Here is a 55,147-nt window from a genome sequence, read left to right as displayed (position 1 = left end):
TCGCCGCGTTGAATCAACCCAACCCCACCGGTCGCACGCAGACCGCCGCGGTCGGCCTCAGCGGTGTCGGTGTCGCCGTCACCGCCTGTACGCCCAGCGACCCGGACGACAGCGCCGAGGTGGAGGCCACCTACACCTTCGAGTTCATCACCCCGGTCGGCGGGCTCGCCGGGATCTTCGGCAGCGGGGACTTCGGTGACCCGATCGAGCTGAGCGCCAAGGGAGTCATGCCGTGCGAAGGATGAGAAAAGACGACCGCGGTGCGCTCGGGGTGCTCATCGGCATCCTGATCGGCGCCGGCGTCCTGTTCGGCATGGGCGCGATCGTCATCGACGTCGGCATGATCTACCAGGAGCGCGCCGAGTTGCAGAACGGTGCCGACGCGGGCGCGCTCGCCGTCGCCCGCGGCTGTGCCACCGGCGCTTCGACCTGCTTGGTCACCAAGGCGAACTACTACGCCAACCACAACGCCAAAGACGGTGTGTCCACTGTGGATGTGGTGTGCGGGTACGACGGCAACGGAGTGCTGACCTCGTGCCCCACGTCGACGGGCGAGATCACCGATTGCCCAGCCGCCCCCGCCGCGGGCAAGAAGTACGTGGACGTGCACACGTCGACGCAGACTTCGGACGGCGCGACACTGCTGCCTCCGGTGCTGGCACGAACGTTGGCGGGCGGCGGTGCTCACGACGGCTCACGTGTCGGTGCCTGCGCACGTGCCATGTGGGGACCGCCGAAGACCGCGACCACGATCGCGTTCACGATCTCGTGGTGCGAGTGGTCGACGGCAACCTCGAACGGCACCGCGTTCGGCCCGACACCACCGGCGACACCGCCGCTGTCGGTGCACCAGGTGCTCAGGCTGCACGACCCGAAGACCACGACGACGTGCCCGAGCGGTCCCGCCGGGTCGGACGGTCCCGGTGAGTTCGGCTGGGTCGACGACACCGGCACCGACTGCTCAGTGGCCATCACCGACAACACCTACAGCTCGGACACCGGTGTGTCAGCGGGCAAGGACTGCAAGACCGCGCTCGAGGCCGCGTGGAACTCGCGCAAGCCCGTCTGGCTGCCGATCTACACGAACGTCAGCGGCACGGGTACCGGCGGCACCTACACGCTGGCCGGCTTCGCAGGTTTCGTCATCACCGGGTTCTGGCTGCCCGGCTCGCCCGGCCCCTGGGAGAAGGACTGGCTGACGGGCAAGAAGGAGTGCACGGGCTCCGAGAAATGCATCGCGGGCTACTTCGTCCAGGGCCTCATCCCGACCACCGGCACCATCGGCGGCCCCGATCTCGGTGCCCACATCGTCCAGCTCACCGGCTGAAACCAGGAGTTGTCATGAAGAACCGCGCTTTCATCATCATCCTGGCGGTGTTGCTGGCCGTCTGCGGCAGCGCCGGGGTGTTCCTCTACGTCCGCAGCGCCGACTCGCGGGCCATCGCCGGCCAGCAGGCCGTCGCCGTGCTCGTCGCGAAGGACCGCATCCCCGCCGGCACGTCCGGTGACTCGCTGGCAGACCTCGTGGAACAGCAGCAGATGCCCAAGAGCAGCGTGCCGGCGAACACCCTGTCCTCCGTGGACACGACGGTGGCCGGTCTGGTGACGTCGTCGGAGATCGCCGCGGGTCAGCTGCTCACCAAGCCGCTGTTCACCGAGGCGGCCTCGCTGGCCAAGGGCATCTCGATTCCTGACGGGATGATCGCGGTGACCGTGCCGACCGAGGCCTGGCAACGGGCCGGTGGCCTCATCCAGAAGGGCTCGAAGGTCGCGGTCTTCGACACGTTCACCATCCTGGAGGGCAAGGGGAACACCCCGTCCGGCGACGGCCTGTCCAAGCAGTACGAGCGCAACCAGTCCACCCGCCTGTTGCTGACCGGCCTCGAGGTCCTCTCGGTCGTCGACGAGAAGCAGGCCTCGGAGAGCGGCGACGTCGGCAAGGCCATCGTCACCGTCGCGGTGAAGCAGGCGGACGCGGAGAAGCTCATCCACGGCCAGCAGACCGGAACGCTCTACTTCGCGCTGCTCGGCGGCAAGTCCGAGGTCGCACCCGGCAACGGCGTCGACAACCGCTCCCTGTTCGGAAACTGAGGCGTGCCATGACGATCCTTTGTGAGCCGGCCGCCAGGGCCGGACAGCTCTCCCCCGCGCTCGGTGACGAGGTTCGCGCCGCGGAGACGCTGGACGACACCAGCCGGTTGCTCGCCTCCGACCCCACCGAAATCCTGGTCGTCATCGGCTCGGCGATCGACCTGGACCACGCGCTCGCGTTCACCGCGGCCCTGCGGGTCGAACGCCCCGCCGTCGGCGTCGTGCTGGTTCGCGACGTGCTCGACATCGCGGTGCTGACGAGGGCGCTGCGCGCCGGTGTGCGGGAGGTCGTCGCGCGGGACGACCTCGCCTCGCTGGTGGACGCCTGTGCCCGGTCCAGGGCGTTGTCCTCGCAGGTGAGCGGCGTGCCGGAGCCGCGGCAGGACGACCGGCAGGGCCAGGTCGTCACCGTGTTCGCGGCGAAGGGCGGGTGCGGCAAGACGACCGTCGCGGTGAACCTCGCCGCGGTGCTCGCAGCCGGTGGCCAACGGTCGGTGTGCCTGGTCGACCTCGATCTCGCGTTCGGCGACGTCGGGATCTGCCTGCGGGCCGAGCCGGTCCGCACGATCATGCACGGGCTCGGGATGCTCGGCCACGTCGACGTCGCTGGCGCCTCGTCGTTGCTCACCGCGTGCCGGCCGGGGCTGAGCGCCCTGCTCGCGCCGGTGGAACCCGGTGACGCGGAACGGATTCCGGCAGCGCTTGTGAGCGAGCTGCTCGAGGTGCTGCCGACGATGTTCGACTTCGTCGTCGTCGACACGCCGTCCGCTTTCACCGAGCACGTGCTGGCGGCGATGGACGCCTCGCACCACCACGTCCTGCTGACCACGCCGGACGTGCCCGCGTTGAAGAACCTGCGCGTGACGCTGGACATGCTCGATCTGCTGTCCTACGCACACGACATCCGGTCGGTCGTGCTGAACCGATCCGACGCGAAGGTCGGCCTGACGATGGACGACATCGATCGCGTTGTGCGCAGCGACATCCGCGCGCACGTGCCGTCCAGCCGGGACGTGCCGATCTCGGTCAACAAGGGCAACCCGATCGTCCTGGACCTGCCGAAGCACCCGGTGACCGAGGCGATCACGCGGTTCGCCCGCGAGCACGTGCTCGCCGAGCCCGCCGTCGTCGCGGCCAAGTCAAAGAGGTGGTTCCGATGAGCCTGGCCAACCGCATCGCCGCGCAACGGGAGTCCGGCTCGCCGACCCCGCAGCTGCGCAGGCAGGCCCGCACGGCGGACCCGTTCGCCGAGGTGAAACGTAGCGTGCACGCGGGCCTGCTGGAGGTGTTGGGCCCCAAGCTCTACGACGCGCACCTCGACCAGCGCGAGCTGGAAACCCGCGTGCGCCAGACGTTGCAGTCCGTGCTGGAACGCGACGAGACGCCGCTGACCAACGCCGACCGCGCCCGCATCGCCCTGGAGGTCCTGGACGAGATCCTCGGGCATGGCCCGCTGGAGCCCTACCTGCGGGACCCAGGCATCTCCGAGATCATGGTCAACGGCCACGACCAGGTCTACGTCGAACGCGCAGGGCGCCTGGAGCCGGTGCCCGTGGCGTTCGCGGACGAGTCGCACCTGCGCCGCACGATCGACAAGATCGTCGCCAAGGTCGGTAGGCGCGTCGACGAGGCCTCGCCGATGGTCGACGCCCGTCTGCCCGACGGCAGCCGCGTCAACGCCGTCGTGCCGCCGATCGCGTTGGACGGCTCGGTGCTGACGATCCGCAAGTTCGCCACCGACCCGTTCACTGTCGACGACCTGGTCAACTTCGGCACGCTGACGCCCGCCACCGCGTACCTGCTGCAAGCGTGCGTGCACGGGCGGATGAACGTCCTGATCGGTGGCGGCACCGGCTCGGGCAAGACGACGTCGTTGAACGTGCTGTCGTCGTTCGTGCCGCCCGACGAGCGCATCGTCACCATTGAGGACGCCGCCGAGCTCCAGCTGCGCCAGGACCACGTGCTACGCCTGGAAGCCCGGCCGCCGAACGTGGAGTCACGCGGTGAGATCGCGGTGCGGGACCTCGTGCGCAACGCACTGCGCATGCGGCCCGACCGGATCATCGTCGGCGAGGTTCGCGACGGTGCCGCGCTGGACATGCTGCAGGCGATGAACACCGGTCACGACGGCTCGATCACGACCGTGCACTCGAACTCGCCGCGCGACTCGTTGTCCCGCTTGGAAACCATGGTGCTGATGGCGGGCGTGGACCTGCCGGCGCGAGCGATCCGGGAGCAGATGGCGTCGGCGATCGACGTGATCGTGCACCAGTCGCGGTTGAAGGACGGCACGCGGCGGATCACCCACATCACCGAGGTGATCGGCATGGAGAGCGAGATCGTGACGCTGCAGGACCTGTTCCTGTTCGACTTCCACGCCGGCGTCGACGAGCGCGGGATCTACCGCGGTTCATTGCAGTCGACCGGGCTGCGGCCGCACTTCCTGGAACGCCTGAAGGACCGCGGCATCGACGTGCCGCCGCATCTCTTCGCAGGAGGACCGCGATGATCCGCGTGCTCGTCGGCTTCCTGATCGGCGCTCTGCTGACGCTGGTATCCAGCGTCGCCGCGTTTGCCGCACCATCTCGTGGCGTGGTAGTGGTGCTCGACACCAGCGGCTCGATGGCACCGGACCGCATCGTCGTCGCGCGGCAGGCGATCGCCACCTACGTGGGCAGCCTGCCGCCGGACGTCCAGGTCGGCCTGGTCACCTTTTCCACCCAGCCCTCCCTGGTGATGGCACCGACCGCCGACCGCTCCGCGTTGCTCGGCGCGCTGAACACGGTGCAGGCCAAGGGCGACACGTCGTTGTTCGACGCCGTCCCGGTCGGCCTGTCGGCCCTGCGGGGCATCTCCGAGCGACGGATGGTCATCGTCTCGGACGGCGAGGACACCGCCAGTAGGTCCACAGTGGACAGTACGGTGGGCGCGCTGTCCGGCAGCGGAGTGCCGACCGATGTCATCGGCTTCCAGTACAGCGACGAGTCTCTGCGCCGCATCGCCGCCGCCGGTGGTGGCCGGCTGCTGACCGCCTCCGACGCCGCCGCCCTCGCCGCCGCCTTCGCCGCACTCGCCGTACCCTCCCCCGTCGTCAGCACCACGGTCGCCGCGCCAGAACCCGTTGCGACGCCCGCACCTGCACCCCCACCCGTCGCCGCTCCGGTGCCGGGGTTCAACTGGCAGGTCGGCGGGCTGATCGCCGGCACGTTCCTGGTGCTGTTTGTCGTAGTGCTTCTGCTGCTGACCCCGCGCCGTTCGGCGGCGGTCCGCAAGCTGGAGCAGCATCTCGACCACTACGGCCCCCAGCGACCCGGTGAGCCGGAACAGGAAAGCCAGGCCGCGCAGACCGCCGTCGTGTGGACCGCACGGGTGATCGGTGCCGACCAGTCCAACCGCATCGCGGACCGCCTCGAGCTTGCCGGCATGAAGGCCACCGCGGCGGAGTGGACCCTGCTGCGGGTCTGCGCCTCCGCCGGGTTGGCCGCGCTGTTCACCCTGATGACCACCTGGTGGCTGGGCATCCCGCTGGGCGTGGCCGCCGGCTGGTTCCTCACCTGGCTGATCGTCCGAGTGCGCACCACCAAGCGCCGCGCGGCATTCGCCGACCAGCTCCCAGACGTCCTGCAGCTGATCGCGAGCTCGCTGCGTTCGGGTTTCTCGCTGGCCCAGGCGATCGACGCCGTGGTCCGCGACGGCACCCAGCCCACGGCGGGCGAGTTCTCCCGTGCGCTCGCCGCGACCCGCATCGGCGCCGAGCTGGAAGACGCCCTGGAGCGAGTGGCCCACCGAATGCGCTGCGACGACCTGGCCTGGGTGGTGATGGCGATCCGAATCCAGCGCCAGGTGGGCGGCAACCTCGCCGAGGTGCTCATGACCACCGTCACCACCATGCGCGAGCGCGCGCAGACCCGCCGCCAGGTGCGCACCTTGTCGGCCGAGGGCCGGCTGTCCGCGTACGTCCTGATCGGCCTGCCGATCGCTATCGCCCTGTTCCTGTTCTGGGCGCGCGGCGACTACATGCGCCCGCTGTACACAACGCTGACCGGCATCGTGATGCTCGTGGTCGGCACTCTGCTGCTCGTGCTCGGCTCTCTGTGGATGCGCAAGCTCGTGCGCGTGGAGGTGTGACATGGTGCTGTTCGCCGCACTCGGCTGCCTTGCGCTGGCCCTTGGGCTGGGCGTGTTCGCACTGGTCTCCGGGCGGCCCGCCACCGCGGCGGGGTCGTTGGCCCTGATCGAGTCGTCGTACTCGGCGGCTCCGCCGGCCACGGCGGAGACCGCTCACTCATCGCCGGGCTGGCTGCGCCAGATCGCCGCGCGGCTCTCACCCGCGGGCGTGGGCGCGACGTTGCAACGCAAGCTCGACCTGGCAGGCAACCCACCGGCCTGGACACCAGACCGCATACTGGCCGCGAAGGGTCTCGGGTTGCTCCTGGGGGCCGGGCTGGGCGCGCTGCTCGGGTTCCGCTCGGTAGGCTGGCTGGTGCTGTGTCTGGCCGTGGGCGCGGTCGTCGGCTTCTTCCTGCCGGACCTTCTGCTCTACAACGCCGGCCAGAAGCGTCAGACGTCGATCCGGAAAGCCCTGCCGGACGCACTCGACATGCTGACCGTGTGTGTGGAGTCGGGCCTCGGCTTCGACGCGGCCCTGGCCCAGGTGGCCCGCAACACCCGCGGTCCGCTGGCCCAGGAATGCGCCCGCGTGCTGCAGGAGATGCAGATCGGCAAGTCGCGCAACCAGGCATTGCGCGCACTGACCGACCGCACCACCGTGCCGGAGCTCCGCGCCTTCGTGTCGGCGCTGGCCCAGGCGGGCGAACTGGGCGTGCCCATCGCCCAGGTGCTCCGGGAACAGGCCCGCGAGATGCGCCAGCGCCGGCGCCAGCGTGCCGAAGAACAAGCCCACAAGGTGCCGGTGAAGATCCTCTTCCCGCTGATCTTCTGCCTGTTCCCCGCGATGTTCGTGGTGATCATCGGTCCGGGCGCGATCAGCATCATGAAGGTGTTCTCGTCCCTGTGACCCGCTGTTTCAGCCGAAGAGCACGTCCGATCCTGCTGGCGGATCGGACGTGCATTTCGTTCTGGTCGAGCAGGGCGTTACAGGTTTGCACGGGGGTCCCTGGCCGGGCGGGACCAAGTGCTCTATTGGGCCGTTCGGTGTAACTATCGGCGACTACCGAAACGACATGCGGGTTGAACCTTCAACCGAGAGGTCAGCCCATGGCGATCAGAGTTGTCGTCGTCGACGGACACACGCTCACCCGGTTCGGCCTGACGACGCTCGCCGCCGCGCATTCCGACCTGGAGGTCGTCGCGGAGGCGAGCACGGCGGCCGAGGCCTCCGGTCTCATCGCGTCCCTGGCACCGGACGTCGTCACCGTGGCCGTCGGCCTGCCCGACGCCGACGGCCTGCGCCTGGCCCGCGAACTGCGTGACCACTACCCGGCACTCGGCATCGTCGTCCTGACGTCGCAGGGCGAGGACGACGTCCTGTTCCGCGCCCTGGAGACCGGAGCCTCCGCCTTCGTCGGCAAGAGCGCCCCGATGGAAGAAATCCTGTGCGCCATCCGGCACGCGGCCGTGGCGGCCTCGTCGTTCACCGCGGCAGGCCTGGCCACGGCCATGGCCCGGCGCCAGTCCACCGCCGCCCGGCTGGCCCTGTCGCCCCGCGAGCGCGAGGTGCTGATGCTGCTGCAGGACGGCGTGTCGATCCCGGCGATCGCCCGCACCCTGTACGTGTCGCCCTCGACCGCCAAGACCTACGTGTCACGCCTCTACGACAAGCTCGGCGCCTCGAACCGCGCCCAGGCCCTGATGGCGGCACTGCGCAACGGCCTGATCCGCAGCGACGCCGCCTCCGCCTAGGCCCACCAGAAGGTCCACAGCGTCGCCCCGGCGATGACGAGCACCCCGAGCGACGCGACCGGCGCCTTCCAGTCCGCGTACCGGTCGGCCACGATCTGGCCGGCGATGGCGAGCACAGCCGCCACCACGTGCGCGGTGACCGACAACGTGCCAGGCCCAGGCAGGTCGCGGGAGTTCGCGTAGAACTGGACGCCGATGTTCCCCAGTGCGAGCAGCACCAGACCCACCGCGAGCACACCGCTCACGGCGCGCAGGATTCCGTAGGTCCGCGACGGCCGCTTTGCTACTTCCACGTCCACCCCAGCCACCCTACGGGGCCGCGGCTGCCGGTGCGTCGAGGGTCAGGGGCCGCAAATCGCCGGTTGGCAGCCAGGCCTGGTGTGTCGAGGTCGTGCTTCAGGTTCTGGCAACGACCCACAGCTCGGCGCGAGTGGCAGCCAGGGCCCTGCGCCAAGACCCGGCTAAAGACGCCAACAGCTCGACCCAGCCGGAGCCGATGCCACGACCGGCTCCAACCTCAAGATGCCAACGGCGACCACAGCTCGACCCAGTCGACGCCACTACCCCGACCAGCCCCAACCTCAAGGCGCCAACAACGACCACGGCTCGATCTCCGGAGCAGCCGCCCGCCCCTCAGGACAGCTCCGCCGGAAGTCGCACCACTGACACTGCCGCCCGGTGACCGGCGGGAACAAGATCTCCTGATCCCCGCCCGCCTTCAACGTCTCCGAAGCCAGGTCGATCTCGTCCGCGGCCTCCTCCGCCCGCCGCACGTGCCGGGCCAGCGACTCCTCCGTGTGCTCCCACACCGCCACCGTCCCGGACGGCAGGTGGTGCAGCTCCACCCGCCGGCACGGCTTGCGCAACGTCCGCCGCGCCGCCAGCGCGTACAACGCCAAGGCCTGCGAACCCCGAGCGTCGTCGGAGGTCAGCACGTGCCGGCCGGTCTTGTAGTCGACGATCACCAGCTCGCCGTCGCGGTAGTCGATGCGGTCGACCCGTCCCTCGGCCACGATCCGCTCGGTCGGCGACGACACCCACCGCTCGACGCCGAGCGGTTCGAAGGCCACGTCCAACGAAGCCACGTAGTCGTGCACCCAGCCTTGAGCTCGCGACCGGTACTCGGCGGCCTGGTCCACGTCGCGGAAACCCTCGGACTTCCACTGCCGGTTGACCAGAGCCACGGCCTGGTCCGGCGTGCGGCGGTCGGGCGGCAGGTCGAACAGCGCCTTCAAGGCGTTGTGCACCACGGCACCCAGCGTGTTGTGCGCCCAGGCGCCGCCGCGGGGTGGCGTCGGGCGGTCGAGATACGTCATCCGGAACCGGCGCGGGCAGTCCGTCCACGTCGCGAGCTTCGCAGGCGTCACCCGCACCAGCCGCCGGGGCTGAACACCGAAGTCGAAGCCGAGTTGTTCCACCCCGTCCAAGTTACTCAGGACCCCTGACAGAAAATGAAGGGCATGGAGATCTGGCACAACCCGCGCTGCTCCAAGAGCCGCGCCGCAAAGCAACGCCTCGACGACGAGGGCATCGAGTACACCGAGCGCCGCTACCTCGACGACGCCCCCACCGAGGAAGAGCTCGACCACGTTCTCAAGCTCCTGGGCAAGGAGCCGTGGGAGATCGCGCGCACCAAGGAACCGGCCTATCCCAAGCTGCTGGAGCACGACCGCGCCAAGTGGATCGCGCACATGGTCGCGAACCCGAGCCTGATCGAGCGCCCGATCATCATCGACGGCGACCAGGCGCACATCGAGCGCTAAGCGCCGGAGATGAAGCCCTGCACCGAAGACGCGACCAGCTGCACGGCGATCGCGGCCAGCAGCAGACCGGCGATCTTGGCCATCAGCAGGATCCCGCTCTCCTTGAACACCTTGATCAGCAGGCCGGCGGACCGCAGCGTCCCCAGCAGCACCAGGTGCACGGCCACGATCGCCGCGGCCAGCGCGAAGTATGAACCCCAAGCACCATCCGCCTGACGCACGAACACGATCGTCGCGGCGATGGCACCGGGTCCGGCCAGCAGCGGCGTCCCCAGCGGCACCAACGCGATGTTGACGTCCTCGACCTCCGGGTGCTGCGTCGCACCCTTGCCGGTCAGCAGGTCCAACGCGATCAGCAACAGCAGCAACCCGCCCGCGCCCTGCAGCGCGGGGATGCCGATGTGCATGTACGCCAGGATCGAGTTGCCCGCGACGGCGAACAGCGTGATCACCAGGAACGACACCAGCACGCCCTGCCGCGCCGCCCGTTTGCGCTGATCCCGCGACTTGCGGCCGACCAGCCCCAGGAACACCGGCACGGTGCCCGGCGGATCCATGATCACCAGCAGCGTGATCGTGGCCTCGATGAACAGCCGCACGTTGAACACGAAGCCACCTATCCCACGAGGATCTTGCCGCCGGTCGCCCGCTCGGCCAGAGCATCCAGCATCTCCGGCGCCGTCGTCTCCGCGCCGAGCCGCACCGTCTTGTTCGTGCCGTGGTAGTCACTCGACCCGGTGACGATCAGGTCCAACGAGGACGCGAGCGACCGCAACGAGGAACGCGTCGCAGCATCGTGGTCCGGGTGGTCGACCTCGACACCGGCCAGACCGGCGGAAGCCAACGACCGCACGACGTCAGCGGTCACGATCGGCCCGCGCGACACCGCGAACGGATGCGCCAGCACCGTCACGCCACCGGCCTCGGTGATCATCTCGATGGCCCGCTCGACGGGCGTGTCAGTCCGCCCCACGTAATAACGCCCACCGGTCAGGTAGGTCGCGAACGCCTCGTCGACGGACGACACCACCCCGGCCCGGATCAACGCCTGCGCCAGGTGCGGCCGACCGGCGGGCGCGTCGAACGGCAACCGCTCCATGAGGTCGACCGGGTCGATCGGAAACCCGTCGGCCTTCATCATCTCGGCCATCTTCTGCAGCCGATGCCGCCGCTCGAGCCGCAGCCGCGACTGCTCGACCATCAACGCCGCGTGCGTCGGGTCGTAGAGATAGGCCAGCAGGTGCACGGTGATCGTGCGGCCACGGCCGTCCGGGCAAGCACAGGAGAGCTCGGCACCACGCACGAGTCGCAGGCCAGGAGGCAATGCGGCAGCCGCCTCGGCCCATCCGGCCGCGGTGTCGTGGTCGGTGATCGCCACCGCGTCGAGTCCGGCTCGCGCCGCCGCCCTCACCAGTTCGGCAGGGCTGTCGGTGCCGTCGGACTCGGACGAATGGGTGTGCAGATCGATGACCACGTCGTCCAGTGTGGACGACGCCCTGCACGGTCCGTGTTACGGGCCGGTGCTCGGTCGTTCGGGGCGTGAAGGTCCCCGTTTGACGGATGAAGGGCCAGGCAGCACCCAGGACTCCTGTTGCATCCTTCACCCGTTCGAGCAAAGGCACTGGTCGGTACCGTGCACGAGTGCACCTCCGGTACAACTACCGGCTCTACCCGGATACCGCCCAGCGTGAAGCGCTGGCGCGGTCGTTCGGGTGTGCCAGGGTGGTGTTCAACGACGGGCTGAGGGCACGGCAGGACGCACGAGCCAATGGATTGCCGTACTTGCCGGATGCGGAGTTGTCGAAGCAGGTCACCGCGGCGAAGGCCACGCCGGAACGGGCATGGCCGATCTGAACGTCGCGTACCGCAACTTTCTCGCCTCGCTGTCCGGCAGGCGCAAAGGTCCCAAGGTGGCAGCGCCTCGCTTCCGGTCACGCAAGGACAACCGGCAGGCAATCCGCTTCACGAAGAACGCCCGGTTCAAGGTCTTGGACAACGGCCGCCTGCGGCTGCCGAAGATCGGCGACGTGCCCGTGCGCTGGTCACGCCCACTCCCGGCCGAACCGACCAGCGTGACTGTGATCAGGGATGCGGCCGACCGGTATTTCGCGTCGTTCGTCGTACGGACAACGAACGATGTGCTGCCGCCCTCGGACTCCGCGATGGGTATCGACCTGGGGTTGACACACTTCGCCGTCTTGTCGGACGGCACCAAGGTGGCAGCGCCGAAGTTCCTGCGCCGCGCGGCCCGCAAGCTCAGCCAGCTGCACCGGGCGCTGTCCCGCAAAACCAAGGGATCGAACAGGCGAAGGAAAGCCGCCGTGAAGGTAGCCCGCGCCCATGCGCGGGTGGCGGATACCCGACGTGACTGGCAGCACAAACTCTCGACCTCGATCATCCGCGACAACCAAGCGGTGTACGTCGAGGATCTGTGCGTGGCCGGTCTCGGAAGGACCCGGCTTGCGAAGTCCGTGCACGACGCCGGTTGGGCGTCGTTCACAGAGATGCTGGAGTACAAGGCAGCCCTGTACGGGCGCACGTTCGCCAGGGTGGACCGGTACTTCCCATCCACCCGGATGTGCTCGGACTGCGGCAGGATCAACGACAAGTTGATGCTCGATGTCCGATCGTGGGAGTGCCCGTGCGGCAGCACCCACGACCGTGACATCAACGCTGCCAAGAACATCAAGGCCGCCGGGCAGGCGGACTTCAACGACCGTGGAGCGCAGGTAAGACCAGCAGCGATGCCGGCACCGCGCGGCGAAGCGGTAACCCACCCGCACGCCGTGTGTTCAACACACAGCGTGGAGGGAATCTCCGTCCGTCAGGGCGGAGAGGATGTCAAGGGACCATCTTCTTCCCGCGTGCGGCGCGCTGTGCCTTGATCATCGAGAACCGCTCGGCCTGCGCCTTCTTGTCACCGAAGGTCAGCTCCGAAATGGCGTCGTACACCTCTTCGGGATCCGGCAGGTACTCCAGGCGGTTCAGCGCCTGGATCTGACCGGCCGACTCCACGATCAGCGTGCCGTAGCCGAGCATGCGCCCGCCGACGGTCCGCTCATAGGTGAGGTCGGTGACCTTGCTGATGGGCATCATCGCGACCTTGGTCTCGAAGACGCCCGACGTCAGCATGAACCGCTTGTCGGTGACGACGATGCGCTCGACCCACCACTCGATGATGAAGTAGGCGAGCCGCAGCAGGACCAGCAGCCCGCCGTACCACAGCACGTTCTGGATCACGCCGGCGTTGCTGGGGAGCAGGTAAGAGATCATCATGAAGCCGGCGAGCAGAGCCGCCGCTTCGAGCACGTCCCAGATCAGGTAAGACCAGTGCCTGCGCACCCGGATGACCCGACGCTCGCTCGACAACAGGTAGTCGTCCGGATCCCGTGGTGCGAACATGCGCTACCAGCCCTTCCTGGTGCCAGCCAGTGCCCTGTCCCCGCTCGCCCGTGCAGCCGGGTGAACTAGAACAATTGTCGCACGAAGGTGATCAGGGCCTCAGCCGCAGTTCGCAGCGAGTTGAGGATGTTCTGCACCAACTGCGCGGCCTGCTGTGGCTCCGCAATCAGGAAGAACAGCAGCAAGGCGATTCCGGCGAAAGTGAGGATCTTCTTCAAGTTCACGGTGTCCACCCCGTCCGCGTTCGCACCCGTTTGGCGCCGTTCGTGACCGTTGTACAGCACGACCCAGCGCCTTGGGAGATTTGTACCGCAGCCGGGGTAGTCCACTGCACCGCCGTTGAGGGGTGACTACGCTTCGTGTTCGTGACGGTCAGCAGCGAGCGCACGATCCGTTGCGTCGGAGCCATCGTGCATGACTCGAACGGGCGACTACTGCTCGTGCGACGCGCCAATCCGCCTGGTGAGGGCATGTGGTCGATACCGGGCGGCCGCGTGGAGCCGAATGAGACGGACGAGGCTGCCGTGACTAGGGAAGTCTCCGAAGAAACGGGACTCTCCGTTACCGTTGGACGCCTCGTCGGCAGCGTCGAGCGAGCGGCCCCGAACGGGGTTTTCTTGATCTTCGACTACGAATGCCAGGTCACGTCGGGTGTGCTCCAAGCGGGCGACGACGCATCGGATGTCCGGTGGGTCGACAGTGCGACGTTGGCCACACTTCCCACCGCGGACGGCCTCCTGCAAGCGCTTTCCGAGTGGAACTGCCTGCCCAGAGCCTGATCAGGGTTCACGCGATCGAGGCCGGCGTTCAGCGCCAAACGAGACGTTGCCCGTGGGCCTCGGTGGTGGCCAGAGTGGACGTCTCCACGCCCGCGTCACCGACCCGGATGAGCCGCAGCTCACCGTCCTCGTGCGCAGCCCACCAGGCAGGTCTGCCCAAAGCGGACAAGGCGGGCACGAGGTCGAGCCCACTACCGCTCGAGATGACCACGAGCGGAGCGTCGATCCCCTCGACCGCCTTGGCGAGGTCCGCCACCGGGTCGCCGGCCACCAGCCGGGGCGGGTTCTTGCGCAGCACCCCGCTCGCCACCCCGAACAGCCGCAGCCGCTCCGGTTGGTCGGCCCACACGCACGCCTCCAGCCAGGCGTACGCGTCCTCATCGGCCAGGTCGGCGGGTGCCACGCCGATGCCCGCCTTCGCGGCCACCTTGACCGTCTTCGGCAGCTTCGGCAGCACCGCGCCCGGCGCCAGCTCCAGCGCGCAGTGCAGGCCCAGCGCGGCCTTGGCGGGCCCGGCGACGAGCTGGCCGGCCTCCTGGGTCTGGTAGCGGTACGAGTACTGGTCGAGCCCGAGCAGCAGGCCCGCGGTCGTCGCGGCCTCCACGAGTCCGATCGGTCCGCCGGCCTGCTTCGCCGCGGCGGCCACGGCCGGGTACAGCAGCGCGGCCCTGCGGACCTCGTTGGTCTGGATCACCTGCGAAGCCACCAGCGCCCGCACGCGGTCACCACGCTGCAGCAGGAAGTCGCGGAAGAGCGGCCAGGTGCTCTCGTCCGCGCCGTAGGTCCCGCCGAGCGACGGGTAGTAGTTGGAGAGCTGGTGGAACGGCTCGGCCTGGACGAGCCGGTGCGCCGCCGCCAGCAGGAGCTCGCCCGTGGCGTTGTCCTCACTGGCGGCGGTCAGCAGATCGGCGATCTCCGGATCCTCGGCAGCACGCGACGCGAGGTGCTCGTAGAGAGGCGAAATTCCTGCTGCCTCCTCCGCGAACGCCCGCAAACGTTGCTGTGCCAGATCCAGAGAAGTCACGTCACTCCTTGGGTTCAGGGCGTCCCGGCTGCTCGCCGCCACGTGCGTCACCGTAGGACTTCTTCGGCACCATGACCTTGCGCCGGAAGATGCACACGACGGTGCCGTCCTGCTTGTAGCCGCGAGTCTCCACGTAGACCACGCCCCTGTCGTCCTTCGACTTGGACGGCGTCTTGTCGAGCACCTCGGTCTCACCGTAGATCGTGTCACCGTGGAACGTCGGCTTCACGTGCCGCAGCGACTCGATCTCCAGGTTGGCGATCGCCTTGCCGGAGACGTCGGGCACGGACATGCCCAGCAGCAACGAGTAGATGTAGTTGCCGACCACGACGTTCTTCTTGAAGTCGGTCGTGTTCTCCGCGTAGTTCACATCCATGTGGAGCGGATGGTGATTCATCGTGAGCAGGCAGAACAGGTGGTCGTCGTACTCCGTGACCGTCTTGCCCGGCCAGTGCTTGTAGACCGCTCCGACCTCGAACTCCTCGTAGTACCGACCGAACTGCACCGCGCCTCCAACTACGTGTGATCGAGATCTGTCTCGGGTGGGGAGACAGTCTTTACGCGGAGGGAGTACCCTCGGCAACCGGTGTGTGAGGATTTCCACCACCAGTGACCTTCGCCCCGAGGAGGTGAGGACCCCTAAATGAGCAAGGACCCCCACCCTGCCAGTACCAAGCGCGTCCTCACCGAGGTGGCCGGCTAGATCGTTCTAGACCGTTCGAGTTTCCCCCGGTAGGGACGCCCGTCGTGCTTGCGTGCACCTGAACGACGACGTGTGGCCCTGGAGGAACTCACCATGCCCAGCTTGCCCTCGATCCGCGGACGCGGCGCTCAGCAGCGCCCTGCGCCGCATATCACCGTGCCGTTGTCGCACTATGTGGTCGACTGCGCGGTCTACGTCGACGGCAAGCGCTTGCCCGGCCGCTGGACGCACGCCGACGCCGTCAAGGAAGTGCGCAAGCGCAAGGACGGGTTCGTCTGGATCGGCCTGCACGAGCCGGACGCCGAGCAGATCGAGGGCATCGCGGAGACGTTCGGGCTGCACGAGCTCGCCGTCGAGGACGCGGTGCACGCGCACCAGCGCCCGAAGCTCGAGCGGTACGACAACACGCTCTTCATGGTCTTCAAGACCGTCCGCTACGTGACCAACGAGTCCCCCGACACCGCCAACGAGATCGTCGAGTCCGGCGAGATCATGGTGTTCCTCGGCAAGGACTTCGTCATCACCGTGCGGCACGGCAACCACTCCGGGCTCTCCAAGCTGCGCCACGAGATGGAGGCCGACGCGGAGCAGCTGGAGATCGGCCCCGCCGCGGTCCTGCACGCGATCGCCGACCACGTCGTCGACAACTACCTCGAGGTCACCGACCACATCGAGGACGACATCGACCGCATGGAGGAGCGGGTCTTCGCGCCGCGCACCGAGGTCAGCGCCGAGCAGATCTACATGTTCAAGCGCGAGGTGGTCGAGCTGCGCCGCGCGGTGATGCCGCTCGCGAACCCGTTGCGCCGCTTGGCAGAGGGCTACACGCCGCTCATCCCCGAGCAGGTCCGCGCGTTCTTCCGCGACGTCGACGACCACCTCACCGAGGTGTCCGAGCGCGTCACGGCGTTCGACGAGCTGCTGACCACGCTGGTCGACGCGACGCTCGCGAAGATCACGCTGCAGCAGAACACCGACATGCGCAAGATCACCTCGTGGGTCGCGATCATCTCCGTGCCCACCATGGTCGTCGGTGTGTACGGCATGAACTTCGACTACATGCCCGAGCTCAAGTGGAAGTTCGGCTATCCCCTGGTGATGAGCCTGGTCCTCATCGCCTGCCTGACGCTCTACCGAATATTGCGCCGAAATCGCTGGCTCTAGTCCTCGTTTTCGCTCGCTTTGTTCGTCGTAGGGAGGCTTTGTCATGACCAGACTGCTCACCAACATCCGCTTCTGGATCCTCGCGTTTCTGCTCTGCTGGATCACCACCGTGTTCGTGCTGATCAGCGGAACGCCCTGACGTGCGCCGTCAGCTGAGCAACCTGCGCTTCTGGATCCTGGTGTTCGCCGTCAGCTGGCTCACGATGGTCGTCATCTCCATCGCGAGCTGGCCGGACCCCGGCGAGGACTCACCGGAACAGTTGGCGGCCGAGGTGACCAACGCCTTGCGCGCCAACGACTTCCACCAGCTGCAGCCGTTGCTCGCCATTGGTGGTGAGGACGTCGCGAAGTCCACCACCGAGCACTTCTCGTCCGCTCGCGTCGAGGGCGGTTTCTACCGTGACGGTGCCGTCGTCGTGCTCTACACGCGCGACGGCATCCGTTCGGAGTTCAAGCTGCCCGTCGAGTCGCAGGACGGGCGCTACGTCATCAACCCGGTGATCACTCCCAGGGGGTGACGTTCCAGGTGAAGGGGATGCCGTGGCCCTCGCCGACGCCGAGTGACAGCGAGATCCCGGCCGGCCAGAGCTTGAGCATCAGCGCGAACTTGTAGTCGATCTCCCTGCGCGGCTCGAACACCAGCAGCGCCAACGGTGTCGTGGGCGTGGCCTTCGCCGCCGCGTCGGCCAGCACCGCCCGTCCCATCGCCCGGTCGGCCGGCGAGACGTACTGCCACACCACGGAATGCCACACCACGGTGAGCACGTCGCGTTCGACTCTGGCGAGCTGTTTCGCGAGCCATTCGGGGCCCGCCGACTGGTCGACCTTCACCGGATCCGTCGCGGCGAGGTCCAGCGCGTCCCTGAGGCGGTTCCACCGGTCGAGCTGGTCCGCCCAGACGAACGAGCTGAGGTGCAGCCGTCCGTCCTCTGTGGACACGTCGACCGGGTGGAGGTCGCAGCCGGCGCGCCCGACGACGCGCAGCCGGTGGTCGAGGTCCGCCGGTGGCCTGCCGGTCCACTCGGGGTCGAGCACGAGCAGGCTGTCCGGATCGCCGAGGACCCGGTCCTCCAGCTGGTAGCCGGTGTGGTGCGGTCGCAGGTTGAGCCCGCCACTCGCGCCGACCTCCAGCAACCGCACGCAGAACGGCACGTGCCGCCCGGCCGCTCGCGCCGCCTCCTGCGCGGCGACCAGCAGGCCGCCGTAGAGGGGCGCGCTGCGGCCGGGTTCGTTGGTCTGCACGACCGTGGCGGTGATCCGGTACCGCAGGAGGTCCGCGTGCTCCTTGAGCGCGGGCAGCGCGTCCTCCCACAGCGTCGGCAGGTGCGGCTGGCCCCCGACGGACGGGTAGTGCTTCGCGAGCTCCGGTGCGAGCCCTTCGAGGACGAGCCGGTGCACGGCGCCCGCGAACCGCAGACCGGGCACGGAGCCCTCCCGGTCGCGCTCGGAGCCCGCCATGATCTTGGTCGTGACGCCGCCCTGCCTGAGGTCGTCGGCAGCGTCGTCGAGGAGTCGATGGGTCAGCGGACTGCGGTCGCGGCATCCGTTCGCGGCCGCGGCGAACAGCTCGGCAAGCACAGCGTTGACGCTAGTGGCAGGGCTGTCCCGCGTCATCTGGGGAAAGCTTAATTACGCTGCTGGGATGCCCAGGATTCTGGCGGTGGCCGACGAGGTGGTCGAACAGCTGTGGACCGATCAGGTGCACTCGTTCGACGTCGACCTGATCGTCGCGGCCGGCGATCTCCCGTTCGACTACCTGGAGTTCCTGGCCAACGCGCTGGACAAGCCGCTGGTGTTCGTCCCCGGCAACCACGACGTGGACCTCTCCGGCTACTCGAACGTGCGCGGCCTGTGGACCCAAGCAGGTGTCCCGGTGCGCTGGCCAGGTCCAACCGGTGCGGTGAACGCGGACGAACGCGTGATCGACGTCGCCGGCCTGCGCATCGCCGGTCTCGGTGGTTCGATCCGCTACAACAAGGGCCCGAACCAGTGGACGGAACGGCAGCAGGCCCGCCGCGCCCGCCGGGTGTCCCGGCTGGCCGGGTGGCGCAGGCTGCGGGACGGACGTGGCGTGGACGTGCTGCTGACCCACTCACCGCCGTTGGACTGCGGCGACGAACCCGACGCACCGCACCGGGGCTTCGCTTGTCTTGGTTCGCTCGTTTCGCGGCTGCAGCCTTCGTTGCTGCTGCACGGCCACATCCATCCACACGGCGTACCGCGGCCGGACAGGGTTCTGGGCTCGACGCGCGTGGTGAACGTGGTCCCGTACAAGGTGCTGGACATCTCGGGAGCTCGCGATGAGACGTGACACCGGTTTCCCCGTGGCCGACGCCGAGAACGACTTCCTGCGGGCCCGCCGTCGTCAGGTGATGTCGCGCCTGGCGGCCTGGCTGCGCCGTGAGCCGGACGACGTGAACATCATGCTGCCGTTCCACGAGGTCGTGGAGGCCCTCGGCATGGTGTCCGAGAAGCGCCTCGGCCTGCAGTCGATCCGGCTGGACTCGATCGTGGGCAGCGTCGACCGCACCCGCGACTTCGACCGCCGCTTCCGCCCCACCTCCGGCCGCGTGCGCGAGCGCTGGCAACGGCTGGCGCTGGCCGCGCGGCGAGGTGAGAACGTGCCGCCGATCGAGGTGTACCGGATCGGCGAGCTGCACTTCATCATCGACGGGCACCACCGCGTGTCCGTGGCGCACGCTTTGGGCCTGACGGTGATCGACGCCTACGTGACCCAGGTGATCACGCGCGTGAACGCCGCCGGCATCCGGTACCGCGGCGACCTGATCGTGAAGGACTACCGGCGGTTGTTCCTGGAGCGGGTGCCGTTGAGCGGCGAGTCCCGTGCCGCCGTCGTGCTGTCCGACCCGTGGGACTACGCCGAGCTCGGTGAGCACATCGAGGCCTGGGGCTTCCGGCTCATGCAGGACTCGGGTTCGTTCCTGGACCGCGGCGAGGTCGCGCGCCGCTGGTACGCCGAGGAGTACCAGCCCGTCGTCGCGATGCTGCGGCAGGCGGACATGATCGGCGACCGGACCGAGACCGAGGCCTACATGTGGGTGGCGGCGGAGCGGTACCGCCTCATCCGCACGCACCGGTGGGACGCTGACGTCATCAACGCCGTGCGCGAGGAAACGCAGTCACACGGCCGCCGAGGTTAAGGCTCTGGGAACTCGCGGTCCAGCACCTCCGGCCAGTCCCAGTTCGCCAGGCCACCGTTCATGAGCACGTCGCGCCAGTCCAGCGCGCTCAGCTCGACGGCCTGCCACAACCGGTCCATGCTGCCCTCCGCCATCAGCACGAGCGCCGCGTGGATCCGCTCCACCTCCTGGCTGCCGGTCTCGGCCAGGGCCAGCGCTTCGAGGGCCTCACCCGCCGCGGCACCGAAGTCGCGGCCGACCCGCGCCGCCACCCGCTCGGACACGCTCATCGCGGCGCCACCCGAGGACCGTCCGGCGCCTCCGGCAGCGGCCGCGCCTGGTCCAGCACCTCGTCGGTGTACTTGTCCAGCAACCGAGTGCCGATCTGTTGTGCGTACCCGAAGATGACCGCCCACAACAGCAGCGCGGCCGCCGAAGGTATGCCGATCAACCCGCTCGTGACACCGGCTCCGAGCGCCAGAATCCCGACCACCGCGAGTGCCGCACCGAGCATGATCTTGATCAGCGCCTGGTAGCCGATCATCACGTACGGCGAGAGCGATGGCCGGCGGCGTAAGAGCAGCACGACGGCGGCCAGCACCGCGCCGAACGAGCCGAGCACCTGCACCAGCCACACGTCCACGCCGGACGCCTTGGCCGTCCCGCCGGGGCAGACCGTCGGCAGCGCGTTCTCCTTGGGATCGACGCAAAGCGGGATGATCCCCGGCTTCACGATGCCCACGACGCCCAGCACCGTGTTGATGACGAACAGCACCAGCGAGGCCGCGATCAGCTTGTTGCGCAACGCCCGCGAGCCGGCGTGGGCGAAGTCCGAGTTGTCGTAGGCCGCCCGCAGCGCGTCCACCACGATCGCGCGCTCCACCGCGGGCGTGAACTCCCCCGGCCGCAACGCCTCCAGCGCCCGCCGCCGCGGGTCGTCGTCGTCCAGGTACTGCGCGACCCTCGCTTGCAACCCCGGCAACCGCCCCAGAAACCCGCGCTCGGCCGAGATCGCCGCCACCTCGGCCTCGTGCAGGGCGCGCCAGGCCCGTTCGATGTGCCAGCCCGACCACCACGACGGCACCATCCGCCACCACGGCTCCCGGGCGCTGAGCATCGCGTCCACCACCGCCGCCTGCTCCACGGCCGTGCGCCGCCACACGTCGCCCTCGGGATCGACCGGGTCGGACGGTCCGAGCGCAGCCAGATCCGCGCGGACCCGGTCCAACCGGGACTGCACGACGAGTCGCCAGTCGGTGACTCTGGGTTTGCGCTCAGCCATGCCCCGATGGTGACAGCCAGGTCTGACAATTTCCGCAGCCATCCGTGTGACGTGCTGAAACACGACCCGGCCACCCAGGTGGTGATCAACTAGCTCGGTGACCAGAACGTGGCGGCGTCCGCCAGCTCGTCCTTGTCGAACCGGTACAGCCCCGCCACCCGCAGGCGCCCCTGCAGCCACCCCAGCAACACGTCGGCGAGGGGTTCGGACAACGGAGGCCCCTGCTCAGCGTGCCGCGGCACGAGCTGCAACCGCCACTCGTCCGGCGAGCCGGACGTGAGCCAGCCGATCTGGTCACCGTCGATCGAGTCACCGAACGGCAACCAACCGCCGGACTCCGGCCCACAGAGGCAACGGGTGGTACTGCGGAACCGTCTCCTTCCCCGCCCGCTCGGCAGCGAGAGTCACCGCCGACCGCGCCACAAGCCCCAGCTCACCGGGGTCGAGCGAGGCCCACAGCCGCAGCCACTCCGACCACGCCCCGCCGCCGTAGATCTCCATCAGTGCCACGTAGTCGGCCGGAAGCCGCGTTCCCAGCTCGCCAGCGAGCCGTTCCCAGGAACGCTCCCCGAGATGCGGCTGCTCAGGTGACGGGACCAGCGCTTGCAACCTCGCCAAACTGTCCACGCCACTGGTATACGTTTGCGCTTATATAAGCCTGGCGTTATCTTCCGTTCGTGGACGTCTTCGAGGCCGCGGCCGAACCCAACCGCCGCCACCTGCTGGGCCTGCTGGCCGAACGCGACCGCACCGCGGGCGAACTCGTCGACAGCTTGCCGACCCTGACCCAGCCCGCCGTGTCGCGCCACCTCCGCGTGTTGCGCGAGGTGGGCCTGGTCGAGGTCCGCCCAGACGGCCAGCGCCGCATCTACGCCCTCAAACCCGATGGCCTGCAACGCATCGACGACTGGATCACCCCGTACCGCCGCTTCTGGCGCGACCACCTCGCCGCACCGCGACTGGAGACCCCATGAACGACCTCGGCCACGGATAGAAGTGTTGCCACCCGACGATCAGGTGGCAACACTTCTATCCACCGAGCTAGGCGGTCTGCGAAGGCTCCACCAGCGCACGCAGCCGGGGAGGCATCCTCTTCTCCAGCCCGTACGGTTCGAGGTGGGCCTGCAGCACGCCCGTGAACGCCCGCTCCACCGAAGCGGTGTCCCAGTTGTCGCTCTCCAGGATCGGCTGCTTGAAGTACGGCTGCCCCACGATGTGCAGCTGACGCCCGTTGCAGCGGATGACCTGACCGGTGATGCCCTCGGCGCGGTCCGAGAGCAGGAACAGCACGAGCGGCGCCACCTTGCCCGGCGTCCGGTCGGCTGGAATGGCGCGCAGGGAGCGTTCCGACTTCCACACCATCCGCGTGTGCGCGACCGGGCACACGGCGTTGACGCGGATGCCTTCCGACTCGAGGTCGAGGGCCCACGAGTAGCTCAACGAGGCCACCGCGCCCTTGGTCGCGGAATAGGTGGCGAGTTTGCGCTGACCGAAGGAGGCGCCGGACGAAATGTTGATGATGGAACCGCCGCCGAAGCCGCGCATCGCCCGCATCGCCGCGATTCCGACGTAGATGACGCCGAGGACGTTCACCTCGACCACGTGCTTGATCGTCTCGGGATCGTCTTCCCACGGCGCGGTCTCGTAGTTCAGGCCCGCGTTGTTCACCAGGCCGTCGATGCGGCCGAATTCGTCGACGCACAGGTCGACGATCTTGGCTGCTTCGCTCGGGTCGGCGACCGTGTGGGTCGAGGCGACGGCACGGCCGCCGTACCCGCGGATGTGCTCCGCGACCCGTTCTGCCAGGTCGCCGTCGTTGTCGTTGACCACCACCGATGCACCCGCGAGGGCAGCGTGCATCGCGTAGGCCTCACCCAAGCCGCGGCCGGCCCCCGTGATGACTACCGCTTTTCCGTCCAGGATCCCCATTGCGCGCTCTCTTTCACTCGGCGGCGGTTCCCCGGAACCCCCCTGTGGTCCTGTACCCGCCTTCGACAAGCGTGCGGACGAACCGGAGCGATGGATCGGATGTTTCGATGAGATGTCGCTGCCGAGCGCCCAATGGCGAACCGAGTTCTGCCCGGCAGTTGGCCCCGACTGGTCAGCCCGTCCGGACCAAGGGCTTTAGGCCTAATCCGATCGAGTGACAAAAGAGGCCGCCTTCCCCGTGCGGGGAAGGCGGCCCGGAAAACGAGAATTCACCGTTCCGTGTAGGTCAGGTTCCTGCCGCTGGACGGGTCGAAGAGCTGCACCTTGTCCGCGTCGAACCAGATGTCCGCCGAGGCTCCCTCCACCGCGCCGGACGCCGACGACAACCGCGTCACGAGCGAGATGCCGTCACCCGGCACGTCGTCCGATCCCGCGTCCGCCGCCAGTTCCTGCAGCTCGGCCGACGCCGCCTGCTCACCGGTGAGGTTGAAGTAGGCGTACTTGTCCGAGCCCATCGACTCCAGCACGTCCACCTGGGAGGTGAACTTGCCGCCGGCCGCCAGCACGGCGGCGTCCACGAGAGCAGCGTCCTCGAAGTGCTCAGGGCGGATGCCCATGATCACCTCGCGGGGCGCGTCGGCACCCTCCACCAGTTGCCGCACCCGGTCCGTCAGCGTGCAGTCGCCGAGGACCGAGCGCAGCGAGCCGTTCTCCAGCGTCGCCGGCACGAAGTTCATCGACGGCGAGCCGATGAAGCCCGCGACGAACAGGTTCGCCGGGTGCTCGTAGAGGAACTGCGGCGCGCCGATCTGCTGCACGACACCGCCGCGCATGACGACGACCCGGTCGCCGAGGGTCATCGCCTCGGTCTGGTCGTGCGTCACGTAGACGGTGGTCGTGCCCAGCTGCTTCTGCAGGCGCGACACCGAGGTGCGCATCTGCACGCGCAGCTTTGCGTCCAGATTGGACAGTGGTTCGTCCATGAGGAACGCCTTGGGGTTGCGCACGATCGCGCGCCCCATCGCGACGCGCTGCCGCTGACCACCGGACAGGTTGGACGGTTTGCGCTCAAGATGTTGCGTGAGGTCCAGGATCTCGGCCGCCTCGCTCACCTTGCGCTCGACGGTCGCGTTGTCGACCTTGGCCAGCCGCAACGGGAAGGCCATGTTCTCCTTCACCGTCATGTGCGGGTAGAGCGCGTAGGACTGGAACACCATCGCGATGTCGCGGTCCTTCGGCGCCTTCTCGTTGACGCGCTGCCCGCCGATGCGCAGCTCGCCCTCGGTGATGTCCTCCAGGCCCGCGATCATGTTGAGGGTGGTGGACTTCCCGCAGCCGGACGGCCCGACCAGGATGATGAACTCGCCGTCGGCGATCTCGAGGTTGACCTCCTGCACGGCGAGCGCGCCGTCGGGATACCTCTTGCTCACCTTGTCCAGAACGATCTCTGCCATTTGTCAGCTCACCCCTTGACGGCGCCGGAGGTCAGGCCCGCGACGATGCGGCGCTGGAAGAACAACACGAAGAGGATGATCGGGATGGTGATCACGACGGCGGCCGCCGCGATCGAGCCGGCCGGGTCCTCGAACTGCGAGCTGCCGGTGAAGAACGACAGCGCCACCGGCACGGTCCGCGACTGCTCGGTCGAGGTGAGCGAGATCGCGAACAGGAAGTCGTTCCAGCAGAAGATGAACACCAGGATCGCCGTCGTGAACACGCCCGGTGCGGCCAGCGGCGCGATGACGCGACGGAACGCCTGCCCCGGCGTCGCACCGTCCATCTTCGCCGCCTTCTCGAGCTCCCAGGGGATCTCGCGGAAGAACGCCGACAGGGTGTAGATCGCGAGCGGCAGCGCGAACGTGATGTACGGCAGGATCAGGCCGGGCCACGTGTCGAACAGGCCGAGCGAGCGCTCGATCTCGAACAACGGCGACACCAGCGAGACCTGCGGGAACATCGCGATCAGCAGCGAGACGCCGACCAGCAGGTTCTTCCCGGGGAAGTCCAGCCTGGCGATGGCGTAGGCGGCCATCGTGCCGAACACCACGGCGATCGCGGTCGCGATGAGGGCGATGCCGATGGAGTTGATCAGTGCCCGCGTGAACTCGGTCGTCGAGAAGATGTTCTGGTAGTTCTCGAAGCTCCATTCGCGCGGGATGAAGTTGCCGTCCGCCAACGTCTTCGACGACTTGAACGACAGCGACACGATCCACAGCACCGGGAACAGCGCGTAGATCACGACGACCGCGTTGAGCAGACCCCAGCCGACCCTCTTGCCGGTGGTCTCGGCTCCTCCGATTCCAGCCATCAGCGCTTCCCCCCGTCGTCGCTGCCGGGAGCAGCGGTGCCGAAGAGCTTGATGAACACGAACGCGATGACCGCGACCATGATGAAGATCAGCACCGACATCGTCGATCCGATACCGAGGTTCAAGCCCTTGATGAGGTTGTTGTAGGTCAGCATCGACACCGACGACGTGCCCTGCGAACCCGCGGTGAGCACGAAGAGGTTGTCGAAGATGCGGAACGCGTCGAGCGTGCGGAACAGCAGTGCCACCAGGATCGCCGGCTTCATGATCGGCACGGTGATCTTGATGAACCGCTGCCACCCGCTCGCGCCGTCCATCGCGGCGGCCTTGAGCAGGTCGTCCGGCACGAGCGCGAGGCCTGCCATCAGCAGCAGGGCCATGAACGGCGTGGTCTTCCAGATCTCCGCGAGACCCACGACCAGCAGCGCCGGGATCTTCTCGGTGAGCACGGGCTCACCGCCGAGCGCCTCGGCGAGGTAGCCGGTGCCGGGCGTCCAGGCGAAGCGCCAGGAGAACGCGGCCACGACCGTGACGATGCCGTACGGGATCAGCGTCGTCGTCCTGACGATGCCGCGACCGACCAGCGCCCGGTGCATGATCAGCGCGAGCGCCATGCCGAGCACGAGTTCGACCGCGACCGTGACCACGGTGAGCAGCACCGTCACCCACACCGCGTTCCACCAGTACGGGTTGCTGAGCACTGTGACGTAGTTGTCGAACCAGATCCACTCGGTGCGGTCCGGGAACTTCAGGTCGAACCGCTGCATCGACAGCAGCAGCGAGTAGAGGATCGGCCAGCCGGTCACCGCGATCATGGTGAGCGCGGCCGGCGCGCAGAGCAGCCAGCCGAGCTTGCGCTCGGCCCTCTTGCCCTCGCTCAGCGCGGCTTTCTTCTTGGGGGCAACGGATTTCTCCGGCGCTGTCCCGGTCGTCGCCGTGTCTTCTGTGGTCGCGTGACTCACGGCAGCACCCCCTTCGAGTCGAGAGCGTCCTGCAGTTCCTTGCGCAGCCGGTCCGCCGTGGCCTGCGGGTCGATGCTCGCGGGCGGCGACAGGATCGTGGAGATGACCGTCGAGACGTTCTGGTAGGCGGGCGTGCGCGGCCGCACACTCGCGTTCTTGAGCGTCTCCTTGATGTCGTCGCGCATCGGGTACGCCTCGGCCATCTCGGGCTCGTCGTAGACGGCCTCGATGGTCGGCGGCACACCGTCCTTGAGCGCGGCGAGCTTCTGGCTTTCCGCGCCGCGCAAGCACAACACCGCGTCGAACGACTCGTCCGGGTGCGTGGTGTAGTTGCTGACGGCGTAGTTGATGCCGCCGACGGTGACCTTCGCCTCGTCACCACCGAACGCGGGGTACGGCGCCCACTTGAAGTTCTTGGCGAAGTCCGGCTTCTTCTGCGCGGCCGCGTAGACGTACGGCCAGTTGAGCTGGAACGCCGCGTTGCCGCCTTCCATGGCGAGCCGCGCGTTGTCCTCGGCCGCGTTGGAGAACGACGGGTCGATCGCCTTCGACGTGGCCAGCTTCTTCAACGCCGCCAACGCTTGCACGGCCTTGTCGTCGATGATGGCCTTGGTGCCGTTCTCATCGAGGATGGTGCCGCCGTTGGAGTTCACGAGGGTGTTGAACAGCACGACGAGCCCTTCGTACTGCTTGCCCTGCCCCACGATCCGGCCGGGCTTCCCCTCCGCCACCAGCGCCTCGGCCATGGAGATCATCTCGTCCCACGTCTTCGGCGGCGTGGGCACCAAATCCGAGCGGTACCACAGGAGCTGGACGTTCGTGTTGTCCGGCGCTCCGTACAACTTGCCCTCGTAGGTCGCCGTGTCGAGCGGCGTCTTCAGCGTGCCGGTCTCCACCTGCGACTTGACCGAGCCGGTGAACTCCTTGATCCAGCCCGCTTTCGCCAGCTCCGCAGTCCACGTGACGTCGAGCCCGAGCACGTCCATGCTGTCGTCTTCTGCCGCAAGTCTGCGCACCATCTGCTCGCGCTGACCGTCGGCCTCACGCGGCAGCTTGTTGTAGACGATCTTGTAACGCCCACCGGCCTTCGAGTTGCAGCTGTCGACGATGGCCTGGAAGTTCTCCTGGGGATACTTGTAGACGTTGACGGTGATGCCGCCGTCGCCCGACCCGCACGCCGTGAGGGTTCCTGCCGCGAGCACCGCGGCTCCCACTCCGGCGGCAAGTCGATAGCGCCGTGTCCCACCCATCGGCCCTGCCTCCTTCCCGACTACACGGAGGAGCCAGACCACCTTCTGCCCGGCACCTCGTCGTGCCACCGGCCGCACCGGGCAGACCGGTCAACCGAACCTAGGCCCGGTGATCAGGAGCCGCAACCAAGGGAAGCAACGATTCAGAACCAATGAGCGTGTTGTTATCTCAATTGCCAGGGCTCCCAGGCCGCATCGCGAGCTTCGCGAGCAGGTCACGGCCCTTTTCCGCCGATTTCGGGTGGCAAAGCACGTCGTACCTCCCGGCCACCAGCTGGCTCGCACTCTGGAAGTCCCGCTTGCCGCGCGCCGACCCGTACCCGACCGCCGCGAACACGAGCCCGAAGAACACACCGGTGATCAGACCGGTCAGCACGGGCCCGACCGTCACTCCGGGTTCCGGGCTGAAGAGCGTGAGCAACAGGCCCACGAAGAGACCGAACCAGGCGCCACTCGCCGCGCCCGTCATGAGGACGCGCCCCCACGTCAGCTTGCCCGTGACCCGTTCCACGAGCATCAGGTCGACGCCGACCACGGTGATGTCCTGCACCGGGAAGTCTTCAAGGGCAAGGAAGTCGACCGCGCGCTGCGCCTCCTCGTACGTGGCGTACGAGCCGATCGGCCACCCCGTGGGCGGGGTGGGCAGGCGGGGCGGGACGCCGGGCCGGTTCGGGTTGGCGAACGGACTCGTCACAGGGACCACCTCTGTCGGACGCGCTGATCGTTCCATCCTGCCAGTGCCCGGTGCGGCGTGCTGAGACGCCTACGGGTACTTTGCCGGGTTCACGTTCGGTCAGCCGCGAAACAGCAGCTCGAACCGGTGCGCGAACGACCGGTAGGACCGCGCGTAGACGTCCGAGTGGTCCGCCACGCGCTCGCGTTCCTTCTTCAGCACCTCACGGGCCGCGCCCGCGTTGCCGTTGAGCACGTGGATGATCGAGAGCTTGCGCGCCCGTTCGAAGTCGAGCAGTGACTCGGGCTTCGCGACGAGCTCGCGCGCCAACGTGTCCCACTTCGCGTACGTGTCGATGTACGGCTTGCCGTGCTTCAGGAACGCGCCGACCAGTGCCTCGGCGACGGGTGCGTGGTCGCCGCCCGGCTCGAACGTCCACCGCCAGACGGGTTTCTCGCCCATCAGGCAACCGAGCGGCGTCGAGATCAGCGGGGTGGTCGCCGTGCCGCCGAGAGCGCGGCAGACCTCGTCGTAGCGCTGGAAGCAGACGCCGACCAGCGGGGTGAGGTCGAGGGAGCCCGAGATGCCGAACCCGAGCCAGCCGAAGGCGCCGTCGCCGCGGTCCTGGAGCCAGACGTGGCCGCGGCGGACGAAGCCCGTTGGCCGCAGCGCGGTGTCCACGGCCACCAGGACGTCGGTTTTGGGCGAAGGCCTCATCAACCACAGAGTGCCAGGGCCGACGGAATCCCGCCTGTCAGCGCGCCATCTCCAGGAACTCCAGCGCCTCGAACTCGGTCGCCGCCTGCCGCATCGCCCTGTAGGCGCCCTCGTGCGTGGAGGAACCGAGGATGTTCCAGTCGTCGTCGCAGTGCAGGAGCCGCCAGGTGTCGCCGTCCCTGGTCACGGCGAAGGCAGTGGCCGGCGAGGTTCCCCGCGGTCGCTGCAGCGGGCCGACCAGCGCGAACTGGTCCACCTGCGCGCCGTCCAGCTCACGCGGAGGCTGCCGGGCCGGCGCCGGAAGGGTGGACCGGTGCGTCTCGTAGTTGAGCGACATGAGCAAGCGGCCGTTCGCCTCCACTCGACGGTCCGTCAAGTTCACCTCGCGAGCGGAGACTCGGCCGCACGAGATGTATCCCGTGCGGGACGGGCTTTCCAGTGCCAGCCAGAGCTCGTGCCGCCACTCCAGCTCGCGGAACTCGTCGATCTCGTGGTCCCCGGCCAGCCGCAGCACCGCGTCGGGGTAGGAGCGCGTGCTCAGCTTGATCATGCCGGTGCCCTCGAACAGGAGCATCACGCCGATGCGGTGCTCAGGACCTGTGCGGGCGAACATCCTCAGCTCGGAGTGACCGGCACCGTAGCTCCGGAGCCCGAACATCAGGCCGGTTCGCCAAGGAAGCTCTTGCAACGGAATACCCCAGGTTCAGTGCAACACCGGCGCCAGGAACTTGGCCAGCGCCTCCACCGCCTCCGAGGGTACGTCGTCGAGGTGCTCGGTGAGCTGCAGCAGAATCCGCCCGCCGCCCAGGTCCGAGACCGAGTGGCAGGGCGCGGTGGAGCAAACCTGTTGCACACCACCCAAAGCAGCGACTTGACGCGGGCCGAGCAACGTGGCCCAGTGCGCGCCGCGCGCCAACTCCGCTGCCATGAAAAGAGATTCGTCGAGGCCGACGCCCACGGAGACCTCGTGTGCAGTGCGCACGCCGACTCGGTCCAGCGTGATCCAGCCGCCCGACGCGCGCACGAGCGAGGCGCCCGAGCGAAACATTGAGAGCCAATCTTGTTGTACGGCATGGGAAATCCAGCCGCCGAACAACGAGCCGGAGGCGGTGACCACGACCTGGTGCGGGAAGGCCGGATCGTCCTTCAACAGGATCTCCGCGCACCAGCCACCGTCCACCAGGGGCAGGCCCTGGGAGTCGAGTTGGACGAGCTGCACGCGCAGGAACGAAGGCAGATCCGACAGTGCGGCTTCCCACGACGGACGGGTGAAGTCACCCGAAGAGAGCAGCAGGCGGGCGTAACCCGGTGGGCCCCAAGGAGTTGTGTCGGATGGGCGGTAGTCGCGCGCCACCGAGACGAGCTCCTCGACCGAGGCCGGGCAGAGGGGCGCGAGCAGGTCGGTGAACACGGCGCCGAACCAGGTGGCCAGCGCGGGACGGTCGACGACGGAGAACGTGTCCAGCTCCATGCGGACGACGTGCGGCGGCGACACAGGTCTCGGAAGCGTCAGATCTGTGCTCAAGGTGAGCGAACCCTATGGCCCGCAGGCAAAAACCGTTAGGGGCCACTCTCGTGAAAGAGTGACCCCTAACGGACGAATCCGCTCTAGCCGCGCGACTGGTAGTCGCGGAGCAGGCCGCGGGAGATGATCGTCTTCTGGATCTCCGAGGTGCCCTCGCCGATCAGCAGGAACGGGGCCTCGCGCATCAGGCGCTCGATCTCGTACTCCTTGGAGTAGCCGTAGCCGCCGTGGATGCGGAAGGCCTCCTGCGTCACCTCGGCGCAGTACTCGGACGCGATGAGCTTGGCCATGCCGGCCTCGACGTCGTTGCGCTGGCCCGAGTCCTTGAGCCGCGCGGCGTTGACCATCATCAGGTGCGCCGCCTCGACCTTGGTGGCCATCTCGGCGAGCTTGAAGGCGATGGCCTGGTGCTCCGCGATGGCCTTGCCGAACGTCCTGCGCTGCTGGGAGTACTCGATCGCGAGCTCGAAGGCGCGGATCGCGATGCCGCACGCGCGGGCGGCCACGTTCACGCGGCCCACCTCGACGCCGTCCATCATGTGGCGGAAGCCCTGGCCGGACACGCCGCCCAGGATCTGCTCGGCCGGGATCTCGAAGCCGTCGAACACCATCTCCGTGGTGTCGACGCCCTTGTAACCCATCTTGTCGATCTTGCCGGGGATCGTGAGGCCCGGCAGGACCTCGCCGTACCCCTCAGGCTTCTCGACCAGGAACGTCGTGAGGTTCTGGTGCGGCTTCTCGGCGCCCTCGTCGGTCTTCACGAGCACCGCGGTCAGGTTCGACGTGCCACCGTTCGTCAGCCACATCTTCTGACCGCTGATGGCGTACCCGTCACCGGACTTGGTGGCCCGCGTGCGGATCGCCGCCACGTCGGAACCCAGCTCGGGCTCGGACATGGAGAACGAGCCGCGCACCTCGCCGGCGGCCATGCGCGGCAGGTACTTCTGCTTCTGCTCGGGCGTGCCGTGCTGCTTGAGCATGTGCGCCACGATGAAGTGCGTGTTGATGACGCCGGAGACGCTCATCCAGCCGCGCGCGATCTGCTCGACGACGAGCGCGTAGGTCAGCAGGGACTCGCCGAGGCCGCCGTACTCCTCCGGGATCGTCAGGCCGAAGAGGCCCATCTCCTTCATGCCCTCGACGATGTCGGCGGGGTACGTGTCGCCGTGCTCCAGCGTCTGGGCGTGCGGAATGATCTCCTTGTCCACGAACGTGCGAACGGTCGCGAGGATTTCTTCCTGGATGTCCGTGAGACCCGCGGTCTGGGCGAGGCGCGCCATCGCACTTCCCTTCCAAGGCTTGAGTTACCGGCGAGTATGGACCGGTTAACGCCCGTTTGCGACCGCGATGTGCTCTCCACAACACAGTCACGTCCGCTGTACCGAGACAGCATCCCTGACTGGTGGAATCGCGCACCCACACGCGACGAACTGGAGCGACGGACCTTAAGATCCCGGCTCACCACTTACAGGGGGAGCAGCGATGACGCACGACCCGTACAACCCGAAGCAGCCGGGCGACCCGTACGGCCAGCAACCGGGCCAGCAGCCCGGCCAGCCCTACGGCCAGCCGATGTACGGCCAGCAGCCCATGTACGGCGGCTACGGCTACCCGCCGCCCCCGCCCAAGTCGCAGACGAACGCGATCCTCGCGCTCGTGCTGTCCTGCATCGGCCTCGCGACCTGCGGTGTCACCGCGATCGTCGGCGTCATCTTCGGCCACATCGCGATGGGCCGGATCAAGCGGGGTGAGGAGGACGGCCGCGGCATGGCGCTCGCGGGCGTGATCATCGGCTACGTCGTCATCGTCGGCTGGGTGCTCTACGCGGCGATCATCCTCATCGCGATCATCGCGGCAGCAAACTCGAACACCTACTGAGCTCAGCCCGCGAGGGCGATCTCCAGCGCGCCACCGCAGTGGCGGCAGACGTCGGCGAACACGTGGACGTCGGCATCGCATCCCGGGCAGCTGCGGAAGCTGCGCTCGAGCAGGTCGTCTTCGCGGCGTTTGAAGAGCCGCAACCGTCTGCTCGCCTTGCCGTTATTCGAACGTGACATGCCCCGAGCATGCACCGCACCCCGGGGCCGATCGCAAACTTCGGTGACGGATTGTGCGCCACTTCACCCGTTTTGAATGCAACCTGTGACGGTCGAACACGTCCTGTAATGGTTCAGGTGAAGTAGCGCACAATCCGTAACGGAAACCGAGGAACTCAGTCCTCCGGCGGGGTCCAGATGTTCGAGCGCGACATGCCCGCCGCGCGCCCCTTGCCCGAGATCACCAGAGCCATCTTCCGGGACGCCTCGTCGATCATCTCGTCGCCGAGCATGACCGCGCCGCGCTTACCGCCCGCCTCGGACGTGAAGTAGGCGTACGCGTCGAGGATGTTCTCGGCGTGGTCGTAGTCGTCCTGCTTGGGGCTGAACACCTCGTTGGCCGCGTCGATCTGGCCGGGGTGCAGCACCCACTTGCCGTCGAAGCCCAGCGCCGCGGAACGACCGGCGACGCGCTTGTAGCCCTCGACGTCGCGGATCTGCAGGTACGGACCGTCGATGGCCTGCTTGTCGTGGGCCCGCGCGGCCATCAGGATCCGCATCAGGATGTAGTGGTAGGCGTCGCCGACGTCGTAGCCGGGCGGCTGCTCGCCCACGACCAGCGACTTCATGTTGATGGACGCCATGAAGTCGGCCGGGCCGAAGATGATCGTCTCGACGCGCGGGGACGCGGTGGCGATCGCGTTGACGTTGTTCAGGCCCAGGGCGTTCTCGATCTGGGCCTCGATGCCGATCTTGCCGACCTCGTAGCCCATCGTCTTCTCGATCTGGGTGATCAGGAAGTCGAGCGCGACGATCTGCTCCGGCGTCTGCACCTTCGGCAGCATGATGCAGTCGAGGTTCGCACCGGCGCCCTCGACGACCTCGGTGACGTCGCGGTAGGTCCACTCCGTCGTCCAGTCGTTGACGCGCACGACGCGGGCCTTGTCGCCCCAGCCGCCTTCGTTCAGGGACGCGACGATGGTCTTGCGGGCGTCCGGCTTGGCCAGCGGGGCGCAGGCGTCCTCCAGGTCCAGGAACACCTGGTCCGCCGGCAGCGTGCGCGCCTTGTCGATCATCTTCTGGCTCGAACCTGGAACCGCCAGACACGAGCGACGGGGACGCTGCTGGTCGACCACTGGAGTACCTCCTCGTACCGGCCGGTAACTATGTGCGCCACAGTGGCACGCATCATCTCCGGGCGCATATTCGCTGAGTCCCGTTTCACAAAGCCTGGCAGGCTGAACCGGTGGAGATCACTCGAGTCCTCGACGCGGCCCTGCGCAAAGCGGCGGCCGTCTGGATCACCTCACCCGGCCACGAACCCCGTCTCGTGCACGCGCATTGGCGTGCCGACGCGCTGTGGGTCATCACCGGCGGCACCGAACAACAGGTGCCGGGGCTGACCGAAGGAGCGCAGGTCACCGTCACCGTGCGCTCCCCCAGCACGCACTCGCACCTCATCGACGCCACCGCCACCGCGCACCTCACCGAGCCGGACGAGGAGACGGCGCAGGCGCTCAGAACCGCCCGCCTCAACACCGAACCGGACTGGGAAGCGGTGTACCGGCTGGAGTTCAGCGCATGATCACCGTGCCGGAGGGCTTCGGCGAGGGTCTTGGCGACGGTGCCCCGGAGTGGGTAGCGAGACTGCCCAAGCTCGCCACCAAGGCGTGCGCGCAGTGGCAGCTGACCCCGGACGGCGCGCTGATGAACGGGTTCTGCGCGATCGTGCTCCCGGTTCGCCGGGCGGACGGGCACCCCGCAGTGCTCAAGCTGACCTGGATCGACGAGGAAACGAAACAGGAGCCGCTCGCACTCAGGCTCTACGACGGCAACGGCGCCGTGCAGCTGCTCGACTTCGACGAGGAGCTCGGCGCGCTGCTGCTGGAACGGCTGGACCCGCACTCGCTCGACGACGAACCGATCGAGCTGGCGGTCGGGGTGATCGGCGAGCTGCTGCGCCGGCACCGCGGAATCCAGGCGCCTGACGAGATCCGCCGGTTCTCGAGCGAGCTGGCGGACCACCCGGCCATCCCCCGCAAGCTGCTCGACGCCGCACGTGACATTGCCGACAACAGGCCGATGGGCACGACGCTCGTCAACGAGGACCTGCACTACGAGAACGTGCTGCGCGGCGACCGCGAACCGTGGCTGGTGATCGACCCGAAGCCGCTGTCCGGCGATCCCGAGTACTGCATGATTCCGTTGCTGTGGAACAGGTTCGACGAGCTGGACGGCCGGAAGGGACTGACCGACCGGTTCCTGGCGCTGTGCGACGCGGGCGAGCTGGACGTGGCGAAGGCGCGGGACTGGACGCTGTACCGCGCCGTCGCGAACTGGATCTGGGGGCTCGAAGAGGACTTGCCGGACGTAGCGGAGAACTGCGCCGAGATCGCCGGGTGGGCGGTCAGAACCTGATCTAGCCTGGTCATGTGGTGGCAGTGAACCGGGTTTACATCGCTCAGCTGGCCGGACTTCCCGTCTTCGGCCCCGACGGCGAACCCGTCGGCAAGGCCCGCGACGTCGTGATCAGTCTCCGGATCGACCGCCAGCCGCCGCGCGTGCTCGGCCTGGTCGTCGAGCTGGTGACGCGTCGGCGGATCTTCGTGCCCATGCTGCGGCTCACCTCGGTCGAGCCGAACGCCGTGACGCTCGCGACCGGGTCCGTGAACCTGCGGCCGTTCCACCAGCGCGTCAACGAGGTGCTGGTGATCGGCGAACTGCTCGACGCCAAGATCGAGCTGGAGGACGGCTCCACGGCCGTCGTCGTGGACGCCGCGATGGAGCTGACCCGCACCCGCGACTGGCGGATGGTGCGCGTCGCCGCCCGCCAGCGCACCGGCAGGTTCGGTTTCAAGGGCCCGACGCAGGTGTTCCGGTGGGAGGACGTCGGCGGCCTGAGCGTCAACGAGCTGGCGGGCCAGCCGCAGGGCGCGCAGCAACTCGTCGCCGTCTTCGAGGGCATGCGCGCCGCCGACGTGGCCCACGCCCTGCACGAACTGCCGCCCAAACGCCGCCACGAGGTCGCCGACGCACTGGACGACGAGCGGCTCGCGGACGTGATCGAGGAACTGTCCGAAGAGGACCAGAAGGACGTCCTGTCGCACCTGGACGAGGAACGCGCCGCGGACATCCTGGAGGCGATGAACCCGGACGACGCGGCGGACCTGCTGGGCGAGCTGTCCGAGGGCACCAAGGACCGGCTGTTGGAGCTGATGGAACCGGAGGAGTCCGAACCGGTCCGCCGGCTGCTGGAGTACTCGTTCGACACGGCCGGCGGTCTGATGACCCCGGAACCGATCATCCTCACGCCGGACGCGACGATCGCGGAAGCGCTGGCACGAGTGCGAAATCCCGACCTGACTCCTGCTTTGGCGTCGATGGTGTTCGTGTGCCGCTCGCCCTCCGCAACCCCGACGGGGCGATACCTGGGCTGCGTGCACATCCAACGGCTGCTGCGCGAACCGCCGTCCGACCTGGTCGCCGGCGTGCTCGACACGTCGCTCGTGCGCCTGCCACCGGACGCCTCGCTGAGCGACGTCACGCGCTACTTCGCCACCTACAACCTGGTGTGCGCCCCGGTCACCGACGAGGCGGAGCACCTGCTCGGCGCGGTGACCGTCGACGACGTGCTGGACCACCTGCTGCCGGACAACTGGCGCGAGACGGGACTGAGCCATGCCTGAACTGCTGCCGCGGCGCAGACTCGACCAGCCGCGCGAGCCGCGGGGCTTCCGCTTCTCGGTCGACCCGGAGACGTTCGGTCAGTTGTCCGAACGGCTCGCGCGGTTCCTGGGGACCGGGAAGTTCCTGTTCTGGCAGACGCTGCTCGTCATCACCTGGATCGTGCTGAACCTGTTCGCGCTGTCCCTGCAGTGGGACCCGTACCCGTTCATCCTGCTGAACCTGGCGTTCTCGACCCAGGCCGCCTATGCCGCGCCGTTGATCCTGCTGGCGCAGAACCGGCAGGACGACCGGGACCGGGTGTCGCTGGAGGAGGACCGGGCTCGGGCGGCGCAGACCAAGGCGGACACCGAGTACCTGGCGCGGGAGCTGGCGGCGGTGCGGCTGGCGCTGGGTGAGGTGGCGACGCGCGACTTCATCCGGGGTGAGCTGGAGAAGCTGGTGAAGGAGCAGAACAACGTGCGCAAGGTGCGGCCGTGACGGTCGAGGAGTTCGGCGACGTCGTCGCGCTCTGGTCGGTGCAGGAGAAGTCAGCGGGCGATGTCGTGCTCGCGGCGTGCGATCTGCTCGTGGCCGGCGTCGACGGTCCTGCGGTCAGCAGGCTCGCCGCCGCGTCCGTCCGGGAAGGCTTCGACATGCACGTGCTGGAGGAAGCACTGCGAGAACTCGGCCTCGAACACCACGATCACGGCACCGAGGCCGGGAAAGAAGCCGGTCTGCGGGCGATGGCCCGCCGCACGCTCTCCGGCGAACTGGCACCACGAGACCTGACCAGGTGGGTGCACCGCACGTGCGGCCACGACCGGATCGCACTCGCCGCCGAACTCGCCCTGCTGGACGACGTCTACGACAGCCTCGGCGTCACGACGCTCAGCGAGGCCGATGTGGACGCCGACGTGATGGCGGAAGTGCGCCGGATCACGCGCTGATCTGTCCACTCGCGACCAGGTCTGCCAGGACCTCGTGGATCGCGGGCGCCGTCTCCACGTGCGACCGGTACTCGTCCCGGTTCACATAGGTCAGTTCGGCGATCTCGCTCGTCGGCCGCGGTGTGCCCTGAAGCCGCGCCGTGAAACACGTCATGTCGACCATCGCACCCTCGCCCTCCCCGTACGCGGGGGCGACGTAGCGCTTCAGCACGACCGGCCGCTCCAGTTCGATCCCGAGCTCTTCCTTGACCTCCCTGCGCAGGGCGTCGGCGGGGGACTCGCCCGGCTCGATCTTGCCGCCCGGCAGGTAGAAGGCCTTCTTGTTGCGTGAGCGCACAACGAGGAGGCGGCCAGCCTCGACGTGCACCAGCCCCACCACCGTGATCACGGAAACACGTCGTCCGCGGCCAGGCGGTCGCACGTGCGGCCGAAGGCCTCGAGCTCACCGGGCCCGAAGCTCTCCCCGAAGTGCTCGGCGACGCCCGCCAGGTGGGTGGCGGACGCACTGCGCAGACGTTCGGCGCCCAGCGGTGTGAGCACGGCCACGATGCCGCGTCCATCACCGTCGGCGCGTTCGCGTCCGACCAGACCCGCCCGTTCCAGGCGGTCCACCAGGCGGGTCACGCCGGAGCGGGACAGCAGGACGGCGTCGGCCAGTTCAGTCATGCGCATGCGCATGGAAGGCGTCTCGGCCAGTTGAACCAGCACGTCGTACGCCGCGAGCGAAAGGCGCTGCTCAGCAATCAGTTCGGCCTCGAGGACCCTCGTGATCCGTGCATGCGCGCGGAGAAACGATCGCCACACCCCGAGCTCGACACGGGTGGGCAATCGGGAACTACCCGTTTCCGGCACGGACGTCGATGTTACGGACAGCGCCGACCCCACTACGACCTGGGCCTGTGCTCGAAAGTGACCGGCCGGTAGGACGGGCGTGAACCGGACGTAGCATGGCTGGGTGACCACCACGCAGCCCCTCCCCACCGTCGAGGACGTCCGCAAGGCGCTCGCCGGTGTGCAGGACCCCGAGATCCGCCGCCCGATCACCGAGATCGGCATGGTCAAGGACGTCGAGGTGGGCTCCGACGGCAACGTCGTGGTCGGCGTGTACCTGACCGTCGCGGGCTGCCCGATGCGGGACAAGATCACCAAGGACGTCACCGCGGCCGTCTCGGCTTTGGACGGCGTCTCCTCCGTGCGGGTCGACCTGGACGTGATGAGCGACGCCCAGCGCACCGAGCTGCGCAAGACGCTGCGCGGCGGCACGGAAGAGCCGGTCATCCCGTTCGCCCAGCCGGGCTCGCTGACGCGGGTGTACTGCGTCGCGTCCGGCAAGGGCGGCGTCGGCAAGTCGTCGGTGACCGTGAACCTCGCCGTGGCCATGGCCGCGCGCGGCCTGTCGGTCGGCATCGTCGACGCGGACATCTACGGCCACTCGATCCCGCGCATGCTGGGCGCCGACGGCAAGCCCACCCAGGTCGAGAAGATGATCATGCCGCCCCAGGCGCACGGCGTGAAGGTCATCTCGATCGGCATGTTCACGCCGGGCAACACGCCGGTCGTGTGGCGCGGGCCGATGCTGCACCGCGCGTTGCAGCAGTTCCTCGCGGACGTGTTCTGGGGCGACCTGGACGTGCTGCTGCTCGACCTGCCGCCCGGCACCGGTGACGTCGCGATCTCGGTGGCGCAGCTGGTGCCGAACGCGGAGATCCTGGTCGTGACCACACCGCAGGCCGCGGCCGCCGAGGTGGCCGAGCGGGCCGGGTCGATCGCCCTGCAGACGCGTCAGCGGGTCGCGGGCGTCATCGAGAACATGTCCTACTTCGAGATGCCGGACGGTTCGCGCTCGGAGATCTTCGGCTCGGGCGGCGGACAGGCCGTCGCGGAGTCGCTGACCAAGAGCATCGGGTCCGAGGTGCCGCTGCTCGGCCAGGTGCCGCTCGACCCGCGGCTGCGCGAGAACGGCGACACGGGCACGCCGATCGTGCAGGCTGTGCCGGACTCGGCTGCGGCTCAGGTGCTCAGTGATGTGGCGAAGAAGCTGACCGTGAAGTCGCGCGGGCTGGCGGGACGTCTGCTGAACGTGTCGCCCGCCGGCCGCTAGACGGATCGCGCGATGTAGGCGCGCTCCATCTCGGTCTGCCACTCTGCCTCGGTCAACGGTGGTGGCTGTTCGGCTTGCACGAACCCCTGCCGAGCGCCGACTTCATCGAGCAGCCGGACCAGCCACTGCTCGGCCAACGCGTCCGCCGGTTGCTGACGAGTACAACGTTTCGCCGGACGGGGAGCCGGAGAGACCGGCTGCCACGATCTCGGAGGCGTCCTCCGAGGTCAACGCGTGCGATTCCCGCCAGTTCGCCATGTGGGCGTCGAGGAAGCTTTCAACCTTGAGACGATCCAGGCGCGGCAGCCGCACATAGATGTCGCAGCAAGGAGCCACCCGGTCAGGTCGCGTCCGGGTCGTACGGCGGACGCTCGCCAGGTGCGAGCGGCCGCTGTTCCGGCGCGGACGGCGTGGACGGCGTCGGGTAGCCGTTCGACTTGGTCGGCTCGGGGTCGTCGAAGAGGTGCTTGGTCACCGCGCGCTTCGGGTCGAAGTTGCGCAGCTCCCGCAGGTCCTCGAGCGGCTTGCGGAGCGACTCGAACTCCGGCCCCATCTCCTGCTTGAGCTGCTCGCGCGCGCCGGTGGCGTACTCGCGGACCTGGCGCACGGTCTTGCCGAGCCAGGCGGCCGCGGACGGCAGGCGTTCGGGGCCCAGGATGAAGAGACCCGCGACGACGATGATGAGGATCTCTACCCATCCGATGCTGTCGAACACGGGTCCCAGCCTACTTGTCAGTCGCTCTTGAGGGTTACGTCGAGTTTCAGCTCACGGCCCTGCCGGGCGAGCGTGACCTGGACCGTTTGTCCGATCTCGTGCTCGCGGACGGCCACGACGAGCTCCGCGGCGTTGCGGACCATGCGGTTGCCCACCTTGGTGATCACGTCGCCCTCCTGGATGCCGGCTGCGGCCGCGGCACCTCCGGCGGGCACGTTCTGCACCTGGGCGCCTTCCGAGGTCTCGGCGGACACGGACTTGACGTTGACGTTCATGTCCGCGTGCTTGACCTGACCGCTGCGGATCAGCTCCTGGCTGATCTTGCGGGCCTGGTTGCCGGAGATCGCGAAGCCGAGGCCGACCGAACCGCCGGTCTCGGTGCGGATCGAGGAGTTGATGCCGATCAGGGCGCCGCGCGAGTCGACCAGCGCGCCGCCCGAGTTGCCCGGGTTGATGGCGGCGTCGGTCTGGATCGCGTCGTAGGTGACCTGGGGGCCGCCGTTCTCGCCCGCCGCCGTCACGGGGCGGTGCAGGGCGGAGACGATGCCCTCGGTGACGGTGTTGGAGAGCTGCAGCGGCGAGCCGATGGCGATCACGCTGTCACCCACCTGGAGCTCGTCGGAGTTGCCGAACTGCAGGACGGTCGGGTTGGTCACCTCGACCTTGATGACGGCGAGGTCGGTCTTCGGGTCGCGGCCGACGACGCGGGCCGCGGCGCGCGTGCCGTCCGTGAAGACGGCGCTGAGCTTGGCCGACGAGTCCTGGGTCGCGGGTGCGACGACGTGGTCGTTGGTGACGATGTAGCCGCCCGCGTCGATGACGACACCGGAGCCGACGCCCGCCACGTTGGCGCCCTTGAACTCGATGGACACGACGCTGGGCGTGACGCGCTTGGCGATGTCCGAGATCGAACCGGCCGGCCGCTCCTTGCCCTCCGCGACCTCGGCCAGCGTCACGGTCGAGTCGGTCAGCGGGTTGCCCGCGCGGCCGATCAGCCAACCGACGAGGCCACCGGCCGCACCGACGAGCAGCGCGACGACGACCAGCAACGTCAGCGCGGTCGGCTTGACGCGGCGACCGAAGATCAGCTCGGGGATGCTCAGCTGCGGGCCCGGCGCGGGCTTTTGCTCAGGTTCACCTGGCGGGTCCTCGCCCACGGCCGGCGGACCGATCACGGCGCCGGAAGCGGGGTCGCGCCACGGGTCGCCCGCGGGCTTGTCGCCCCAGAAGACGGGGTCGATGTCGGGGTCCGGGTCGGACACCGGTTGCGGCGGCCGCTGCAGCAGCTCCGCCGAGCCCTGCCGGCCGAACGCGGTGGCGAGCGACTCCGGAGGCGGCGGCGCCGACTCGACGGGGGAAACGGGCACGTCACGCGTGGCGAACGCGCCGGCGACACCGTCCGGGCGGCCGAATGCGGAGGCGTACGCGGGGTCGACCGGCGGCTGCACCAGGGGCCGTGGCCGGAGCCTGCGATGCGCTCCGTCGTCCACTCCGGAAACGGGTGTGGGCGTCTGGCCGTTGGGCGACTGCTGGGTCATCTCTCCCCGAATTTTCCGCTAGGAGTTCTGAACTACAGCGTGCCCCACGAACGGTGAAATGACTGTCAGGGGGTCGTTGCGAAGACCGCGCCGGCGTTCTGCGGCGAAGGCGGGGCAGGCGCGTCGCTCTCCGGCGTGGTGAACGCGAGCGCGCCGAGCAGCATGCCGCTCACCACGACCCCGGCGCCCTGACGCGCGCGGCGGCCGCTGAACCAGCCGTTGCTGCCCAGCGGTCTGGACGACCCCAGCACGGGGCCGGAGCCGAACGCGGGCTTGTCGGTGCGTTGCACGGCGACGAACTGACCGTCCTCGGTGATCGCGAGCCCGTCCGGTGCGGACGGCAGGTCGACCTCCTGCGGGATGGCTCCGAGCCGGTCGAGCAGCGACGCCGACGCCGTGGGCGCCGATGCGGTGCGCACGGCTGCACGCGCCTGCTGCTGCGTGTAGGTCTCGAAAGCGCAGAAGCCACAGCGCTGGATGTGCGCGGAGGCACGCTCGTGTGCGACCGAGGACAGTTCCCCGTCCACGAACGCGACCACGGCGTCCGGCAAGAGGTGCTGCTCAGGCAGGCCCCAACCACGGAGGTCGGTCATGCAGAGTCCTCCAGCAACGATTCCCGGCGACGACGTTCGAGCGCGACCTTCAGAGCCTGGCGGCCCCGATGGATCCTGCTCCTCACGGTACCCATCTTCACCCCGAGCGTGGCACCGATCTCCTCGTAGGAGAGTCCTTCCACGTCGCACAGGACCACCGCGGCGCGGAACTCCGGCGGGAGCTCGTCCAGCGCGGCCTGCAGGTCGGGGTCGAGATGGTTCTCGTCGTAGATCTCCTCGGGGGACAGGTCGTCACCCTCGAGGCGGTCGTTGTCCTCGGGCAGCGCCTCCATGCGCACGCGCGAACGCCTGCGTGCCATGTCGAGGAAGAGGTTGGTGGTGATGCGGTGCAGCCACCCCTCGAAGGTGCCCGGCTTGTACGACGCGAGCGACCGGAAGACGCGGATGAACGTCTCCTGGGTCAGGTCCTCGGCGTCGTGCTGGTTGCCGGTCAAGCGGTACGCGAGCCGGTAGACGCGGTCCGCGTGCTCGCGGACGATGGAGTCCCACGAGGGCGGCGTCCAGTCGGCCGTCTCGATGGGCGCGACGGCCTCCGGCGAACTCGACTGCGTGCGCATCAGGTGTTTCGGCACCTCCAGGTGGGCCGCCCGGCGACCCTTATGCGGCTCAACGGGCGACGGGTCCGGCTTGTTCCCGACTAGAGCCTGGCTTCTTGCTTACGTACCTTCTCCTGCTCCCTTTAAACGATCGTGAGAGCAGGCTGAGAGCACCCTGAGAATCTCGGTTCGGGCCGTGTTCACCCGTTTTGGGCACGCCTGGCACTAACCTGCGTACCCGTGACAGCGGAATCGGCCCTGCGGGAGTACGTCGAGCAGTACCTCCCCGAGGACGACGTGCACCTGGCAGCACGAGCACGCGGCCAGGAACTGGGCTGCGTGCCCATCGGTGCCGGCGGAGGTGCCGCGCTGCGGTTCCTCGCGACGGCACTCCAGGCCCGCGCGGTGGTCGAGATCGGCACCGGAGCGGGCACGAGCGGCCTCTACCTCCTGGCGGGCATGCCTGCGTCGGGCATCCTGACCTCGATCGACGTCGCACCCGAACATCAACGCGCCGCCCGCGAGGCCTACGCGGCCGCCGGCATCTCGCCCTCGCGCACCCGCCTGATCATGGGCAAGGCGCTGGACGTGCTGCCCCGGCTGACCGACGCGGCGTACGACCTCGTGTTCGTCGACGCCTACAAACCCGAGTACCCGCAGTACCTGCAGCACGGTGTCCGCATGCTGCGGCCAGGTGGGGTCATCGCGTTCGACAACGTGCTCTGGCACGGCGCCGTCGTGGATCCCAGCAAGCGGGACGAGTCGACCCAGGCGATGCGGGACATCGCACGGCTGGTGAAGGAGGACGACCGCCTCGTTCCGGTCATCCTTCCGCTGGGCGATGGACTGCTGGTCGCCGCACGCAAACCCTGAGTGCGCCGATAAGCAATTCGGTTGGCCCACCTGAGTGATGCGGTAACAGCGCATCGCGGCAATTCGACGTGCCCTCTGCAGGGTCGGGGATCGTCCATTCCCCGAAAGGGGCTCAGGTGAAACTGAAAACAGTACTGGCCGCGGTGACGGCTGCCTTCATACCGATCATCGGAGTCACCACTCCGACAGCGCTCGCCAACCACACCTGCTGGGTCGACGGCTTCAGCATGCCCACCTCCACACCCGGCGGGAGCTGCCGAAACTCGTTCGTCCTCGATCCGGGCTACGACCAGCTGCTGTCACGCGAGGACATCATCCGGCACGGGGACTACTACCAGGCGAGGGGCTTCCACCCCAATTTCCTCTGGTACGCGCGCCTGGAGGACCGGCAGTTCAACGACCACAACAGCGTGAATTGGTCGGGATGCAAAGACGGCAACTCGACGGTCGACGTGCCTTGCGCACCACACCTGTTGGAATTCCACCCCGTTGTGAACCCTTTCCACAACCGACCCGTCACCATTCCCGCGCTCAGCTTCGGCAGCAGCTTCATCGGCCGGGCCTGCGGCAACTTCTCCGCGGACACGTCCGCGAAGCCCGTGCCGGTGATCAGCGGCCACAAGTACCACGACGCCAACCGCAACGGCGTGCGCGACGCCGGTGAGCCCGGCCTCGCCGGCTGGACGATGACGCTCCACCGCGACCGCACCGACGCAGGTCAGGGCACTGGTGTGGTCACCACGACCACCACCGACGGCAACGGCTACTACGAGTTCCGGATGGACGGGCACCTGCCCGGCGACTACGCGATCACCGAGGAGAACCGCGCCGACTGGACCCGCACCTCAGGTCCTGAACGCCACGGCGTACACGTGCCGATCGGTGCCGGCGCCGCCGAGTACCGGGGCCGGGACTTCGGCAACGTCGAGACCAAGGCCGACGCGGTGAAGGTCGCGTTCGAGTTCGTTGACCCGCCGGCCGAGATGACCGCGGACACCACCCACACGCTGCGAGTTCGCGCATTGCTGGAGAACCGAGGTCCTGCGCCGATCATCGATGTGGTGGACGCGATCACGGCGGCGGTTCCACCGGACTGCTCCCTCAGCTACCTGACGCCCCCGCAGGTGAGTCGGCAGCTGGTGCTCGGCAGACCCGTCGAGGTGATCTTCGAGCTGGGTACGGCCTGCTCCCAGCCGAGCTTCCACCGCTTCGAGTTCTCCAACACGCTGGTGGTCGTCACACCTGGCGTGACTGATCCGGATGTGTCGAGCAACCACAGGATCACCGGTGCCACCATCGCGGTGATCGACGAATCCGACGTCGGCATCGACAGCACCCGGCTCGACTGCGCGAGCCGCACCTACGTGCAGGACCACTTCGAGTGCACCGTCACGGCCGTCGCGATCAACCGCGGTGACCACTACCCGGCGAACACCGATGTCAGCCTCGGCCTCACCGGCCCTGCGGACTGCACGTCGACCCCCGCCACCGCCACGGGCCATGAGGTGTCGATCGGCAGAGACCCGGTGACCGTCTCGTCGAAGTGGGACGTGACCTGCGCCAACCGCAGCTACCACGACTTCGCGGCAACCTCGCGTGCCACGCTCGACCACCTGCACGTCATCGATCCCGACGCCACCAACAACGAGGGTTCGGCGACCGACCGGGTCGAGGTGTTCGAACGGGTCGACCTCTCGGTCAGCGACATCCGCCTGACCTGCACCGAACGCCAGTACCAGACCCGGACGTTCGACTGCACGACCACGACGACGGTCGCGAACGCCGGACCGGCCGACGCGGTGCAGACCCTGACCACGGTGACGTTCGCAGCACCGGCCGACTGCACGATCACCCCGAACACCGGCCAGCAACAACAACATGTCCTCAACGCCGGCACGACCGCCACGTTCACCAAGGACTGGGCGGTGTCGTGCACGGAGGACCGCAGGCATCTGCTGTCCACCACCGCGGTGATCGCCGCGAACGAGCCGCACCCCGAGGACACGAACCGCGCCAACGACGTCCGCTCGATCGACTGGGTGCCGCCGGACGTGAAGCCGCGCAGCTTCCCCAGCTCGATCAACATCAAGAAGGAGGGCCTCGTCCCGGTGGCGATCCTGTCCACCGCGGAGTTCGACGCCCCTACGCGAGTCGACCAGACGAGCCTCACGTTCGGTGCCACCGGCCTGGAGCAGAGCTTCGTCCGGTGCGGGGCGCCTGAGGACGTCAACGACGACGGCCGGGCCGACCTGGTGTGTCAGTTCGACACCGCCAAGACCGGTCTGACCTGTGGCATGACGACGGCGACCCTGATGGGCCGCACGGTCGACGGCCGGCGGTTCGAAGGTCAGGACGACATCAAGCTGACGGGCTGCTGACTAATAAGCCCGGACGCCCTTGCCGAGGACCGTGACGCCGCCCGCGGAAACGGTGTAGCGCTCACGGTCCATCGGCGCGTCCACGCCGATCAACGCCCCGTCGGGCACCACGACGTTCTTGTCCAGAATGGCCCGCCGGACCACCGCGCCCTTGCCGATCCGGACGCCGGGCAGCAGCACCGAACCCTGCACCACGGAGCCGACCTCGACCGTCACGTCCGAGGAGATCACCGAGCCGTGGATCTTCCCGGAGATGATCGAGCCGGGCCCGACCATCGAGTCCTCTGCGGACCCACCGGCGATGAACTTGGCCGGCGGCAACGGCGGCGTGGCCGTGCGGATCGGCCACAACTGGTTGTACAGGTTGAAAATCGGATGGACCGAAACCAGGTCCATGTGCGCGTCGTAGTAGGCGTCGATCGTTCCCACGTCACGCCAGTAGCCGCGGTCGCGGTCGGTGGCGCCGGGAACCTCGTTGTCCTGGAAGTCGTAAACGTGCGCCTTACCCCGGTCGACGAGCATGGGGATGATGTCGCCACCCATGTCGTGGTCCGAGTCCGGGTTCAACGCGTCGCCGCGCAAAGCGTCGAGCAACGCCTCGGTGGTGAAGACGTAGTTGCCCATCGAAGCGAAAGTCACGTCCGGATCGTCCGGCACGTGCGGCGGCTCGGACGGCTTCTCCAGGAAGCGCGTGATCTTGCCGGACGCGTCCGAGTCGATGCACCCGAAGGCCTTGGCCTCGGTGCGCGGCACTCGGATACCGGCAACCGTCACGGCCGCACCGGACTCGATGTGCTGCGAGATCATCTGACCAGGGTCCATCCGGTACACGTGGTCGGCACCGAAGATCACCACGTGGTCCGGCTTCTCGTCGTGGACGAGGTTCAGCGACTGGAAGATCGCGTCGGCGGATCCCGTGTACCAGCGTGGACCCAGACGTTGCTGGGCCGGCACCGGGGTCACGTACTGACCGAGCACATTGGACAGGCGCCACGTCGTCGAGATGTGGCGGTCCAGCGAGTGCGACTTGTACTGCGTCAGCACGCAGAGCTTCGCGAGCCCCGCGTTGACCAGGTTCGACAGCACGAAGTCGACCAGCCGGTAGTTGCCCCCGAAGGGCACAGCCGGTTTCGCGCGGTCGGCCGTCAGTGGCCACAGGCGCTTGCCTTCACCACCGGCAAGCACAATTCCGAGAACGTGCGGCTGCCCCTTCACGGTATGTGACCCTATCTGTGCGATCGAGCTTCAACCAGACGCAAACGGCTTTGTCCCAACAAGTACCGCTGTGATCTACGGTGGGTGCGTGCGAGTTGCGCTCATGACGCGGGAGTACCCGCCGGAGGTCTACGGCGGCGCTGGTGTGCACGTGGGATTCCTCGTGCCCCATCTTCGGGAGCTCGTCGACGTCGACGTGCACTGCTTCGGTGCGCCCCGCGGAGACGCGACGGCTCACAATCCACCGCACAGCCTGGAGCAGGCGAACGCGGCGCTGACGACCCTCGCGGTCGATCTCGAGATGGCGCAGGCCGTGTCCACGGCGAACCTCGTGCACTCGCACACCTGGTACGCCAACATGGGCGGTCACCTGGCCAAACTGCTGCACGGGATCCCGCACGTGGTGACGGCGCACTCGCTCGAGCCGCGCCGGCCGTGGAAGGCGGAGCAGCTCGGCGGCGGGTACCGGATCTCGTCGTGGGCCGAGCGCACCGCATACGAACACGCCGACGCGATCATCGCGGTGAGCGACGGGATGCGCGCCGACGTACTCGACGCCTACCCCGCGCTGGATCCCGCGAAGGTGCACGTGGTGCGCAATGGGATCGATTCCACCGCGTACCACCCCGTGCAGGAGACGGATGCGCTCACCACCCGCGGCATCGATCCGGACAAACCGATCGTGGCGTTCGTGGGACGGATCACCCGGCAGAAAGGTGTCGGGCACCTGGTCGCCGCCGCGCACGAGATCGACCCGAGTGCGCAGATCGTGCTGTGCGCCGGCGCGCCGGACACCCCGGAGATCGCGGAGGAGACCCGGCTGGCGGTGCAGGAGCTCGCCAAGGCGCGGACCGGCGTCTTCTGGATCCAGCAGATGCTGCAGCCCGCCGAGGTGCGGCAGATCCTCAGCCGCGCGACGGTCTTCGTGTGCCCGTCGGTATACGAGCCGCTCGGCATCGTGAACCTGGAAGCGATGGCGTGCGGCACGGCGGTCGTCGCGAGCGACGTCGGCGGCATCCCCGAGGTGGTCGTGCACGGCGAGACCGGACTGCTGGTGCACTACGACGAGCGTGATTTGTCGACATATCGACACGGCTTGGCGCAGGCAATAAATGAACTCATCTCGGATTCCGCACGGGCCGAGCGTTTCGGCGCCGCTGGGCGCAAGCGCGCTGAGCAGGAGTTCTCCTGGTCGACGATGGCCGAGCAGACAGTCGAGGTATACCGCAGCGTGATTTGAGTCACATTCACAGAGGGCAACCCCAAGGTGTGAACGCCGCCTTTAACCAGTAGTGACGTTTCGACTTCAACTGGTGAGGGGCGCGAGGACTGTGCGTTGTGCGGTGCTGGGTCTGGCGGTCCTCCTCGCAGTGACTGGTTGCGCCGCCACAGCCCCCAAGCCACAGCCCACAGCCGTCCAGCTCAGGGTCGACGGCATGAAGCTCGCCGACGCCGCTGACTTGCAGGCACAGGCCGAGGCGCAACTCGCGTACACGCTGGAGTACGGCTACGTGGCACGGGCGGGAGCGGCGGCGGTCAGCTGCTGGTTCGCCAAGACCGGCGTGGAGTCCGAGGTGGACAAACGGCTGTGGTGCGGGCCGGTCCAGGTCCCCGGCACCGGCGCGAGCACCGACTGGGTGCCCGTGCCGTTGAAGGAAGTCGCCAAGGACGGTGACGAGGTCCGTTACGAGGTCCAGTCGCCGCAGGTGCCGGAGAAGGGCCACCGCAGCACGCCGGGCGGCAAGCTCGTGCGCACCGACGGCAAGGAGTTCGACCCGTCGAAGCAGCAGGACCTCACGGCCGGCCGCGACTTCCTCGCCGTGCTGCCCGACGACGGCAAGCGCCCCAACGCCGACCTCGGTCTTGGCAACGTTGACATCAAGCTGCGCGACGACCTGCTGGCCATCTCGGCGACCGGCTGGGCGAACCCGGACATCTGGTACACCGCAGAGGGCACCCTGCGCGCCGAACCGGGTTCACGGCTGCGCGTCGTCCGGATGAAGGTCGAGAAGCTCTGGGAGATCGACAGCGGCTTCCACCGCACGAACTGGCAGGGGTTCGCCCCGCAGCCGTCCGAGCTCGCCCTCGAGGTGCCCGGCAAGCGCCAGCTCCTGCCGGCCGACCGCCTCCCGGCCAACGGCTCGGTGTTCGTCGTCTACACGGTCCCCGACCCGCAGGAGGGCACCGAGGTGCTCGCCCTCGGCTCGCTCGGCGCCAAGTCGCTGGAGCAGCGGGTCGAGATCCCGACCGGCAAGCGCACCGACAACCCGCCGCACGTGCTGCGGCGCGCCGCCGGTCCCGCCCAGTTCCAGGAGCCGACGCAGAAGATCCGCTTCGGCGGCAACGCGATGGGCATGAAGATCACCGGCCTGAAGCTCGGCAGGCAGCGCCCGGTCAAGCTCGGCGAGAGCCAGTACGACCTCGCCACCATCTCCGCGCCGGACAAGGCGCTGCTGGAGGTGCGGATCGAGGCCACCGGCGACCTGCCGGACACCGCGGGCGGCAACGTGACCAAGGACCTGATCACCGTGACGCTGCCGGACGGCTCGACCGCCCAGCAGGTCGGAGCCCGCTACGACGGCGGCCCGCTGCCGTTCGCGGTCGTGGTCGAGATCCCGGCGGACACCCGCTCGGTCTCCGTGGGCCTCGCGGAGGGTGCGGTCGAGCTGCCCAGGCTCGGTCGCCAGCTGATCTCACCGGTCGACTCGCGGATGACCCTCGCGTTGGAGTTCTGAACCAGCATGGCCGCCAGGACCAGCCACCCGATGATCACCAGCACCAGGCCGATCCAGCCCCACTCGCCGTACGCGGTGCTGCCGGACGTGCCGCCGATGCTGCTGCCCACGTAGAACCCGCACAGGTACAGACCGGCCGCGTGGCCGCGCGCGTTGGCCGGCGCCCGCGCGCCCACCCAGCTGCTCGCGATGGCGTGCGCGCCGAAGAACCCCGCGGTGACGACCGCCAGGCCGAGCGGCACCCACACCAGGCTCGCCAGCGTGCCGAGCGCGACGACGCCGATGGCCATCAGCAGCACCCGCCCGCGGCCCAGCCGGTCCGACAGCCTGCCCGCGAACGCCGCCGAGGTGCTGCCGAACGCGTAGAACAGGAACACCAGCGACTCGAGCCACGACGGGCCGGTGAGCTGGAAGCCCGCGACGTTGTAGAACGAGATGAACGCGCCGACCAGCAGCACCGCGACGACGTACAACGACAGCAGCACGGGGTCTTTCAGCGCGGCCTTCATGCCACGAGGAGCCTGCTTCGGCCTGGCCTGAGCGCGCGGCAGGAAGAAGACCACGACCAGCGCGGCGACGAGTCCGATGACCCCGCTGAGCAGGATCGAGCCCCGCCACCCCAGCCAGTCGACCGTCGTGCCCGAGAGCAGCCGGCCGACCATGCCGCCGATGCTGTTGCCGGCGATCATGGCGCCCATCGCGGCACCGAGCTTCTTGCTGCTCAGCTCGTCCGCGAGGTAGGCCATCGACGCCGCCGGCACCCCGGCCGCCGCGACGCCCTGCAGCACCCGCAGCACCAGGAAGAGCTCGTAGTTCGGCGCGAACGGCAGCACCACGCCGAGCACGCCCGCCAGCAGCACGCTGACCACGATCACCGGGCGGCGGCCGATCCGTTCGGACAGCATGGCCACCGGCACGACCACCACGGCCAACGCCAGCGTCGCGGCGGACATCGCCAGCGACGCGCCACCAGGCCCGAGCCCGTACTCCGCCGCGATCTGCGGCAGCACCGGCTGCGGTGCGTACAGCAACGCGAAACTCGCGAGCCCGGACGCGGCGATGGACGCGGTCAACCTGTTCACACACTTGACGCTAAGCCATACGTCCAATACGGAAATGCGGCAAAATCAATTCATGGATGAATTGGAGCTGGCCCCGAAGCTGGCGGTGCTGAAAGCGCTTGCCGCTGACGAGCACGTGACTCGCGTCGCAGAACGCGTCGGGCTGCCCCAGCCGACGGTCAGCCGCTGGCTCGCGGAGCTCGGCGATCAGCTCGGCGCCCCGATCGTCGTGAAGACCGGACGCAGGGTGCGGCTCACCCGCGCCGGACGTCTCCTCGCCGACGCCGCAACGCGTTCGCTGGCCGCACTCGAACCCGGTCTGCGCGAGGTGGAGGAGGAGCTCGACCCGGAGAAGGGCAGGGTCGTGCTGGGCTTCCTGCACATGCTCGGCCGGTCGCTGGTGCCGGAACTGGTCCGCGGCTTCCGCGCCGAGCACCCGCACGTCCGGTTCGGGCTGGTCCAGAACGCCCGCTACACCGTGGTCGAGAAGCTGCGGCAGGGCGAGATCGACCTCGCCCTGGTCGCGCCGCCGCCGGACGGTCCCGAGTTCGAGTCGACGGTCCTGTTCGAGCAGGAGCTGATCGTCGTGGTGCCCTCCACGCACCGGCTCGCCACCAGGAAGGCCGTGCGGCTCAAGGACTTGGAGCACGAGGACCTGATCCTCTTGGAGCACGGCTACGGCCTGCGGCAGATCACCGACGACATGTTCGCGGCGGCCGGATTCTCGCCGAAGATCGCGTTCGAGAGCCAGGAGATCGAGACGGTGCGCGGCCTGGTGGCGGCGGGTCTCGGCGTCGCACTGCTGACGCACGCCGAGACCACACCGCCGGCCGGACTCCGGGAACTACCGCTGACCCCGCGAGCAAGTCGCGTCTTCGGGCTGGCGTGGTTGAAGGACCACCCGTTGCCGCCCGCGGTCCGTGCGTTCCGCGAGCACGCGCTCAGGACTCACGACGTCCAGGCTTGAGTTCCTGACCACGTCCGCAGGTACGACTCGGCACCGCCGAGCATGTCCTGGACGAGCTGGTCACCGCCGAGCTGACGGACCTTCTCGACCCAATCCGGCAACAGACCGATGTGCGCGCCGCCGTCGACGTTGATGTCCCAGACCCGCTCGCCGGTGCGCTGCCGGTCGACCAGCGGGCCCTCGGGGTAGCTGCGGAACGGGTAGGTCACGCCGGTCTGCGGTGCCGGGTGCGAGCCGACGCCGTTGTAGTCGGAGCCGAACCCGATGCCCACGTCGTACTTGCGCCGCAACGACTCGTACGCCCCCGCCTGCGCGACATAAGTCCCGGGGTCGTTCTCGTAGCCCGCCACGAACCCGCCGAGCTGATAGACCTTCTCGGTCCACTGCGCGTCCATCCAGCTGTGGCTGGAGACGATGCCGGGGTACTTCTTCTGCGCGGCCAGTTCGAGCGTGCGACCGGCGGCCTTCACGCTCATGTGGTCGATCTCGATCATCATGTGCCTGCGCATCATGCCCTGCACCGCGTACTCGCCGAGCGACGTCAGACCGCGCACGTTGCACCGCTTCGCCGGGTCGTAGGCCGGCGCGACTGCAGAGGCCGGGATCAGCGCGTTCGGGCCCACGGTGCCGATCGGGTTGTCCTGCTGCGGTCCCTTGCACACCTCGGTCTGCCACCACTGGCCGGTGCGCAGGAACTGGCCGGCGTTGATCACGCCGCCCTGCGTGCCCGAGTCGAACCGGACGCCGCACAGCGCGTTGTCGAACTTGTGGCACAGGAACGCGCTGCGCACGCCGAGCGCGTACACCTCGTCGAGGCCGCGGTCGATGTCGCCCTTGCCGCACAAGGGGATGTCGAGGAACGTCCGGCAGCCGAAGAGCTCAGAGGTCTCGATGCCCAGCACCACCGCGAGCTTGCCCTGCTTGATCACGTCCCTGGCCTGCTCGGACGACGTGACGATGCGGAACCAGCCCTTGCCCGGCCCGCCGAACATCTTGTCGATGAACGCCTGCAGCTCGTACGTGCGCTGGGCCTGCAGCCGCACCGAGGCCATCTCGTCGCACGGCCGGTCCTTGAACGGGTGGATGATGCACAGCGTCGCGTTGCTGGTGAGGTCCTGGACCAGCACGCGCTGCCCGCCGCGCCACGCCCGTTCCAGCCAGGCGTAGTAGTTCTGCTGGTGCGAGACCGTCGTGTAGGACGGCCAGTGCTTGAACGTCGGCCAGCCCACCGGGTCGTGGCCGTCGAAGTCGCCAGTGACGATCGCCTCGAAGATCGCGCCCAGCCCGGCGGGGTGGTGCTCGGGACAGTCCTTCAGCGCGTCCGCGATGCCCTGCTCCGAGAACGGCTTGCCGCAGATCAACCGGCCGCCGAAGCCCTCGTTGGTCATGAGGTGGTTGTGCGCGTCGACGAACCCGCGCACCTTCCCCGCGCCGTCCGTGCCCTTGAACGGCTCGCCCGTGACGTTGATCTGCGAGTCCGGCGCCGGTCGTGCCACCGGCTCCCACCAGGGCGCGCTCGCGCTCGCGGGTGTCAGCGCCGATAAGACCAACGAGGCGGCGAGAGCCAGGCGAAGTAACACGAGCGCTCCTCTACGACGGTGTGAAGGCGCTCACATCATGCCGTGGAACTTCGCCGTCTCGTATGGCCGATCGTAGGGACTAACGCGAAAAGTTTTCGGCAAGCTCGATCAGCGTCCGCGCCCCGAAGCCCGTGGCGCCCGCGACGACCTCGTCGTAGACCTTCTCCGACCGAGCCGGGCCCGCGATGTCGAGGTGCGCCCACGGCACGTCACCTGCGAACTTCTGCAGGAACAGCGCCGCCGTGACGCCACCCGGTCCTGGCGGGCACTGCTTGTAGTCCGCGATCTCGCTGGTGACGGCGTCAACGTGCTCCTCGAGCAACGGCATCCGCCACCACTTCTCGCCGACGTTCGCACCGGCGTCGATCACGCTCTTGGCGATCTCGTCGGACGACGTGAACACCGCACCCGTGCGCAGGCCGAGCGACACCTTCATGGCACCGGTCAGCGTCGCCACGTCCACGATCAGGTCCGGCTTGAGGTTCTGCACGGCGTACGCCATCGCGTCGGCCAGCACCATGCGGCCCTCGGCGTCGGTGTTCTGCACCTCGGTGGTCGCGCCGCCGTAGTGCCGCACGACGTCGCCTGGGCGGTACGACGTGCCGCTCACGTGGTTCTCCGCGCACGGCACGAGGCCGGTGACCCGGATCGGCAGCTGCCGGCGCGCCACGGCCAGCAGCGCGGAGATCACCGCGCCACCGCCGGCCATGTCGGTGCGCATGAGGTGCATGCCGTCGGCGGGCTTGATCGAGATGCCGCCGGTGTCGAACGTGATGCCCTTGCCGACGAACACCAGGTGCGGGCCCGTGGTGCCGTACTTGAGCTCCAGGAACCGCGGCGGCCGAGCCGAACCGCCGCCGACCGCGAGCACGCCGCCGAAGCCCTGCTGCTGCAGCCACTTCTCGTCGCGCACCGTGGCGGTCAGGCCGTCGACCTTGTCCGCGAGCTTGCTGGCGGTGGTCGTGAGCCAGCGCGGGTCCTTGACGTTGGACGGCGTGTTGGCGAGGTCACGCGCCAGCGAGGTGGCGGTGGCCAGCGCGTGGGCCTTGAGCGCGGCCGAGGTCAGCACCTCTTCGAAGCCGGTGTCCGGCGTGATGAGCCGCAGCGAGCCGACCCGCTTGGGGCCGTCCTCACCGGTGACCTTGAAGCGGTAGCCGCCGAGCGCGGCGCCCAGCACGAACGCGCGCACCTTGTCGGCGTCGAAGTCGGGGGTCAGCAGCACGTCGGCACTCTTGGGGGCGTCCTCACCGCTCAGCGCGCGCACCAGTGCCGCGCCGGCCGTGCGGTAGTCGCTGTGGGTGCCGATGCCCACACCGAGCGTCCAGGCCTCGCCGTGGCGGACCGTCTCACCCGCCTTGCCGGTCAGTTCGGAGACGTCGATGCCGTCGCCGCCCGGTCCGAGCGCCGGTCCGGTGGCCGCGAGCACGACCGTCGGAACGTTGCGGCGCGAGGTGGTGGCCACCTCGACGTCCACGAGCTTGGTTGGCACTGACGGAACCGTCGACCCCACGACTGACCCTCCCCTATGGCATTAACGACCGTTCAGTCAACACCAGGTGCTGTGGCCGCCGACTTTCGCCCCGTATTTCGACGTTCAGACGGGTGCATCGC

At 68.4% G+C, this 55,147-nt stretch carries 63 protein-coding genes (1 of these 63 only partly in view); 28 read left to right on the top strand and 35 right to left on the bottom strand.

Features of this window, described 5'->3' with window-relative positions; genetic code table 11:
* From DI276_RS34110 to DI276_RS34075, 8 genes are all read left to right on the top strand, one after another.
* Nucleotides 1-245 carry the 3' portion of a TadE/TadG family type IV pilus assembly protein gene (locus tag DI276_RS34110; RefSeq protein ID WP_112271061.1) on the top strand. The gene continues 154 nt to the left of window position 1, outside the view, so 245 of the gene's 399 nt are visible here — the last part of the coding sequence; the start codon falls outside the window, past its left edge; its stop codon occupies nucleotides 243-245.
* Nucleotides 242-1,327 (top strand): TadE/TadG family type IV pilus assembly protein, encoded by a 1,086-nt coding sequence (locus DI276_RS34105; RefSeq protein WP_112271059.1) that lies wholly within the window; start codon nucleotides 242-244, stop codon nucleotides 1,325-1,327. The genes DI276_RS34110 and DI276_RS34105 overlap by 4 nt, the downstream gene beginning before the upstream one ends.
* A gap of 14 nt (nucleotides 1,328-1,341) precedes the next feature.
* Nucleotides 1,342-2,091 carry a Flp pilus assembly protein CpaB gene (cpaB, locus tag DI276_RS34100; protein WP_157985101.1) on the top strand — a complete coding sequence of 250 codons (750 nt, stop codon included), beginning with the start codon at nucleotides 1,342-1,344 and terminating at the stop codon, nucleotides 2,089-2,091.
* Nucleotides 2,092-2,099: 8 nt separating this feature from the next.
* Nucleotides 2,100-3,251 (top strand): AAA family ATPase, encoded by a 1,152-nt coding sequence (locus DI276_RS34095; protein WP_112271055.1) that lies wholly within the window; start codon nucleotides 2,100-2,102, stop codon nucleotides 3,249-3,251.
* On the top strand, nucleotides 3,248-4,600 hold the full coding sequence (locus tag DI276_RS34090) for a CpaF family protein (protein ID WP_112271053.1): 1,353 nt from the start codon (nucleotides 3,248-3,250) through the stop codon (nucleotides 4,598-4,600). Before DI276_RS34095 ends, DI276_RS34090 begins: the two co-directional genes overlap by 4 nt.
* A complete protein-coding gene (locus DI276_RS34085) occupies nucleotides 4,597-6,219 on the top strand; it encodes a VWA domain-containing protein (protein WP_112271051.1) in 1,623 nt (540 codons plus the stop codon). The genes DI276_RS34090 and DI276_RS34085 overlap by 4 nt, the downstream gene beginning before the upstream one ends.
* Nucleotide 6,220: 1 nt before the next feature.
* Nucleotides 6,221-7,108 carry a type II secretion system F family protein gene (locus DI276_RS34080; protein WP_112271050.1) on the top strand — a complete coding sequence of 296 codons (888 nt, stop codon included), beginning with the start codon at nucleotides 6,221-6,223 and terminating at the stop codon, nucleotides 7,106-7,108.
* A gap of 200 nt (nucleotides 7,109-7,308) precedes the next feature.
* Nucleotides 7,309-7,953 carry a response regulator transcription factor gene (locus tag DI276_RS34075; RefSeq protein ID WP_112271048.1) on the top strand — a complete coding sequence of 215 codons (645 nt, stop codon included), beginning with the start codon at nucleotides 7,309-7,311 and terminating at the stop codon, nucleotides 7,951-7,953.
* Here DI276_RS34075 and DI276_RS34070 read toward each other — a convergent pair.
* Both DI276_RS34070 and DI276_RS34065 read right to left on the bottom strand, forming a co-directional pair.
* A complete protein-coding gene (locus DI276_RS34070) occupies nucleotides 7,950-8,252 on the bottom strand; it encodes a hypothetical protein (protein ID WP_112271046.1) in 303 nt (100 codons plus the stop codon). The genes DI276_RS34075 and DI276_RS34070 overlap by 4 nt on opposite strands.
* Nucleotides 8,253-8,534: 282 nt before the next feature.
* Nucleotides 8,535-9,371 (bottom strand): RecB family exonuclease, encoded by an 837-nt coding sequence (locus tag DI276_RS34065; protein WP_112271034.1) that lies wholly within the window; start codon nucleotides 9,369-9,371, stop codon nucleotides 8,535-8,537.
* A 42-nt stretch (nucleotides 9,372-9,413) separates the two neighbouring features.
* Between DI276_RS34065 and DI276_RS34060 the strand changes: the two genes are divergently transcribed.
* Nucleotides 9,414-9,716, top strand: a complete 303-nt coding sequence (locus DI276_RS34060; protein ID WP_112271490.1) for an ArsC/Spx/MgsR family protein — start codon at nucleotides 9,414-9,416, stop codon at nucleotides 9,714-9,716.
* Here DI276_RS34060 and DI276_RS34055 read toward each other — a convergent pair.
* Both DI276_RS34055 and DI276_RS34050 read right to left on the bottom strand, forming a co-directional pair.
* A complete protein-coding gene (locus DI276_RS34055; protein ID WP_408610602.1) occupies nucleotides 9,713-10,324 on the bottom strand; it encodes a MarC family protein in 612 nt (203 codons plus the stop codon). The two genes, DI276_RS34060 and DI276_RS34055, sit on opposite strands and share 4 nt — an antisense overlap.
* A gap of 8 nt (nucleotides 10,325-10,332) precedes the next feature.
* Nucleotides 10,333-11,190, bottom strand: coding sequence for a PHP domain-containing protein (locus DI276_RS34050; protein WP_408610601.1), 858 nt, complete (start codon nucleotides 11,188-11,190; stop codon nucleotides 10,333-10,335).
* A gap of 167 nt (nucleotides 11,191-11,357) precedes the next feature.
* On the opposite strand from DI276_RS34050, the gene DI276_RS52575 reads away from it, so the two are divergent.
* The gene (locus DI276_RS52575) at nucleotides 11,358-11,570 is read left to right on the top strand and encodes a helix-turn-helix domain-containing protein (RefSeq protein ID WP_232837098.1); all 213 of its coding nucleotides are present in this window, start codon (nucleotides 11,358-11,360) and stop codon (nucleotides 11,568-11,570) included.
* Nucleotides 11,558-12,601, top strand: a complete 1,044-nt coding sequence (locus DI276_RS34045; protein ID WP_232837097.1) for an RNA-guided endonuclease InsQ/TnpB family protein — start codon at nucleotides 11,558-11,560, stop codon at nucleotides 12,599-12,601. Before DI276_RS52575 ends, DI276_RS34045 begins: the two co-directional genes overlap by 13 nt.
* Here DI276_RS34045 and DI276_RS34040 read toward each other — a convergent pair.
* Both DI276_RS34040 and DI276_RS51385 read right to left on the bottom strand, forming a co-directional pair.
* Nucleotides 12,558-13,118, bottom strand: coding sequence for a PH domain-containing protein (locus DI276_RS34040; protein WP_109632507.1), 561 nt, complete (start codon nucleotides 13,116-13,118; stop codon nucleotides 12,558-12,560). The genes DI276_RS34045 and DI276_RS34040 overlap by 44 nt on opposite strands.
* A 65-nt stretch (nucleotides 13,119-13,183) precedes the next feature.
* On the bottom strand, nucleotides 13,184-13,342 hold the full coding sequence (locus DI276_RS51385) for a hypothetical protein (protein WP_170067890.1): 159 nt from the start codon (nucleotides 13,340-13,342) through the stop codon (nucleotides 13,184-13,186).
* A gap of 141 nt (nucleotides 13,343-13,483) precedes the next feature.
* On the opposite strand from DI276_RS51385, the gene DI276_RS34030 reads away from it, so the two are divergent.
* Entirely contained in the window at nucleotides 13,484-13,897 is a 414-nt protein-coding gene (locus DI276_RS34030) for an NUDIX hydrolase (RefSeq protein ID WP_112271488.1), read from the top strand.
* Between the two features lie 28 nt (nucleotides 13,898-13,925).
* Here the strand turns inward: DI276_RS34030 and DI276_RS34025 are convergent, their stop codons facing one another.
* Both DI276_RS34025 and DI276_RS34020 read right to left on the bottom strand, forming a co-directional pair.
* Nucleotides 13,926-14,921, bottom strand: coding sequence for a DUF2332 domain-containing protein (locus DI276_RS34025; RefSeq protein WP_112271028.1), 996 nt, complete (start codon nucleotides 14,919-14,921; stop codon nucleotides 13,926-13,928).
* A gap of 1 nt (nucleotide 14,922) precedes the next feature.
* Nucleotides 14,923-15,426, bottom strand: coding sequence for a MaoC family dehydratase (locus DI276_RS34020; RefSeq protein ID WP_112271026.1), 504 nt, complete (start codon nucleotides 15,424-15,426; stop codon nucleotides 14,923-14,925).
* A 291-nt stretch (nucleotides 15,427-15,717) separates the two neighbouring features.
* On the opposite strand from DI276_RS34020, the gene corA reads away from it, so the two are divergent.
* A complete protein-coding gene (gene corA, locus DI276_RS34015; protein ID WP_112271486.1) occupies nucleotides 15,718-16,788 on the top strand; it encodes a magnesium/cobalt transporter CorA in 1,071 nt (356 codons plus the stop codon).
* Between the two features lie 140 nt (nucleotides 16,789-16,928).
* On the top strand, nucleotides 16,929-17,306 hold the full coding sequence (locus tag DI276_RS34010; RefSeq protein ID WP_112271024.1) for a hypothetical protein: 378 nt from the start codon (nucleotides 16,929-16,931) through the stop codon (nucleotides 17,304-17,306).
* On the opposite strand, the gene DI276_RS34005 is transcribed toward DI276_RS34010, so the two are convergent.
* Complete coding sequence (locus DI276_RS34005; protein WP_112271022.1) at nucleotides 17,290-18,366, bottom strand: DUF2332 domain-containing protein; 1,077 nt, start codon at nucleotides 18,364-18,366, stop codon at nucleotides 17,290-17,292. The genes DI276_RS34010 and DI276_RS34005 overlap by 17 nt on opposite strands.
* Before the next feature lie 64 nt (nucleotides 18,367-18,430).
* On the opposite strand from DI276_RS34005, the gene DI276_RS34000 reads away from it, so the two are divergent.
* Together DI276_RS34000 and DI276_RS33995 are read left to right on the top strand one after the other, a co-directional pair.
* Nucleotides 18,431-19,099 (top strand): metallophosphoesterase family protein, encoded by a 669-nt coding sequence (locus DI276_RS34000; RefSeq protein WP_112271020.1) that lies wholly within the window; start codon nucleotides 18,431-18,433, stop codon nucleotides 19,097-19,099.
* Complete coding sequence (locus DI276_RS33995) at nucleotides 19,089-19,949, top strand: ParB N-terminal domain-containing protein (protein WP_112271018.1); 861 nt, start codon at nucleotides 19,089-19,091, stop codon at nucleotides 19,947-19,949. Before DI276_RS34000 ends, DI276_RS33995 begins: the two co-directional genes overlap by 11 nt.
* Here the strand turns inward: DI276_RS33995 and DI276_RS33990 are convergent.
* The 4 genes from DI276_RS33990 to DI276_RS33975 form a co-directional block, all read right to left on the bottom strand.
* Nucleotides 19,946-20,218: a hypothetical protein gene (locus DI276_RS33990; RefSeq protein WP_157985100.1), complete on the bottom strand. Its 273-nt coding sequence runs from the start codon at nucleotides 20,216-20,218 to the stop codon at nucleotides 19,946-19,948. The genes DI276_RS33995 and DI276_RS33990 overlap by 4 nt on opposite strands.
* Nucleotides 20,215-21,210, bottom strand: a complete 996-nt coding sequence (locus DI276_RS33985) for a hypothetical protein (RefSeq protein WP_112271014.1) — start codon at nucleotides 21,208-21,210, stop codon at nucleotides 20,215-20,217. Before DI276_RS33985 ends, DI276_RS33990 begins: the two co-directional genes overlap by 4 nt.
* 89 nt (nucleotides 21,211-21,299) lie before the next feature.
* Nucleotides 21,300-21,533, bottom strand: a complete 234-nt coding sequence (locus DI276_RS33980; protein ID WP_112271012.1) for a hypothetical protein — start codon at nucleotides 21,531-21,533, stop codon at nucleotides 21,300-21,302.
* On the bottom strand, nucleotides 21,520-21,837 hold the full coding sequence (locus DI276_RS33975) for an SMI1/KNR4 family protein (RefSeq protein ID WP_112271010.1): 318 nt from the start codon (nucleotides 21,835-21,837) through the stop codon (nucleotides 21,520-21,522). The genes DI276_RS33980 and DI276_RS33975 overlap by 14 nt, the downstream gene beginning before the upstream one ends.
* 50 nt (nucleotides 21,838-21,887) lie before the next feature.
* Between DI276_RS33975 and DI276_RS33970 the strand changes: the two genes are divergently transcribed.
* A complete protein-coding gene (locus DI276_RS33970) occupies nucleotides 21,888-22,184 on the top strand; it encodes an ArsR/SmtB family transcription factor (RefSeq protein WP_112270998.1) in 297 nt (98 codons plus the stop codon).
* A 67-nt stretch (nucleotides 22,185-22,251) separates the two neighbouring features.
* Here the strand turns inward: DI276_RS33970 and DI276_RS33965 are convergent, their stop codons facing one another.
* The 10 genes from DI276_RS33965 to DI276_RS33920 all read right to left on the bottom strand — a co-directional run bounded on the left by DI276_RS33965 (nucleotide 22,252) and on the right by DI276_RS33920 (nucleotide 31,854).
* Nucleotides 22,252-23,139: an SDR family NAD(P)-dependent oxidoreductase gene (locus DI276_RS33965; RefSeq protein ID WP_112270996.1), complete on the bottom strand. Its 888-nt coding sequence runs from the start codon at nucleotides 23,137-23,139 to the stop codon at nucleotides 22,252-22,254.
* Nucleotides 23,140-23,408: 269 nt separating this feature from the next.
* A complete protein-coding gene (locus tag DI276_RS33960) occupies nucleotides 23,409-24,593 on the bottom strand; it encodes an ABC transporter ATP-binding protein (RefSeq protein WP_112270994.1) in 1,185 nt (394 codons plus the stop codon).
* 8 nt (nucleotides 24,594-24,601) lie between these two features.
* Nucleotides 24,602-25,447 (bottom strand): carbohydrate ABC transporter permease, encoded by an 846-nt coding sequence (locus tag DI276_RS33955; protein ID WP_112270992.1) that lies wholly within the window; start codon nucleotides 25,445-25,447, stop codon nucleotides 24,602-24,604.
* Nucleotides 25,447-26,409 (bottom strand): carbohydrate ABC transporter permease, encoded by a 963-nt coding sequence (locus tag DI276_RS33950; RefSeq protein ID WP_112270990.1) that lies wholly within the window; start codon nucleotides 26,407-26,409, stop codon nucleotides 25,447-25,449. Before DI276_RS33950 ends, DI276_RS33955 begins: the two co-directional genes overlap by 1 nt.
* Nucleotides 26,406-27,659: an ABC transporter substrate-binding protein gene (locus DI276_RS33945; RefSeq protein WP_112270988.1), complete on the bottom strand. Its 1,254-nt coding sequence runs from the start codon at nucleotides 27,657-27,659 to the stop codon at nucleotides 26,406-26,408. The genes DI276_RS33950 and DI276_RS33945 overlap by 4 nt, the downstream gene beginning before the upstream one ends.
* Nucleotides 27,660-27,828: 169 nt before the next feature.
* Nucleotides 27,829-28,389 (bottom strand): general stress protein, encoded by a 561-nt coding sequence (locus DI276_RS33940; protein WP_198681071.1) that lies wholly within the window; start codon nucleotides 28,387-28,389, stop codon nucleotides 27,829-27,831.
* Between the two features lie 63 nt (nucleotides 28,390-28,452).
* Nucleotides 28,453-29,049 (bottom strand): hypothetical protein, encoded by a 597-nt coding sequence (locus tag DI276_RS33935; RefSeq protein WP_157985099.1) that lies wholly within the window; start codon nucleotides 29,047-29,049, stop codon nucleotides 28,453-28,455.
* A 37-nt stretch (nucleotides 29,050-29,086) separates the two neighbouring features.
* Nucleotides 29,087-29,707: a hypothetical protein gene (locus tag DI276_RS33930; protein ID WP_112270982.1), complete on the bottom strand. Its 621-nt coding sequence runs from the start codon at nucleotides 29,705-29,707 to the stop codon at nucleotides 29,087-29,089.
* Nucleotides 29,708-29,752: 45 nt separating this feature from the next.
* On the bottom strand, nucleotides 29,753-30,574 hold the full coding sequence (locus DI276_RS33925) for a hypothetical protein (RefSeq protein ID WP_157985098.1): 822 nt from the start codon (nucleotides 30,572-30,574) through the stop codon (nucleotides 29,753-29,755).
* 83 nt (nucleotides 30,575-30,657) lie between these two features.
* Complete coding sequence (locus DI276_RS33920; protein ID WP_112270978.1) at nucleotides 30,658-31,854, bottom strand: acyl-CoA dehydrogenase family protein; 1,197 nt, start codon at nucleotides 31,852-31,854, stop codon at nucleotides 30,658-30,660.
* A gap of 202 nt (nucleotides 31,855-32,056) precedes the next feature.
* On the opposite strand from DI276_RS33920, the gene DI276_RS33915 reads away from it, so the two are divergent.
* Nucleotides 32,057-32,452 (top strand): DUF4190 domain-containing protein, encoded by a 396-nt coding sequence (locus DI276_RS33915; RefSeq protein WP_112270976.1) that lies wholly within the window; start codon nucleotides 32,057-32,059, stop codon nucleotides 32,450-32,452.
* A 2-nt stretch (nucleotides 32,453-32,454) separates the two neighbouring features.
* Here DI276_RS33915 and DI276_RS50350 read toward each other — a convergent pair whose 3' ends face one another.
* Nucleotides 32,455-32,631 carry a hypothetical protein gene (locus DI276_RS50350; RefSeq protein ID WP_157985097.1) on the bottom strand — a complete coding sequence of 59 codons (177 nt, stop codon included), beginning with the start codon at nucleotides 32,629-32,631 and terminating at the stop codon, nucleotides 32,455-32,457.
* A 155-nt stretch (nucleotides 32,632-32,786) separates the two neighbouring features.
* Nucleotides 32,787-33,746, bottom strand: coding sequence for an HpcH/HpaI aldolase/citrate lyase family protein (locus tag DI276_RS33910; protein ID WP_112270974.1), 960 nt, complete (start codon nucleotides 33,744-33,746; stop codon nucleotides 32,787-32,789).
* 110 nt (nucleotides 33,747-33,856) lie between these two features.
* Between DI276_RS33910 and DI276_RS33905 the strand changes: the two genes are divergently transcribed.
* The 5 genes from DI276_RS33905 to DI276_RS33885 are packed head-to-tail and all read left to right on the top strand — an operon-like array spanning nucleotide 33,857 to nucleotide 37,223.
* Entirely contained in the window at nucleotides 33,857-34,195 is a 339-nt protein-coding gene (locus DI276_RS33905) for a hypothetical protein (protein WP_232837096.1), read from the top strand.
* Complete coding sequence (locus tag DI276_RS33900; protein ID WP_112270972.1) at nucleotides 34,192-35,028, top strand: aminoglycoside phosphotransferase family protein; 837 nt, start codon at nucleotides 34,192-34,194, stop codon at nucleotides 35,026-35,028. The genes DI276_RS33905 and DI276_RS33900 overlap by 4 nt, the downstream gene beginning before the upstream one ends.
* Nucleotides 35,029-35,042: 14 nt before the next feature.
* Nucleotides 35,043-36,296 (top strand): magnesium transporter MgtE N-terminal domain-containing protein, encoded by a 1,254-nt coding sequence (locus tag DI276_RS33895; RefSeq protein WP_112270970.1) that lies wholly within the window; start codon nucleotides 35,043-35,045, stop codon nucleotides 36,294-36,296.
* On the top strand, nucleotides 36,289-36,774 hold the full coding sequence (locus DI276_RS33890; protein ID WP_112270967.1) for a DUF1003 domain-containing protein: 486 nt from the start codon (nucleotides 36,289-36,291) through the stop codon (nucleotides 36,772-36,774). Before DI276_RS33895 ends, DI276_RS33890 begins: the two co-directional genes overlap by 8 nt.
* Nucleotides 36,771-37,223, top strand: a complete 453-nt coding sequence (locus DI276_RS33885; protein ID WP_198681070.1) for a hypothetical protein — start codon at nucleotides 36,771-36,773, stop codon at nucleotides 37,221-37,223. The genes DI276_RS33890 and DI276_RS33885 overlap by 4 nt, the downstream gene beginning before the upstream one ends.
* Here DI276_RS33885 and DI276_RS33880 read toward each other — a convergent pair.
* The gene (locus DI276_RS33880; RefSeq protein WP_112270965.1) at nucleotides 37,213-37,611 is read right to left on the bottom strand and encodes an NUDIX hydrolase; all 399 of its coding nucleotides are present in this window, start codon (nucleotides 37,609-37,611) and stop codon (nucleotides 37,213-37,215) included. The genes DI276_RS33885 and DI276_RS33880 overlap by 11 nt on opposite strands.
* A complete protein-coding gene (locus DI276_RS33875) occupies nucleotides 37,608-38,075 on the bottom strand; it encodes a MarR family winged helix-turn-helix transcriptional regulator (RefSeq protein WP_112270963.1) in 468 nt (155 codons plus the stop codon). Before DI276_RS33875 ends, DI276_RS33880 begins: the two co-directional genes overlap by 4 nt.
* 103 nt (nucleotides 38,076-38,178) lie before the next feature.
* Here DI276_RS33875 and DI276_RS33870 point away from each other — a divergent pair, with 103 nt between their 5' ends.
* Nucleotides 38,179-39,324 (top strand): Mrp/NBP35 family ATP-binding protein, encoded by a 1,146-nt coding sequence (locus DI276_RS33870; protein WP_112270961.1) that lies wholly within the window; start codon nucleotides 38,179-38,181, stop codon nucleotides 39,322-39,324.
* A 340-nt stretch (nucleotides 39,325-39,664) separates the two neighbouring features.
* Here the strand turns inward: DI276_RS33870 and tatB are convergent, their stop codons facing one another.
* The 4 genes from tatB to sigE form a co-directional block, all read right to left on the bottom strand.
* Nucleotides 39,665-40,039 (bottom strand): Sec-independent protein translocase protein TatB, encoded by a 375-nt coding sequence (gene tatB / locus DI276_RS33865; RefSeq protein WP_112270959.1) that lies wholly within the window; start codon nucleotides 40,037-40,039, stop codon nucleotides 39,665-39,667.
* Nucleotides 40,040-40,056: 17 nt separating this feature from the next.
* Complete coding sequence (locus tag DI276_RS33860; RefSeq protein ID WP_112270956.1) at nucleotides 40,057-41,577, bottom strand: S1C family serine protease; 1,521 nt, start codon at nucleotides 41,575-41,577, stop codon at nucleotides 40,057-40,059.
* Between the two features lie 65 nt (nucleotides 41,578-41,642).
* A complete protein-coding gene (locus tag DI276_RS33855; RefSeq protein WP_232837095.1) occupies nucleotides 41,643-42,170 on the bottom strand; it encodes an anti-sigma factor in 528 nt (175 codons plus the stop codon).
* Nucleotides 42,167-42,748: an RNA polymerase sigma factor SigE gene (gene sigE / locus DI276_RS33850; protein WP_112271480.1), complete on the bottom strand. Its 582-nt coding sequence runs from the start codon at nucleotides 42,746-42,748 to the stop codon at nucleotides 42,167-42,169. Before sigE ends, DI276_RS33855 begins: the two co-directional genes overlap by 4 nt.
* A 219-nt stretch (nucleotides 42,749-42,967) precedes the next feature.
* Here sigE and DI276_RS33845 point away from each other — a divergent pair, with 219 nt between their 5' ends.
* Both DI276_RS33845 and DI276_RS33840 read left to right on the top strand, forming a co-directional pair.
* On the top strand, nucleotides 42,968-43,600 hold the full coding sequence (locus DI276_RS33845) for an O-methyltransferase (protein ID WP_112270954.1): 633 nt from the start codon (nucleotides 42,968-42,970) through the stop codon (nucleotides 43,598-43,600).
* Between the two features lie 116 nt (nucleotides 43,601-43,716).
* Nucleotides 43,717-45,978, top strand: a complete 2,262-nt coding sequence (locus tag DI276_RS33840) for an SdrD B-like domain-containing protein (RefSeq protein ID WP_157985096.1) — start codon at nucleotides 43,717-43,719, stop codon at nucleotides 45,976-45,978.
* Here the strand turns inward: DI276_RS33840 and glgC are convergent, their stop codons facing one another.
* Entirely contained in the window at nucleotides 45,979-47,193 is a 1,215-nt protein-coding gene (gene glgC / locus DI276_RS33835) for a glucose-1-phosphate adenylyltransferase (protein ID WP_112270950.1), read from the bottom strand.
* 88 nt (nucleotides 47,194-47,281) lie between these two features.
* Here glgC and glgA point away from each other — a divergent pair, with 88 nt between their 5' ends.
* Nucleotides 47,282-48,433 carry a glycogen synthase gene (gene glgA / locus DI276_RS33830; RefSeq protein WP_112271478.1) on the top strand — a complete coding sequence of 384 codons (1,152 nt, stop codon included), beginning with the start codon at nucleotides 47,282-47,284 and terminating at the stop codon, nucleotides 48,431-48,433.
* 1,332 nt (nucleotides 48,434-49,765) lie between these two features.
* On the opposite strand, the gene DI276_RS33815 is transcribed toward glgA, so the two are convergent.
* Nucleotides 49,766-51,010, bottom strand: a complete 1,245-nt coding sequence (locus tag DI276_RS33815) for an MFS transporter (RefSeq protein ID WP_112270943.1) — start codon at nucleotides 51,008-51,010, stop codon at nucleotides 49,766-49,768.
* A gap of 52 nt (nucleotides 51,011-51,062) precedes the next feature.
* Between DI276_RS33815 and DI276_RS33810 the strand changes: the two genes are divergently transcribed.
* A complete protein-coding gene (locus tag DI276_RS33810; RefSeq protein WP_232837094.1) occupies nucleotides 51,063-51,956 on the top strand; it encodes a LysR family transcriptional regulator in 894 nt (297 codons plus the stop codon).
* Here the strand turns inward: DI276_RS33810 and DI276_RS33805 are convergent.
* Both DI276_RS33805 and DI276_RS33800 read right to left on the bottom strand, forming a co-directional pair.
* The gene (locus DI276_RS33805; protein WP_198681069.1) at nucleotides 51,938-53,452 is read right to left on the bottom strand and encodes an amidohydrolase family protein; all 1,515 of its coding nucleotides are present in this window, start codon (nucleotides 53,450-53,452) and stop codon (nucleotides 51,938-51,940) included. The two genes, DI276_RS33810 and DI276_RS33805, sit on opposite strands and share 19 nt — an antisense overlap.
* 163 nt (nucleotides 53,453-53,615) lie before the next feature.
* Entirely contained in the window at nucleotides 53,616-55,025 is a 1,410-nt protein-coding gene (locus DI276_RS33800; RefSeq protein ID WP_232837093.1) for a leucyl aminopeptidase family protein, read from the bottom strand.
* Nucleotides 55,026-55,147: the final 122 nt, after the last annotated feature.

The organism is Lentzea terrae (assembly GCF_003265345.1).
Classification (GTDB): domain Bacteria; phylum Actinomycetota; class Actinomycetes; order Mycobacteriales; family Pseudonocardiaceae; genus Lentzea; species Lentzea terrae.
Note: the sequence above shows the minus strand (reverse complement) of the source record. Positions and strands in the feature narration are given on the sequence as shown.

Bases quoted from the DNA above. Each gene is read 5' to 3' on its own strand.
- corA (WP_112271486.1), top strand. From the start codon at position 15,718: ATGCCCAGCTTGCCCTCGATCCGCGGACGCGGCGCTCAGCAGCGCCCT.
- DI276_RS33955 (WP_112270992.1), bottom strand. From the start codon at position 25,447: ATGGCTGGAATCGGAGGAGCCGAGACCACCGGCAAGAGGGTCGGCTGG.
- DI276_RS33920 (WP_112270978.1), bottom strand. From the start codon at position 31,854: ATGGCGCGCCTCGCCCAGACCGCGGGTCTCACGGACATCCAGGAAGAA.
- DI276_RS34045 (WP_232837097.1), top strand. From the start codon at position 11,558: ATGGCCGATCTGAACGTCGCGTACCGCAACTTTCTCGCCTCGCTGTCC.
- DI276_RS33900 (WP_112270972.1), top strand. From the start codon at position 34,192: ATGATCACCGTGCCGGAGGGCTTCGGCGAGGGTCTTGGCGACGGTGCC.
- DI276_RS34040 (WP_109632507.1), bottom strand. From the start codon at position 13,118: ATGTTCGCACCACGGGATCCGGACGACTACCTGTTGTCGAGCGAGCGT.
- DI276_RS33860 (WP_112270956.1), bottom strand. From the start codon at position 41,577: ATGACCCAGCAGTCGCCCAACGGCCAGACGCCCACACCCGTTTCCGGA.
- sigE (WP_112271480.1), bottom strand. From the start codon at position 42,748: ATGCGCACGCAGTCGAGTTCGCCGGAGGCCGTCGCGCCCATCGAGACG.
- DI276_RS33810 (WP_232837094.1), top strand. From the start codon at position 51,063: ATGGATGAATTGGAGCTGGCCCCGAAGCTGGCGGTGCTGAAAGCGCTT.
- DI276_RS33995 (WP_112271018.1), top strand. From the start codon at position 19,089: ATGAGACGTGACACCGGTTTCCCCGTGGCCGACGCCGAGAACGACTTC.
- DI276_RS34080 (WP_112271050.1), top strand. From the start codon at position 6,221: ATGGTGCTGTTCGCCGCACTCGGCTGCCTTGCGCTGGCCCTTGGGCTG.
- DI276_RS33940 (WP_198681071.1), bottom strand. From the start codon at position 28,389: ATGGAACGATCAGCGCGTCCGACAGAGGTGGTCCCTGTGACGAGTCCG.
- DI276_RS34000 (WP_112271020.1), top strand. From the start codon at position 18,431: ATGCCCAGGATTCTGGCGGTGGCCGACGAGGTGGTCGAACAGCTGTGG.
- DI276_RS33945 (WP_112270988.1), bottom strand. From the start codon at position 27,659: ATGGGTGGGACACGGCGCTATCGACTTGCCGCCGGAGTGGGAGCCGCG.
- DI276_RS34060 (WP_112271490.1), top strand. From the start codon at position 9,414: ATGGAGATCTGGCACAACCCGCGCTGCTCCAAGAGCCGCGCCGCAAAG.
- DI276_RS34095 (WP_112271055.1), top strand. From the start codon at position 2,100: ATGACGATCCTTTGTGAGCCGGCCGCCAGGGCCGGACAGCTCTCCCCC.
- DI276_RS34090 (WP_112271053.1), top strand. From the start codon at position 3,248: ATGAGCCTGGCCAACCGCATCGCCGCGCAACGGGAGTCCGGCTCGCCG.
- DI276_RS33855 (WP_232837095.1), bottom strand. From the start codon at position 42,170: ATGACCGACCTCCGTGGTTGGGGCCTGCCTGAGCAGCACCTCTTGCCG.
- DI276_RS33985 (WP_112271014.1), bottom strand. From the start codon at position 21,210: ATGGCTGAGCGCAAACCCAGAGTCACCGACTGGCGACTCGTCGTGCAG.
- DI276_RS33930 (WP_112270982.1), bottom strand. From the start codon at position 29,707: ATGTTCGGGCTCCGGAGCTACGGTGCCGGTCACTCCGAGCTGAGGATG.
- DI276_RS34075 (WP_112271048.1), top strand. From the start codon at position 7,309: ATGGCGATCAGAGTTGTCGTCGTCGACGGACACACGCTCACCCGGTTC.
- DI276_RS33990 (WP_157985100.1), bottom strand. From the start codon at position 20,218: ATGAGCGTGTCCGAGCGGGTGGCGGCGCGGGTCGGCCGCGACTTCGGT.
- DI276_RS34105 (WP_112271059.1), top strand. From the start codon at position 242: ATGAGAAAAGACGACCGCGGTGCGCTCGGGGTGCTCATCGGCATCCTG.
- DI276_RS34085 (WP_112271051.1), top strand. From the start codon at position 4,597: ATGATCCGCGTGCTCGTCGGCTTCCTGATCGGCGCTCTGCTGACGCTG.
- DI276_RS33915 (WP_112270976.1), top strand. From the start codon at position 32,057: ATGACGCACGACCCGTACAACCCGAAGCAGCCGGGCGACCCGTACGGC.
- cpaB (WP_157985101.1), top strand. From the start codon at position 1,342: ATGAAGAACCGCGCTTTCATCATCATCCTGGCGGTGTTGCTGGCCGTC.
- DI276_RS50350 (WP_157985097.1), bottom strand. From the start codon at position 32,631: ATGTCACGTTCGAATAACGGCAAGGCGAGCAGACGGTTGCGGCTCTTC.
- DI276_RS33960 (WP_112270994.1), bottom strand. From the start codon at position 24,593: ATGGCAGAGATCGTTCTGGACAAGGTGAGCAAGAGGTATCCCGACGGC.
- DI276_RS33890 (WP_112270967.1), top strand. From the start codon at position 36,289: ATGCCTGAACTGCTGCCGCGGCGCAGACTCGACCAGCCGCGCGAGCCG.
- DI276_RS33965 (WP_112270996.1), bottom strand. From the start codon at position 23,139: ATGGGGATCCTGGACGGAAAAGCGGTAGTCATCACGGGGGCCGGCCGC.
- DI276_RS33935 (WP_157985099.1), bottom strand. From the start codon at position 29,049: ATGAGGCCTTCGCCCAAAACCGACGTCCTGGTGGCCGTGGACACCGCG.